Source organism: Okeania sp. SIO2C2 (assembly GCF_010692625.1).
GTDB lineage: Bacteria > Cyanobacteriota > Cyanobacteriia > Cyanobacteriales > Microcoleaceae > Okeania > Okeania hirsuta.
This window is the reverse complement of sequence record NZ_JAAHGM010000027.1, coordinates 16379-58680: the sequence shown is the minus strand read 5'-3', so window position 1 is coordinate 58680 and position 42302 is coordinate 16379. Positions and strand designations below refer to the sequence as shown.

Annotated in this window: 30 protein-coding genes, 1 tRNA gene and 1 pseudogene; 13 read left to right on the top strand and 19 right to left on the bottom strand. The window is 37.5% G+C overall.

Annotated elements, in window-relative coordinates; all coding sequences use genetic code 11:
- The 4 genes and pseudogenes from F6K18_RS20830 to F6K18_RS20815 all read right to left on the bottom strand — a co-directional run.
- Nucleotides 1-2446, bottom strand: a 2446-nt coding sequence (locus F6K18_RS20830; RefSeq protein WP_287523588.1) for a DUF4347 domain-containing protein, incomplete at its 3' end; no start/stop codon positions are given.
- Nucleotides 2447-3314: 868 nt separating this feature from the next.
- A pseudogene (locus F6K18_RS20825) lies at nucleotides 3315-3503 on the bottom strand (helix-turn-helix domain-containing protein); the annotation flags it as partial.
- Between the two features lie 1379 nt (nucleotides 3504-4882).
- Complete coding sequence (locus F6K18_RS20820; protein ID WP_287523585.1) at nucleotides 4883-5806, bottom strand: isoaspartyl peptidase/L-asparaginase; 924 nt, start codon at nucleotides 5804-5806, stop codon at nucleotides 4883-4885.
- A gap of 232 nt (nucleotides 5807-6038) precedes the next feature.
- On the bottom strand, nucleotides 6039-6206 hold the full coding sequence (locus F6K18_RS20815; RefSeq protein ID WP_287276769.1) for a DUF2256 domain-containing protein: 168 nt from the start codon (nucleotides 6204-6206) through the stop codon (nucleotides 6039-6041).
- Nucleotides 6207-6479: 273 nt separating this feature from the next.
- Between F6K18_RS20815 and F6K18_RS20810 the strand changes: the two genes are divergently transcribed.
- A complete protein-coding gene (locus F6K18_RS20810; RefSeq protein WP_287523582.1) occupies nucleotides 6480-8003 on the top strand; it encodes a glycosyltransferase family 39 protein in 1524 nt (507 codons plus the stop codon).
- A gap of 616 nt (nucleotides 8004-8619) precedes the next feature.
- Here F6K18_RS20810 and F6K18_RS20805 read toward each other — a convergent pair.
- Together F6K18_RS20805 and F6K18_RS20800 are read right to left on the bottom strand one after the other, a co-directional pair.
- On the bottom strand, nucleotides 8620-8778 hold the full coding sequence (locus F6K18_RS20805; protein WP_287523579.1) for a hypothetical protein: 159 nt from the start codon (nucleotides 8776-8778) through the stop codon (nucleotides 8620-8622).
- Nucleotides 8779-8783: 5 nt separating this feature from the next.
- The gene (locus F6K18_RS20800; RefSeq protein ID WP_287523576.1) at nucleotides 8784-9068 is read right to left on the bottom strand and encodes a hypothetical protein; all 285 of its coding nucleotides are present in this window, start codon (nucleotides 9066-9068) and stop codon (nucleotides 8784-8786) included.
- 110 nt (nucleotides 9069-9178) lie between these two features.
- Between F6K18_RS20800 and F6K18_RS20795 the strand changes: the two genes are divergently transcribed.
- A complete protein-coding gene (locus F6K18_RS20795) occupies nucleotides 9179-9982 on the top strand; it encodes an EamA family transporter (protein WP_287523573.1) in 804 nt (267 codons plus the stop codon).
- 529 nt (nucleotides 9983-10511) lie between these two features.
- Complete coding sequence (locus tag F6K18_RS20790) at nucleotides 10512-11195, top strand: Crp/Fnr family transcriptional regulator (protein ID WP_287523572.1); 684 nt, start codon at nucleotides 10512-10514, stop codon at nucleotides 11193-11195.
- A gap of 94 nt (nucleotides 11196-11289) precedes the next feature.
- On the opposite strand, the gene F6K18_RS20785 is transcribed toward F6K18_RS20790, so the two are convergent.
- On the bottom strand, nucleotides 11290-11412 hold the full coding sequence (locus F6K18_RS20785) for a hypothetical protein (protein ID WP_282433647.1): 123 nt from the start codon (nucleotides 11410-11412) through the stop codon (nucleotides 11290-11292).
- Between the two features lie 68 nt (nucleotides 11413-11480).
- Entirely contained in the window at nucleotides 11481-11696 is a 216-nt protein-coding gene (locus F6K18_RS20780; RefSeq protein ID WP_287523570.1) for a hypothetical protein, read from the bottom strand.
- Between the two features lie 69 nt (nucleotides 11697-11765).
- Here F6K18_RS20780 and petC point away from each other — a divergent pair, with 69 nt between their 5' ends.
- A complete protein-coding gene (petC, locus tag F6K18_RS20775) occupies nucleotides 11766-12299 on the top strand; it encodes a cytochrome b6-f complex iron-sulfur subunit (RefSeq protein ID WP_287523568.1) in 534 nt (177 codons plus the stop codon).
- 475 nt (nucleotides 12300-12774) lie between these two features.
- Here the strand turns inward: petC and F6K18_RS20770 are convergent, their stop codons facing one another.
- Nucleotides 12775-12957: a hypothetical protein gene (locus F6K18_RS20770; protein WP_161565020.1), complete on the bottom strand. Its 183-nt coding sequence runs from the start codon at nucleotides 12955-12957 to the stop codon at nucleotides 12775-12777.
- 35 nt (nucleotides 12958-12992) lie between these two features.
- On the bottom strand, nucleotides 12993-14153 hold the full coding sequence (locus tag F6K18_RS20765; protein ID WP_287523565.1) for a radical SAM protein: 1161 nt from the start codon (nucleotides 14151-14153) through the stop codon (nucleotides 12993-12995).
- Nucleotides 14154-14232: 79 nt separating this feature from the next.
- Here F6K18_RS20765 and F6K18_RS20760 point away from each other — a divergent pair, with 79 nt between their 5' ends.
- Nucleotides 14233-14523, top strand: a complete 291-nt coding sequence (locus F6K18_RS20760; RefSeq protein ID WP_287523562.1) for a hypothetical protein — start codon at nucleotides 14233-14235, stop codon at nucleotides 14521-14523.
- Nucleotides 14524-14648: 125 nt separating this feature from the next.
- Here the strand turns inward: F6K18_RS20760 and F6K18_RS20755 are convergent.
- Together F6K18_RS20755 and F6K18_RS20750 are read right to left on the bottom strand one after the other, a co-directional pair.
- Nucleotides 14649-14733 (bottom strand) — tRNA-Ser (locus F6K18_RS20755).
- A gap of 210 nt (nucleotides 14734-14943) precedes the next feature.
- On the bottom strand, nucleotides 14944-15876 hold the full coding sequence (locus F6K18_RS20750) for a TIGR04168 family protein (RefSeq protein ID WP_287523560.1): 933 nt from the start codon (nucleotides 15874-15876) through the stop codon (nucleotides 14944-14946).
- Nucleotides 15877-16581: 705 nt separating this feature from the next.
- Between F6K18_RS20750 and F6K18_RS20745 the strand changes: the two genes are divergently transcribed.
- The 3 genes from F6K18_RS20745 to F6K18_RS20735 all read left to right on the top strand — a co-directional run bounded on the left by F6K18_RS20745 (nucleotide 16582) and on the right by F6K18_RS20735 (nucleotide 18403).
- The gene (locus tag F6K18_RS20745; RefSeq protein ID WP_287523558.1) at nucleotides 16582-17211 is read left to right on the top strand and encodes a TIGR04282 family arsenosugar biosynthesis glycosyltransferase; all 630 of its coding nucleotides are present in this window, start codon (nucleotides 16582-16584) and stop codon (nucleotides 17209-17211) included.
- Nucleotides 17212-17396: 185 nt separating this feature from the next.
- Nucleotides 17397-17528: a hypothetical protein gene (locus tag F6K18_RS20740; RefSeq protein ID WP_287523556.1), complete on the top strand. Its 132-nt coding sequence runs from the start codon at nucleotides 17397-17399 to the stop codon at nucleotides 17526-17528.
- Nucleotides 17529-17713: 185 nt separating this feature from the next.
- On the top strand, nucleotides 17714-18403 hold the full coding sequence (locus tag F6K18_RS20735) for a TIGR04283 family arsenosugar biosynthesis glycosyltransferase (protein ID WP_287523553.1): 690 nt from the start codon (nucleotides 17714-17716) through the stop codon (nucleotides 18401-18403).
- Nucleotides 18404-18794: 391 nt separating this feature from the next.
- Here F6K18_RS20735 and F6K18_RS20730 read toward each other — a convergent pair whose 3' ends face one another.
- Entirely contained in the window at nucleotides 18795-22577 is a 3783-nt protein-coding gene (locus F6K18_RS20730; protein WP_287523550.1) for a TcdA/TcdB pore-forming domain-containing protein, read from the bottom strand.
- 450 nt (nucleotides 22578-23027) lie between these two features.
- Here F6K18_RS20730 and F6K18_RS20725 point away from each other — a divergent pair, with 450 nt between their 5' ends.
- The 3 genes from F6K18_RS20725 (at nucleotide 23028) to F6K18_RS20715 (ending at nucleotide 24751) form a co-directional block, all read left to right on the top strand.
- Nucleotides 23028-23510, top strand: coding sequence for a photosystem I reaction center protein subunit XI (locus F6K18_RS20725; protein ID WP_287523547.1), 483 nt, complete (start codon nucleotides 23028-23030; stop codon nucleotides 23508-23510).
- Nucleotides 23511-23674: 164 nt separating this feature from the next.
- Nucleotides 23675-23791, top strand: a complete 117-nt coding sequence (locus F6K18_RS20720; RefSeq protein ID WP_202224502.1) for a photosystem I reaction center subunit VIII — start codon at nucleotides 23675-23677, stop codon at nucleotides 23789-23791.
- 222 nt (nucleotides 23792-24013) lie between these two features.
- Nucleotides 24014-24751, top strand: a complete 738-nt coding sequence (locus F6K18_RS20715) for a 2-phosphosulfolactate phosphatase family protein (protein ID WP_287523540.1) — start codon at nucleotides 24014-24016, stop codon at nucleotides 24749-24751.
- A gap of 676 nt (nucleotides 24752-25427) precedes the next feature.
- Here F6K18_RS20715 and F6K18_RS20710 read toward each other — a convergent pair.
- From F6K18_RS20710 to F6K18_RS20685, 6 genes are all read right to left on the bottom strand, one after another.
- Nucleotides 25428-26603, bottom strand: coding sequence for a U32 family peptidase (locus tag F6K18_RS20710; RefSeq protein ID WP_287523537.1), 1176 nt, complete (start codon nucleotides 26601-26603; stop codon nucleotides 25428-25430).
- Nucleotides 26604-26692: 89 nt separating this feature from the next.
- The gene (locus F6K18_RS20705) at nucleotides 26693-27691 is read right to left on the bottom strand and encodes a hypothetical protein (RefSeq protein ID WP_287523534.1); all 999 of its coding nucleotides are present in this window, start codon (nucleotides 27689-27691) and stop codon (nucleotides 26693-26695) included.
- A 550-nt stretch (nucleotides 27692-28241) separates the two neighbouring features.
- A complete protein-coding gene (locus tag F6K18_RS20700; protein WP_287523532.1) occupies nucleotides 28242-31406 on the bottom strand; it encodes a tetratricopeptide repeat protein in 3165 nt (1054 codons plus the stop codon).
- Between the two features lie 584 nt (nucleotides 31407-31990).
- Nucleotides 31991-32524: a cytochrome b N-terminal domain-containing protein gene (locus tag F6K18_RS20695; RefSeq protein ID WP_287523529.1), complete on the bottom strand. Its 534-nt coding sequence runs from the start codon at nucleotides 32522-32524 to the stop codon at nucleotides 31991-31993.
- Nucleotides 32521-32682, bottom strand: coding sequence for a hypothetical protein (locus F6K18_RS20690; protein WP_287523527.1), 162 nt, complete (start codon nucleotides 32680-32682; stop codon nucleotides 32521-32523). The genes F6K18_RS20695 and F6K18_RS20690 overlap by 4 nt, the downstream gene beginning before the upstream one ends.
- Before the next feature lie 574 nt (nucleotides 32683-33256).
- Nucleotides 33257-34213 (bottom strand): bestrophin family protein, encoded by a 957-nt coding sequence (locus F6K18_RS20685; RefSeq protein WP_287523525.1) that lies wholly within the window; start codon nucleotides 34211-34213, stop codon nucleotides 33257-33259.
- A gap of 959 nt (nucleotides 34214-35172) precedes the next feature.
- On the opposite strand from F6K18_RS20685, the gene F6K18_RS20680 reads away from it, so the two are divergent.
- Together F6K18_RS20680 and F6K18_RS20675 are read left to right on the top strand one after the other, a co-directional pair.
- Nucleotides 35173-39672 (top strand): AAA family ATPase, encoded by a 4500-nt coding sequence (locus F6K18_RS20680; RefSeq protein ID WP_287523522.1) that lies wholly within the window; start codon nucleotides 35173-35175, stop codon nucleotides 39670-39672.
- A 528-nt stretch (nucleotides 39673-40200) separates the two neighbouring features.
- Nucleotides 40201-42302 (top strand): DUF5801 repeats-in-toxin domain-containing protein (locus F6K18_RS20675; RefSeq protein ID WP_287523519.1); only part of this gene is annotated, 2102 nt, incomplete at its 3' end.

The following is a 42302-nucleotide window of genomic DNA, read 5'->3' as shown; positions in this document are numbered from 1 at the left end:
CTGCTAGGGTGACTGTGCCTAGTGTGGGTAGTCCTGTGACTGTGATGGTGAGGGGGTCTCCGTCTAGGTCTGTGGGGGCTGCTAGACCTAACCCTGTGTCTGTGCTGCCTTCGTCTACTGTGATGGCACTGTTGTTGGCGACTGGGGGGTTGTTATCACTAATATTAACAATGATCGTACCCATATCCATTAGCGGACCGCCACTACCTTGATCTGGATCATCCGTAGCTGGATCACTATCTTCTGTGTTACCATCATCAATAGTGTATTTAATAGTTACTGAATCTGGTTCATCTCTCAAAGCAGCGGCTTTACTATAGGCAATATTTTGCAATGCCAGGTCAACTAAATCGCCAGTAGCATTATCATTGAATGTTAGTAGCAATGTGCCATTACCATTAGTAACTGTACCAATAGTAATACCGTTAACTATGAGAGGTGTCAGAGGGTCATTCTCTGTTAATTCTCCTAATACTCCAGTATTACCACTACTAAATTTATCGTCATTATCTGCCTCTCCATCTCTTGACAAGGTAAGGGTAGCACCACCGTAGTTGTTTCTTTCATCTAGTTCTATATCTGTAATTGTGGCATCACTGTCTAGAATAACTGGAACGCCATCTGGGGTGACAGTGATAGTATTATCCAGATTTTGAAAAGAAGGAGGATCGTTAACTGGAATAACATTAATCGTAGTGATCGCAGTATTACCCAGATTCCCTTCTGTATCAGTTAACTGAATATTTACTTCCCTTGGAGTTCTGTCAGGAGTATCACTGGGATTCCTAAATTGAATTGCTCTTAGAGCTGCTTCAAAATCTTCTGGGGTGGCTCCATTTATATTATCTACTGCTGTCAAGGTAATAAGATTACCACTGACGTCAGGAGTTATGCTAACAGGTAAAGCTGAAGCCAAGAATAACTCATCATCGGTTTGAGGATTAGTCAGCGTAATAGTTGCGCTACGAATATTTCCACCATCCACTGGCGTGGATTCTTCAGGTGTCCCTATTACTATTCTCCCATCAAAATCTTGAATTTCTACAGTCTCATCAACTATATTAACACCAGTATCATTCTCAGTAAAGGTTTCTTCATAAGTGAAAGCGGGAGTATTAGGATCATCATCAGGATCAATAAACGGAACATCAAACGGCGATGGTTGCCTTGGGTCGGACATTCCATCGTTACTATTTGTAGGTGCAGCATTAGCAACGAAAGTCGCTGTGGGAGAACCCGTCAGATAATTATCAATACGATAAAATTCTCCTACATTGTTACGACTAACATATAAATTCTCTTCACGATCTATCCATGCAGCACCAAACTCCTGTTCATCAGGTAAACCAGGTACTATTATTGTAGTAATACTATTATCTTGTAAATTGATTGTATATAGCTGACCATTACGACCTGCTCCGTAGAAGAATTCGTTGCCAGTATCATCATCTCTTCTGTATACTAGATCTACAACTCTCTCTAAGCTATCATCTCCAGTAAGATTAATCTGTTCTTGAACGCCAGTAGTCAGATTAATTTTTGTAAGTTGTGTATCACCTGTCCGTACCCACAGATTACCTTGATCGTCTACATCCCCTGAATTTAATTTTCGAGTTCCAGTTACAGTAAAACCTAAATCTTCAATTGTGCCATCAGAATTAATCCTAATAACATTTCCTGCTGTCTCCCCGTCATCGTCCTCATTATCTGTAATTTGAATTCCATAAAGAAAGTTATCTTGTATATTATACCCAGTGGCATTATATACAGGATCTACAGCGACTCCTCGCTGTTCATAGTCACCTGTGAGAGGATTATATATTCTTAGCTCACCAGCAATAACCTGATAAAAATAAGGCTGTTCCTCAAAAGGCTCTAGAATATGCTCCCACTGATGTTCAACCCGATCGCTGAATGCTAGGCCAACCTCAATCTCACCTTTAGTAACCTCTAACTCCCAGTCACCACCCAAAGCAGCACTACCTGTTGGTCTAGCAGAAGCAGCAATATTTGCCCCTGTTAACTGATGTAGCTTTTCCAAAAATTCTGTACCTGCATTTCCGGAAGCTATATTACAACCATAGAGCAATATATTAGTAACCGACCAAGTTTCTAATTCTTCAGCATAATCATTGTTGATATTATTAATATTTAATTGGCTATTACCCAAAGATAAACATCCCGGTACACCGTGAGATACTATATGTATGGATGATATGTGAGGATATTTTTTGATAATTTTGGTAATTTGCTGAATACCATCGTCATTTGGATGAAGAATAACTACTTTTGTCCCTGACAAAACTTCTGTAGCTAAACTCTGATAATCCTCCACATGAGAGTCTATAAAGACTATTTGTTGTTGTGTTTTTGCTTCTGTCGAAAAATCAAATAATTCGATAGACTTTTTGGTAGATAAGGATTGGTAGATGTTGATTGTAGACATTAGAATTTTTTCCCTTAAAAATTGATGGTAGATAGAGTTTATTTGTTAACCTTATATATTATATAGACGATTTTATTAACTTGGTGTTTCTCTAAATTAGATACTAAGCAAAATATAAGAGTACTAGCCTCTTGTTAATTATCTATATCTATAGTTTTAATTTTAAGACAGACAGCAACTCAAACGCTTCCTACAAGTGGGTGATGATGATATTCACACCATTTGATTATTTACAGATATTAAAAGTTTATTGTGTTCCTATATAGAAATTCATAATATACACCATAAATTTTTCTCCAGCAAAAATAGAATGGAGAATTTATACTTTACTTCTTCTTAAAGAGAAACAAACAAAGCTGATAACTAAATACTCATTTATATCAAGTTACTCAATAATTTTAAACAAGGCAAATATACTTATTTGTTTTGTTATATCAAGTTTGGCTAACCGTCATATCATGTCTGGTTAAATACTGAATCAATAATTGCTTCAGAGTCAGACTAGGGAACATTAGCTTAGGCAACCAAAGGAGTTATGAATTTAGATTATATTTGATTGAATAGTTATTGACATCCTCCCAACGCTGCTCTCACGAGACAGTATGGGATTCCCTAGTATCAATACTAGGGGCCTTCTGTTGCCTCTTGACAGAAGAGCTGTGCTAACAATTCAGCTGTCCTCTGGGATTTACTCCTTTCAGGTCTAAAGGCGCGCTCCACAGTACGTCGCCAATCCGACGGCTCCCCTAGACACTGCGAGTCCTGCAGCCAAAATATTTATTGCCACATTAATATCCTTGTCATTGTGAATACCACATTATGGGCAATCCCACTCTCTTACACTACTCAGAAAATCTAAATCTTATTATTTTTTCCAAGATGTAAGCATAGCTGAAGTTTCTTTGTAGCCTACTCGTTGCTTGTGTTCATACCAGGCTTTAGTTCTAGCTGCTAAAGCTTTGTTGTAGATCAAGCGTACACAACCCAACGTCCTTAGTAGGAAATTTTCCTGCGACTGAGTAAGGTAAAACCTGAATTTGTACACTTTTTCAACCATCTACTGTTTAGTTATTGAACAAATAAATTTTAACATCTTATCTGTGAAACCGCAATAATATTAATTGGCATTCATCCCGATCCTCCCGTGACCAGAGAGTCCCGGTCTTCTGCCAACGTTGAGATAAACAATAAAGAACAGGGATAACATTGACAAACAGTTCAACAGAGGGGATACTTGAGCAAATATAGAGAGGAGGAGAGTTTTTATCACTAATTTAAGAGACTTGATCTTCGCCCATCTTACAGCAAAATAACATTACCTTAAGTTTACTTTATATATTATATATAATATATCCTTAAATTTTCTCTATAGCACGTTTGAAACCACAATTTTTGACCGTTGCTAGTGCTAAAGAGACTGCTAATACCTCAATCAATATCTATCTGTTTTTTGAGTGTCTCCAATTTGTCGTGAGTTGAGTCATCTACTATCCTTGTGCAAGTTGAAGAATTCCGCATTATTGATCAAGCGCAACGTCGGGAGGATGTCAAACATAAAAACTAACGGGAAAAAAGTTCCCGGAAGATTTATCCCCTGGTTGAATAACGACACGCGGGTTTTAACCCGGAGAAAAGTATGTTATACTAGAAATAGCAAGTAAAAACAAGGTTTGTCGCCATGACAAGACCGCACTTTGCGGTGAAATTCCGGCGAACAGGAGATGGGGACGATGCTTCCTACGAGGGCTGTTTGCGCAGCATTCCGCAGGAAAAGCAAGCAACGCAGCTAGAGCAGTGATTTATAGCTCCAATATCTTGAGTAAAACCACTCGTGAAAGCTACAAAAAAAAAGGTAAGCTCACAGCTAGATTTCGATCTATGCCGAGGAGTATAGAAGTCTGCCCTTCAGTCTTGAAGCAAATGTGGATTTATATTTGCGGTGGATTTGCCACAGAATCCAGGGTGTTTCAACCCCTGGAGATGTCAATATTATCTCTATCACAAATCTTGAAAGAGGACTCCCATTATAATCGCGAGATTTAACGGTAAGACGGGGCGTATAAACTGCGCGGGAAACCCACCCAGACAGCCTCTCATAAATTTCAACCAGAAAAATAATTGAGCAACAGGCGAAACATTTTTGGTTTTATAATCCTATCAATAGCAGTGGGACACACCGTTAAATAAAAGCGCACCGCCTGTGCTGAGGTTCCCTCAGGGTAAAGACGGAGCCAGAAAGCTTGTGGAGATGGTAATTGCGGAAGTACAACTCAGTTTATTTGATTTGTTGCCTAATCAAGAATCCGTGTTAGCGTAGCGTTGCGCCATCAAAACAAGAATCTCCCGTTATCATCTTTGATTTGACGGTGAGAGTGTTAATTGTAGAGAAATTCCATTCCTGAGCTTACATCGGGGGCCATTAGCCCCTATTGTGAATTATTCAGCAGTAAAAATTAATGTTCCTTTTGCTGCTTCTAAACTATCACTAATTTTTTGCCCATCGTGAAAAGCAGCCAAAATTACATCACAAGTTTTTCCCCAAGCAATTATACCGTTGGCATCAATAGCGATCGCTCCTAAGTCCCTCTGATGTTCATGAGCTTCAGCAAATGAACGTTCAAAAGCTGCTTTGAGTGAAAAACCATCTGTTACCCGAATCACAATTTTGGCGGCCAAACATTCATCAATAATATCTTCTCCAATGCCTGTACAGCTAACTCCAGCACTACCAGTGGCATAATTTCCGGCGGGCATGGCCGAATCACTTACACGACCAATCTTTTCAAAACCTTTTCCACCAGTAGAAGTACCTGCTGCTAATCTCCCTTCTTTATCTAAGACTACAACTCCTATGGTGCCAGTGCCTGGAGATTCTGCCACGACATTTGCCATCTTTCTACTAAAGTCTTGTTTGCGGTCTTCTAGCCATTCGTTTAATCGTTTATCTGTGAGGGGGTTGTAAACGGGCATTTGTAGTTCCCGCACAAATTCAGCAGCTCCATTATCTGATAATACGCGATCGGGTGATGTTTGCAGTGCTTTGGCCAACTCAATGGGGTTTTTAATCTGGGAGACATTGATCGCCCCACTAAACCGATGATTCAAACCATCCATCAAGGAAGCACTCATCCGAATTTGGCCATCAGATTGTAGGACTGAACCGGTCCCAGCATTAAATATGGGGTCATCTTCTAATAGTTGACAACCACGGACAACTACATCAATGGCCTTTGTGTCGCCCAGAAGCAAGTTATGTAATTCATCTACTATTCTATGGAGAGATTTACGAACTGTTTCTAATCCTCCTTTTTCCTCAAGGGAACTACCTGCACCGCCGTGAATAATTAGTTTTGGTTGCATTTTTTGTTGTGATTAACTACAGAATAATTGACATACTTAGGTAAGCTGTTTTGCATTTAAACCATATATCCAATTTTTGTCAAAGGGAATAGGGAATATACAGCATATTTCGGGCAAATGATGTACAGGGTAAATGGTGAAAACATTGTAGTGCGGTCATCTTGCCTGCGATGGGTGTACCTCATAGAGTCGCAAAGTGCTGTAAAATCTAAATTATTCTTAGCTTATGAGGCTATATGTCAGTTTGTTTGTCAATATTTGACTTGCGTCGCCGACATCTTTCAGAACAATATTTGACTTTATCCCAACACTCAGCCCATTTTTTCCGCCAGCTAAAAGGGCGATTACATACAGGGCATATTTTGGTTGGTAAGTCAGATTTAGATTTAGTCTTTCCCATACATGATATGATATTTAGTCTCAGTGTGTGAAAAAAGCATTGTTTATATTACCTTTGCTAGTTTTTTGCTGTTCTGATTTTTGCTGATTTTGCTATACCTATTAATTATTTTACCGAAAAAAGATGATTTTGAGAATTTAAAATTTATCTACTTTTAAAATATCAAATCTAGGCTTCTAACTATAAACAATTTTTCCTTCTACCAAGAGGAATATACAGCCAAAAGTTGGGAATTTTAGATAATTTTTTTCTTCTTGATTAATTTATGCAAAAATGAAGACTTGTAAAAACTTATTGACGAATATTTTTCCTTATGTATTGCTTTTGATGATGACGGCGATCGCTCTTTATTTTACGAGGCCAGTTTCTTTACAAATTCGTTGGAATGATGAAACACTTTACTACACTGTAGCTCAAAATATTGTGCGTCATTTTGACTTTAATAGTAATCATTATTTAGCTAGTAGTATTATTCAAAAGGGTTATCCGACTAAGGATACTCATCTCCCTGGTTATCCTTTGATTTTGGCTGTTGGTTTTTTGATTGGTGGCATTAATGAAAGAACACCGTTTTTTGTTAATTATTTTCTGCTGATTTTGACGATATTTTTAATTTTTACAGTTGGCAGATTCATTGCTAATCAATGGGTTGGTTTTGGGGCTAGTTTGATTTATTTGATTTATCCTTACACTTTAATTTTGACTCATTCAGTAATGACAGAAATATCGGCTGCTGCTGTAATCATGGTGGTTGTTGCTCTTTTGTTTGTACAAAAAGAAAGCTTTTTAAAAGGGATATTTTTAGGTTTAGTAATAGCTTTAGCATATTTAATTAAACCATTCTTATTAACCTTGTTTCCTGCCAGTATAGCTGTTTTGTGGATTGAGAAAAATCAACATTACAAAAAAACTTTATTGAGCTTACTATTTTCTTTTGGATTACTGTTTGTCACTGTTTTAATTCCCCTTTCTCAAAATCAAGAAATTTATCCCTATGCAGCAACAATAATTTTATCCCAATCTAATTTGACTGATATGCTGAGAATGATCTGGGAAAATTTTCTATTTAATTGCACTCTCATAATTAATTTTAAAAAATTTTCAGTCTATGGAACAATTACTATTTCAATGCTAGTTTTATGGAGTATTAATTTAGCTGTACTTGCAACAGCAAGTTATCAAAAAAAGCTACAAGAATGGCAAAAATATACAAATTTATCTATTTTTAGCTTAATTAATTTTCTCTCAGCTTTACTGGCATTTTTATTACTTTATCAATATATTAATGCAACTAGAGGATTAGCAGTTTTTTCTCCATTAATGGCAATCTTATCTGTGACTGGTTTGTGGCTATTAACACCACAATTAAAAATCAAAAAAGTAGTAGCTATTGGATTAAGCATTTGTCTGTATTTAAGTTACTCAAACTTTGTCACTTTTCACCTACTCAGACAAACCCAACAAAGACAGTATCAACGTTTATCTACTAATAGTTCCCGATTAGAAAAAGTCATCTCAAAATTGCCAATTCAACCACAGGTAGTTATGTCTGAAAAAAATCTTTATTTAGCGATCGCTAATTATCCAACTCAAGTAATTTGGCAATTACCCCAAACATTACATGAATTACGAGAAGTAGAAAAAAAAGTGAGAGTAGAATTGATAGAATTAAAAGATTCTGACCCAATTTTTCAAGAAAATTTACAAGTTTATCAGAATTTAAACCTATTAAATAACCGTTACATCTTACAATACCAAGACCAAAATTTTTATTACTATTTAAGATTGGATAAATAATATACATCAGATAAAATAATTTTCTAAATATGGAAGTATATTTTATGAAATATTCGCCGTTTTTTTTAGATAAAAAAAATGCTTATGTATAAAAAGAATCTATCAATTTATCTCTTTTAAATTCTGACTTATAGCATCCTAATATAAACGATACCAGAAGTAATTTAATCTCAAAAAATTCAAACAGGTAAATTTATATTGGTCACTAATATCTTCAACAAAAAACAGATGGAAATTTACAACCATTAAAACCTGGGAAACTAAGGTTTAGTCATTTGACAAATGCGGAACTAGACTTAAGATAACTAGTATCAGACTGTTGCTAATACTAAGTTATACCAGTTTGAAAAAATAATGCTTTGAAGAAGGAGACAGGAGACAGGAGACAGGAGACAGGAGGAAAATTACATGGGGATTCTAACCCCAAGTAATTTTGAACACCGTGTAGACGGTGGGGTATTAAACCCACAAAGAAAATGATAAAAAGTGCATCTTGATCGGATATGCTTAAAAATAGCTTATCCAGTTCATTTTAGATAGTTATATCTATCGTTTTCCCTTTTTTTTCAATATTTATCCTTCTTCCTTCTTGCTTCTTCCTTCCTTCTTACTTCTACTATTTGTAACAAACATTGATCAAATTGGTATTAACAATTGCATGGGGTTCTTCGCTGAATTTATATTTAGCTTCTACCCAATTTTCTCCTTTAGAAGTTTCCAGAAGAGTTGGTTTGACTTTTCCCATAAATCTTCCCTGTAAAAATTGATGATTCATATCAATTAAATTTTCTTTAATAAATGAATAATGAAAATTACCCTACGGGAAAAATACATGGTTTTATATTCATTATTAGACCAATTTTTAATGTCTGGAAAGGGCACGGTTTTAGCTAATTCTGTTTTTATAGAAAAGACAAAAATATGACCATAAGCTTCCTGACAAGGATAACTTTTTACTCCTTTTGGTAAAGGGCAACCTGTTGTTAAATAAGAAACTTTTGTTATTTTTCCTGTGTTATCGTATTGCCATCCATGATAAATGAAGCAAACCAGATTTAATATCAATTTATGGGTAAAGCAGAAACTACTCAATATCTAGATGCAAAAAATTCCTAAATTCACCGATCATTGATATAATTAAGCCCATATAATATTACTATTTTTTTTATTTAATAATGGCAAATTTAATCTTACTATTTCTGTTAAGTATTACTCAGGTTTTAGGAGATATTTGGTTAAGTAAAGCCATGAAACAATTTGGGGCAGTAAATCTAGTTAATTCTGAAAATTGGATACCATTAATATCTTATTTACTGACAAATTTTTGGATTTGGTTAGGAGTAATTTTTCTCATACTTTCTCTGGGGTTATACCTCACTGTTATTTCTAAACTTGACCTGAGTTATGTACTATCAATACACTCTTCAACTTATTTATTAAATGCTTTATTTGCTTGGTTGATTTTAGGCGAAACAATTTCAAATATGCGGTGGATAGGAACTTTAATTATAACTATTGGTGTATTGATTGTGGGTTTAAGTAAAACTCTTTATGAAGACCGACGAAACCATAATTTTTATCTCATCTTAATGGCATTATCTTTTAGTTTTTATCGGTCTAAAACTTGGTTGGCGATCGCGATTATTGCCTTGGCTGATTCAACAGGAGATTTGTATCTTGCCAGAGGAATGAAAGAAATCGAAGAAGTAAATTTACAATCAATGAAAAATCTCATTAAACAAGTAGGTATAATCCTCATAAATCCTTTAATTATTAGTGGAGTTTTTTGTCAAACAATTGCTTTTTTATCATTGATTTCGGTATTAAGTTGGGCAGATGTTAGTTTTGTGCGACCTGCCACAGCTTTGACTTATGTTTGTAGTATTTTAGGAGCGAAAATTTGGTTAAAAGAAAAGGTTTCTCAAGGGAGGTTGATCGGAATTATTTTTATTGTAATTGGTCTGATAGTTAATCGATAAGGAAGGAGGAAGGAGGAAGAAGGAAGAAGGAAGAATAAAGAAATTATATTACCGAATAATTAATAATTAATAATTAAATAATTCTGGTTTAAAGCCGATCCTTTTAAGGGAAAAAACCGTCGTTAGCGGAGCTTCCCGTAGGTTGGGATGGATGGGTTTCCTAACCATATCCAATCGACCAAGAGAAGAAATAATATTTCCTTATATTCAATTCCGTAACGGTTTTAACCAGAGGTAATTATCAATTATCAGTTAATGAAAGTAGATTCCAAGTATATAAAGTACAAATATTAACAATTAAATGAATGCAAGTGCGTGCATCTTGCCCGCTTCGGGGTGTACTTCACCAAGGTAGAATCCGCTGTAAATCCAGCTCACCCTGTGAGCAAACTGAAAGTATAGATAGAGAAAGAGATTTAATGAATTGCCGGAATATTATTCAACTACAAGAAAAAGGTGATTGAGAATGAGGGGATAATTTGGACTATATTTTGGGTTAAATTAAATAAATAACGGAGATTTAATACTGATGAATAAAGCAATAGCTCAAACCATTGGTTCTACATTTCCTTTTTGGGAAAACTTAGATTCTGAAGCCAAAACAAATTTTCTTAACGAATGTCAACACATCAGTTTGTCGCCCAGTCAATTTGTCTGTTTAGAGGGAGATATTTGTCATCATTTGCCACTCATAATTTCTGGAAATGTTCGTGTTTACAAAATAGGAGAAAGTGGTAGAGAAATTACTCTTTATCATTTAGAAAAAGGTGATAGTTGTATTATGACAGCTTCTTGTATCATCAGTCAAAAAGTATTTCCAGCATTTGCCATTGCCGAGACAGAAGTTGAAGCTTTGATTATTCCTGCAAATAGCCTCAAAAAATGGGTAACGCACAACACTATTTGGCAAGAATATATCTTTGGACTACTTTCCCAACGATTAGCTAATGTAATTGAAATAATTGAAGAGGTTGCTTTTCGTCGCATGGATTCTCGAATTGCATCATATCTTTTAAATAATGTCAATAGTCAGATAAAAACTGTAGAAATAACCCATGAAGCGATCGCTCAAGAATTAGGCAGTTCTAGAGAGGTAGTTAGTCGAATTCTCAAAACCTTTGAAAAACAAGAATTATTATCTCTTTCAAGAGGAAAGATTGAAGTATATAACTGGGAAAAACTTGAAAACATTGCCCAGTTAGGAAAATATTAATTAGGGCTTGCTGGTTAAACCTCAAAGCATTGATATATAAAGACTTTAGCCTTTTTTAGGTCAAAAAAGGTGCGCCTGTTTCAGCTCTTCATGCTCAAAAAGGAGCGTATTTTAGGCGCATAGTTGGGCAGAACAATCTTGGGACAATTCTTACTCCTACCTCCTCGCTCATTCCCATTTCTCCTGTCTCCTGTCTCCTGTCTCCTACCCTCACCAATAAGACTTTTTCAGCAAACCCTAATTAGAAAATGTATCTTTTTCCTTATGGGTTTAATACCCCACCGTCTACACGGTGCAAATTTGGTAGGTGAATTGAGAATCCTCATCAACCCAAATCTTCTGACTCCTGATACTAAATCCGGTTATACAGCGATCGCACTTTCTACTTCCATTCAATGCAGACAGAAAATGCCGGAATATCCCCAGATAATTCTCACTCTCATTCTTCCTTTCTCCTGACTCCTGACTCCTGACTCCTTCTTCAATATGTGACTTTATCACAGAACAAATAGAGATAAATTGGCTATTGTTTTTCATAGATGACTAAATTATTAGGAGGTCAAAATTACTATGGAAGAAAGTCTCCCTCTAGAATACCCTTCAATTTCTCGCCGAAAATTACTTAACTTTCTCACTGGTGCAGTTGTCGCAACTACCGCTAGTGCTGCACTCTATCCTGCAGCAAAATTTTTTGTCACCCCAGGAGAAAGTAACGAGGATGGTTCAATTATTGCTAGAGACCGCTTGGGATATCCCATTCCTGCCAGTCAGATTTTAGCACAACCAAAAGGAAGTCGTGCTTTAGTTGCAGGAATAGCTGGAGAACCAACATATCTGGCGATCGCAGAAGATGGTAAGTTAGACACCATGGGAATTGTCGATAATTGTACCCATCTTGGTTGTACTTTTCCCTGGAATCCCAATGACAATCAATTTCAATGTCCCTGTCATGGGTCTCGTTATGCTGCTGATGGTTATGTTGTAAGAGGTCCTGCTCCTCTTCCTCTGAAGCTAGTACAAGTCAAAGTACAAGAAGATGTCATCTGGATTTTTCCTTGGACAAAAAACGATCCCCGAACAGGAGAAAAACCTTGGTGGATTTAAGCATCAATAGACATCTCCAGAAAAGAGGCAGTAGGCAGCTTTGCTGTAGGCAGTAGGGGGAAAGAATTGATAATTTCTGTGTGATAATTGATTTGATTTTTTATTATAGGAGATGTCTAATATCATGTCCGGTTAAACAGTGATAAATAAATAACTAGGGAGGAGTCAGGAGGACCGAGTCAGGAGTCAGGAGGAAAGAGGGAGGGAAGAAAGAAGAATAACTGGAGTTGAAGGAGAAAGTTTTTTTATAACTAATTATCCGGACATGATATAATTTACATTTACAGCGGTTTTCATTTCGGTAGACTACAGGGCGAATGGCCATTTGCTAACTCAAAGCTCCGCTATCGCCTCTACAGGGTTTTGATGTGGTTCATCAATCAGCAAAAGCGCTGTAGTAGATCAAAAACTCTTCTATAAACTTTAAATAGATTAGTTTTTTGTATTTTTTTAGGCTATATTTTGAAGTGTGATATCAAATCCGTTTAATTGGACATAAAAAAATTCTTAAATCGTCATAACTACGCTCATCAAAGTGATTCTCTCTCCTCCTGACTCCTGACTCCTCTTGACTTAACCAATCTATAACTGTTTCACCGGATTTGATATGAAATGTGGGCGATAGACTAACTTTGGTTGAAGGTGCGTTGCAACGCACCCTACAGGTATAATTCCTGGGTAAGTCCTGACTAATTAAAACCGCATAATCCAAGGCAACTCTTCCATCACCGCTCGCAGAGAATCAACATTACCTTTTCTTATTAAAGCTTTTGCCGTATCTAACAACTTACCTTTCTTGATTGACTGATAAGCATCCTGCATCGACACTGCAATATTTTGCATGAGACTCGAATCTCGATAACAATTAATCATACATTTCGTACAACCATCCCTTACCAACTTTGAACTATCAAACTCATAAATAGAACACATCGGTTCATGCCAAAAATGACAACGCCATAAGTTTAAATCCCAGTCCAGAAAAAAGAAACGATAACCCGCCAGACAAGGATAACGCTGTTCCTCATCCTGGACAAACCTCTGCATTTCCTCCAGAGAAAGGGTTGGATTAACTACACGAAACTTCTTTTTCAGTTGCTTCACCTTTTCATAAGCTTGCCAGAGACTTTCATTAGTGTGGGTAACCAGACCAGCATCAGAAAATCCCAGAAAATTAGAATCAAGCTTAGTTAATGGGTAAGAAAAAACCACTGACTCAAACCCAAGGGATGTCAGAAAATCAGGTAGTGCATCATAATCAACTAAATGACTCATGGTCACAGAAGCAGTCGAATACATCCCAATATCTTTCAGCACTTTGTTAGCTTCTTTGATTTTATTGCATACACCAGGCAACCCACGATTTTTCTCGTGAATTTCTTCAGTTGCAGCATCAACCGATATGATTAAACTAGATAAACCTGCATCAGCTAATTCGTGAATTTTACTCGGCGTTAACAACCCACCGTTTGTCACCACCATCGGTTTTATTCCTAATCCTGCTGCATGGTCAACAAATGTGATGAGATTAGGATTAAGAGTAGGCTCCCCACCTGTAAAAACTAGATATCTAATACCTTCTCGAAACAGAATGTTAATTGAGTCTAAACCTTCATCAAGTCCGACAAACTGTGTTTGTTCTTTAGGAAAAGTATCCCGTGCAAAGTTGCAGAAACCACAATTAGCGTTGCAAACATTGTTAATGGCAAATTGACAAAATCCTGGTCCTCCTGCCTGAAAAACTAGCTGTAAGGTATCTAGAATGCTAGTTGTAGTTGACATACCACGATGTTTTTGGTTGGCGGTGAGTTTTGTACTGCTGTTCTCAGGTGTGTTGTGGATGTTTGTTTTCATAGTTATTAATAGTTACTTTACTTTTTAAGGGTAGAATAATGAATAATGAATAATTACCTCTGCTTAAAACCATTCTTGATTGAATAACAGGAGTCATACTAACTTAAACCATGAGCGATCGTTCTGTAAACTAAATCAAAAGGATACTGAAATATTCCAAAAGAATGCTGAAATATCCCAAAAAGATATTCAAATCAAACAGGCGTTATTATTGGCAATTGAAATGGGATTAAAACTCAAGTTTGGTGATGAATATGTGGAGATATTATCTGAGATTTCCAAAATAGACGATCTGAAATTGTTAGAGGCGTTAGCGGAGCTTTGCGTCAGCGATCGCTTCTCAAATTCCTCAGACCTCCTCAACGGATGAATTGCGAAAATTATATATTGAATAGCTCAACAATCAGGTACGAAATACGAACCCGGTAGGAGAGAATAGCCATTTGCCCCTACTGTGGTCTACCCAAATGAAAACTACTCTAAGTTAGAAAAAAACGGAGAGGGTGGGATTCGAACCCACGGAGGTTTGACCCTCACTCGATTTCAAGTCGAGCGCATTCGACCACTCTGCCACCTCTCCTCAATAAGTCAAAAGTCAAAAGTCAAAAGTTAAAAATTAAAAGTTAAAAATTAAAAGTTAAAATTAGTTTTTAAATTTTGGTCAAGAGTAGGGATACTCTATAGCCCTACGCACAAATTAGAAGTCAGAAGTAATCTCTGACTGGGTTTGAGCATTTAGGAATGTCCTAAGCTTTGCTTCGACTGCTATAACTATTTTGACAGTAATTTATTATAGCACTTGTGCCGACTCAACAACAGATTTGGATTGGGAATATAAAATTTCTTCAGAAACTACTTTCAAATCATGGCCAACCCAAACCAAAGCAGCTTGAGATACAATACCTGCCTTCATAGATACAATTGAGAAATTCCGTTTTTTCTGGCCCTCAATTTCTATAATGCGTGGCACACTTGCTGCATTCAAATATAATGTCCCTTCGGTATCTACATCAACACGCTTACGCAACTTTTCCTGAATATGTCTCAATCTATGGTGCATATGACCAAAGGTAACTAAGGGAATTTTCTTGCCCAATTGCCGAGATTTTACAATGGCATCGCCAAAATCAGGGTCACCAAAATCCCCACCCCTGGGTGGCCAGTCACGTCCGACTGGATCTTCGGGAGCATCTCCTAAACCAGTAGGTCCATTATGGCCAAGAAAAATTATATTTTGACATACTGCATTCTCTACTGCCTTAACTATTAAATTAGTAGATTCCTCAAAACTATTGACCCCAAATCTTTGCTGATAAAAATCTTGATATTTCCATTCTGGACCTCCCCAACTAAAAGGACGAGTCCCAATAACTGTCAAGTCTAACTCTGGAAAATCTCGTTTTCCATAACCTACATGAGCTTCTCCAAATAAATCTATTTGTTGCTGCACTCTGTCTTCTAGAGTTTGGTCATAAGGGCATTTTTTTCTGCCCCATTCTGTTGCGGTATACCAAGCATCGTGATTGCCAAAAACTGCTGCTTTAGGAATATTAATAGCAGCGATCTTTTCTACAACTTCTACTGCTTCATTACCAAAATCTCCCACAAATAGTACTAAGTCAACCCCTAGATATTTGAGGGCTTTTTCATCTTCTGTTTCCCATTGATCGTGAACATCTCCAACAATGGCAATTTTACTTAATTTTTCTAGATTATCTGTCATTTTTACTTTTTTTGCTAATAGTATTTTCTCTGAATTACCGAATAATTAATAATTAATAATTAATCATTAATAATTAATCATTAATAATTAAGAGTTGATAGTTAATAATTATTCATTCAACAATTCACGCCTTGAAGCCGACCCTTTTAAGGGGATAAAAACGGTCGTTAGCGCAGCTTCCCTAAGGGTGGGATGGCGTTAGCGGAGCGGCTCTGTCAAGAGCAGGAAACCTGCGCCATATCCAATCGACCAAGAGAATCAAAAAAAAATCCTTTTCGTCAATCCTATCCGTTTTAATAAGAGGTAATTATTAATTATTAATTATTAATTGTTAATTGTTAATTGTTAATTGTTAATTGCTGAATAGAAATATTTGAAATACTTTAAAGATTAGCTGCTATTTACTAAATCTCATCTATCCAATCGTTTTTTTTGACCTAAAATTTTTGGTCAATAGCCTCTCCTTTTAAAGGAATAAAAAGCGGTCGGCCATATCCAATCGACTAAGAGAAAAGGGAATATTTATTATGTCAAGCATAAGGCTTTCCTAGGTCATGCTGCGCAAACAGCTAGAGGTACTGATAACTGATAACTGAAATGACATATTGAATAACCATACTGAAGTTTTTTTTACTTATTTGTTGTAGAATTGAAATCAAATTTATTCTCAAAAATAGATTTAAATCTAGGTCATATTGTATCACAATGGAACATAAACAACTAATTATTTTTACTCGCTATCCAGAACCTGGAAAAACTAAAACACGATTAATACCTGCTTTGGGGGCTGAAGGTGCATCAAATTTGCAACGTCAGATGACTGAAACAACTGTAAAAAAAGCTAATAAGTTATTTGATTTTATTTCATTATCTGTTGAAGTTAGATTTGTCGGTGGCGATTTACAATTAATGAAAAATTGGTTAGGTTCAGATTTAAAATATCAAGAACAAGGTATGGGGGATTTAGGGGAACGTATGGCAAGAGGGTTTCAATCTGCTTTTAATCGGGGGATGAAATCTGTGGTAATTATTGGTATAGATTGCCCTAGTTTAACTTCTGAAATTATTTTACAAGCTTTTGCTAAACTGACTGAATCTGATGTGATAATTGGTCCTGCAACAGATGGGGGTTATTATTTAATTGGCCTGAGAAAAATTACTCCAGAATTATTTCAAGGAATTAATTGGGGAACATCTGAAGTATTGTCAAAAACTGTAGCGATCGCTCAAAGTTTGAAGTTAGTTATTGATTATTTACCCAAGCTTTCTGATATTGACCGTCCAGAAGACCTAGAAAAATCACAGTTTAAAATTAAGGGTACATCTCAGTTTTGAAGAAAGCCAAAAATTTATCGCTTTTAGGGAACAGGGAACAGGGAATAGGGAATAGGAGAAAAGTATTTTTGTAAATACTGAGATGAACCCCAAAAATTAGGATGCTCTATAGTCTGAGTTTATATCATGTGCCCCCTCCGGGGGAGCTACGCTAACGGATAATTAGGGCTTGCTGAAAAAGTCTTATGGGCAAGAGTAGGAGACAGCTATACTGGAGACAGGAGACAGGAGAAATGGGAATTATAGAGGAGGTAGAAGGAAGAATAATCAAGGGATTATTCTGCGCAACTATAAGCCTAAAATGCGCTCTTTTTTGAACCATTATGACCATTAAGCTTGGACTTTTTTTAACTAAAAAATGCGCTCAACCTTTATATTTCAGTGCTTTTAGATTTAATCAGCAAACCCTAATTAGTTATAAAAAAAGCTTCTGGCCTTGAACCTTTCTTTCCCTTCTGCCTTCTGCCTTCCTTTAACTGATAACTGATAACTGATAACTGAAATGACCAGTATTTCGATTATTATTCCTGTTTTAAATGAAGTTAGTACGATTATCCAAACAATTTCAACAGCTCAAACGGCAAAAGATAAAGATATAGAAATAATAGTTGTTGATGGTGGTAGTAATGATGGAACAATTGAGCTGATTAAATGTTTAAATGTCCAAATTATTTCTTCTCTTCCTGGTCGTGCTACTCAGATGAATTGTGGAGCAAAAATAGCAACGGGAAAAATTCTTTTATTTCTACATGGAGATACCTTTTTACCTTTAAATTTCGATCAACTATTACAAGATATATTGGTCAAACCGACAATTATTGCAGGTGCTTTTGAATTAAGTATTAGAGGAACAAAAAAAAGTTTACGAATAGTTGAAAGAATGGTAAATTGGCGGTCGCATTATTTGCAAATGCCCTATGGAGACCAAGGAATTTTTCTCCCAGCTAAAGTTTTTCAAGAAATTGGTGGTTTCCCAGAAATACCAATTATGGAAGATTTTGAATTGATACGACGGTTAAAAAAAAGAGGACAAGTAGCAACTGTACCAACTTCAGTATCTACTTCTGGCCGTCGGTGGCAAAAATTAGGAATACTCAAAACTACTTTAATTAATCAAATAGTTATCATTGCTTATCTATTTGGGATATCTCCACAAAGACTAGCGCGATGGTATCGTAGCCATAATAACTAAGTATTAAATAGCTTATTCATCGCTTGAGTTTCTTTTCTATAATTTTCTATAATAGGGTAATAAGGTAGGTTTAACAATTAATTATTGCCTCTCCTTGAAAAGAAGAGGATTGACTAATAATGAAAATTTTTTCTTCTCTTACTCGATTGTCAGCCAGCGAGGAGACCTCGCCATCCCTCGACGGCTTGTTTCTCCTTTAAAGGAGAGGCTTTAAACCTTAATTATTCCGTAACTTATTAGGATTAAGCCTCATAAATTTTCCTACTAATTCCCACAGAAATTCATCTGATAGGGGGAAATTAAAAAATTTCCCCCTTTTACCTCTGTTGTTGGCATCTGATGGCATCTTTAGATAACCTTTATGCCTTGCACAGTCAGGGATCTACCTTTTTTAGGGATTCAGGATTGATGTTGATACTCTGCGAATGGCCTCCCATTCAACCCTGTTATCTCTGCCAGGATTAGTTGACTCAAATCGATTTAGCAATTTTGTGAAGAGCAGTTGCTTTTGCGTTGTTGCCCAATCTCTCAGAATCTCCGAGCATGTGGTTCGTATAGCAGCCCATTCCGCTCTATTATCAACGCCTGGATTGATGTTATTTAAAGTTTCAACAAAATGTTGGAATTGTACTACATCTGATTCTGCACTATAGTGATTGATATTGTCCCGGATTGAATTCCATTCCAATACATTACTTGACCCGGGATGAGTATTCTTAAACTGGTCAAGTATCCTGTCTAGTCCAGGTATTCTCGACGTATCCAGTTCTAAGGACGCAGTTATACCACTCTTGTTATTTTGACCAAGTTCCGCAAGTTTTTGCGCGTTTAAGCTGAGACTGTTCCCTGGGCTGCCATAAGGGAACTTTACTTCCAGTGAATTCAGAGAACTGTAGATATTGTAGAAGTTGCTGTAAACGATAGAATCGATCTTATCCTTTTGCGACACAACTAAATCATTCCCTTGCTTGTCAAAGATCACATCCTCCAAATTTATGAAAATATTGATAACGTTAGGATTTCCAAGGGATAAACGATTAGGGACTTCGGTAACTGAGAAGGTAGCATCATCAAACTGCAACTGAAGATGTTGATAAAGATTTGCCGCTGTATTGCTGCTGGATGCTCCGACTATATTAATCCAGTGTTCTGTTTGTTTATGGGTGAGAACAATATCTTCACCCTGTTGGATATAGCTGAAGTCAGTGGTTCGGAGTCCTGTGAGCCTTAAGGTATCTTGATTCGTATCCTTTGCATAATTCAATATAAAGATTGCTTCATAATGCAATATTGCTTGGTCTACATGGTATGTATCAATACCTTTTTCCCCGAACAAAATTGCTCGTTTTAGGCTAGGGTAATTGCTAAAAGTCCTAAGTGTAATCGCATTATTTTCTTTAGTTCCAGTTAATTTTAAGGTGTATCCTGACAAAATCTGATACTCAATTCCTCCCTCTTTCCAAGAGAGAGACGGTTTTATGTGAGCATCTTGCTTGTGTACTGTGATTCGGTAAGGTATATTATGACTGTTTTTCCCAACAATCGTATAAGCATCCTTGCCATAAATATAGTCCCTACGGTTAACGATAGGGCGCTGTTCCATTTGGTGAATTAACCCCGCAGCGTCTAACAGGCGATCTACTTTTGATGTATTTAGCTCGGAAAGCGGTACTGCTAATATCTGATCCATCAGCGATGCATTGGCATTAATAGCATCTATGTAAGTGTATCCCTCGCCCCTGTACTTACAGTATTGAATGATAGTACCTGCTCCTGAACCCGTGGGAATTTTTTGGGTAAAGAATATCTCGTTATTGGCAGTCCATACATTCTCAAAAGATCCACTAAAAGATTCAGTAGAAGGAACATCATTCTCATCCATGGTAGCAAGATCGTTATACCTGTCCACTTTTAGGCTTGTGTATGTTTGAGGTGGATTACCCCTAGTAGTCTGAGTTGTGTAATAAGTAACTAGGGCAAAGTTATCCTTATCCCAAGTCCCCATATAAAATTGGCTCGCATCTCGATCTTCAAAGATGATCCCAATGTTGTTAGCATTTATTAAGGGCACGGATTTTAAAATCCCCGTTTCCACATCATTGTCAGGACTCCAATTAGCTGCTCTCGTCAGATATTGGTAACTAACGTGGGCACGATACAATAGGCTCCGCGAAGTCATCTTCATACTACCGACGAGGTTGGGGTCGGTTTCGTCTGTCTGAGTAATGTTGAGTATCAAGGACATATTGCCATGTTCGAGATTGACAACAAAAATATGACCAAGATTGTCTTTCAGAACAACATTCTTAGGCATTGTGCCTCGAAATCTCACTCGCTGTGCTTCCGAGGCACGAATAAGTAATGATTCGTCTTTGTCTCTGTGTTGGCCAATAGTAAAACCGTCATCATGAAAGACAACAGTCCAAGAGTCTGGGTAACGAAGCCAAGTGGAATGATCCCGACGCCCAATCGAATCAATATTAAAAATCCAGCGTTCATCTGGATCATTCGAGGCTTGAATCTGAATGTTAATATCCTGCTCACTCAAGACTACTATATAAGTACCACCGTGACCTTGCAACAAATAAGTTAAATGGTCTCTTTCAATGTCGGCAACCTGAGGAATAACGACACTTCGCCGTGCCTTGTCTAAATTCACCGTAACTGTTGTGTTTCTGTAGTCAGGGTAAAATTGACTGATGGCAAAGTCTGACCCTGCATAGTAGTCATACCAAAATTTCCCACCACTATGAGATTCAATCTGGCGCAAGGCATTTATCCCAGGGCTGCTTACCCTTTCTTGCCAGAATGCTGTTACCATGCTGTGCTCATAGTCAAAGATAATCTCTATATCTCTTGGTAAGATAATTACGTCAATATCCCTATTCTGTAAAGACATAGAAGAGGGGCAACCCAGTCCATTCCGGGTACTGACAGGACGTAAAGCTTTGGCTCTTTGGCTGGCCCGGCCTACGTCTGGGCCAGCCACAAAAGTATCGCGGTTACTACCTGGGAGTCTACTGTGCCCAGAACCTGGGTGATCTGGATTAACTTGGTATAGATATTGGCTACCAAATGTCAGGGTATTGTTAACAAGGTCAATCCCAGTAATAACTGCCCCTCCCTTAGGTTTTAAAACTGAAGGCGTTCCCGTATATTGATTGGCAGGGGTGTAAGTCACACCCCTTGTTCCATCATCATTAGCAGCATAGCCTTCGCCTATAATTCCAAAAGGTTCTGCAGCCTTCTTAGCATTTTCGGCTCTTTGTTTATATAATTCCACTAGAGTTGGGATTCCTGCTGCCAAACCAGCAACGGGAACAGCGATCGCCCCGATGATTGAGGCTGCTGTCGAAGCTCCAGCAATCCCTAACCCGAGAGCAAGCAGAGAAGAGGCAGTTCCTATGGCATCAAATACTAAAGTTGTGGTAACTGAAGCACGTTCTACACTGGATGATGTATTGGCAAGTACAATACCATCTAACACAACATTAGCAATGTTTAAGACTGCACCCAAGCCTTCTGTAGCAGCAGTTCTAACTACAGTAGAGACTAAGCTTTCAGAAACTTCCCTGGCAACTGTGCCTCCATTCTTAAGCGCAGGACGAATGGTACGGATTACTTCGGTCACTTCTGTTGCAACACCATGCCCGTATTGCACCAAGTTCAAATAGCTTTGAGCTCCCACTGCAGTGTCTAAGTCAGGGTTACCAGATTTTTCATATAACTCTCCTTCAGAAACCCATCCAATAATAGCCTTGACTAAATCTCCTTTATTGGCACCAATCCCAACCCCAGCAGATACTTGAGCAGCAGTACTTGTTCTTGCGCTAACTGCGCCCGTTACAGAATCAACCTGAAAAAATGCTCCTAGACCCTGAGCTTGAGTGTTGAAATAAGCTTTGAAATCCTCAAAAGTTCGATCGGTGGTGTCAATCCATTGCTCGTGGCTTGGATTTTGTTTATCAATAAACTGTACCTGGTATTGTCCTCCACCAATAGACCTCACATTTTGAATGATAGGTATCCAGTTGAAGTTGAGATGGGCTTGCTGATTGAGGTTTTTAACTGCTTGTCTCCAGCGCTCTGTCTGTTCAACAGCTAAATAGATGTCCAAGATGGATTGAACCAAAGAACCGTGTCCAAACCCTGATAGATTTCTGTTCTGTGTCATTGACGTAATTTTTTGTATCTAAGATTATCCATACCCCATAGAGTGATTTTTAGATATACCACTTGTCAATACCTAAATTCATATTTTTTATGGCACATTTTGACCCTTAAATCACATACAAATGAAGCTCCAGTTTATCACTAGCAATAGGTCAGGGTCATTCTCTAATACTAAGCACTGATACCATTTCTCTTTGAACTCTGTAACAATGCACTTAATAATTCTTAACATTCTGACCCAGGCGTGAACTTTACTGATAGTTGTTATCTTTGTATTAAGCGCAACTTCATAGAGAATGAATTTGGTATGAGAATAAAGAGGAACCCAGATAAGATTAACTTTTCTAAAGTTGAAGACCAATTTTGAGATTAAAATGCAGCTACCTCGTAAAATATGAGCTTAATATCTTCTAAAGATTTTTGAAGTCCTACTCAAAGGAAAGAATTAAGTATGCCAGAAGCTACAGATACAGGATTTGTTCAACCCTATAATGGAGACCCTTTCGTTGGTCATTTATCTACTCCAATCAGTGATTCTGACTTTACCAGAGCATTTATCGGTAATCTACCTATTTACCGCAAAGGTCTATCTCCAATTTTACGAGGTCTAGAAGTAGGTATGGCCCATGGTTATTTTATCTTTGGTCCTTGGGCAAAGCTTGGTCCATTACGAGATTCTGCAGTTGCTAACTTAGGTGGACTAATTTCTACGATCGCCCTCATTCTAATTGCCACTATCTGCCTATCCGCTTATGGCATAGTTTCCTTCCAAGGAGAGAGCGCTGAAGGTGCAGACCCACTAAAAACTTCTGAAGGTTGGAGTCAGTTTACTGGTGGTTTCTTCATTGGTGGTATGGGTGGTGCCGTTGTGGCTTTCTTCCTAATAGAAAACTTTGAAATTGTAGACTCTATTTTCCGAGGTGTATTTAATTAAATACCTCTTAATAATTAGGATGTAAATTGAATTTTTACACTTACATCCTGTTCCAAATGCTGGAATAATTGCAATGAAAATTTGCACAAAAAACAAGTCAAATTTTTTTTGTTAAATTAGATAACCACCTACTTTGAAATTGTGTAATTGAAGGAGAATTTGAAATGACTGGTTCTTATGCAGCATCTTACTTACCTTGGATTTTAATTCCTGTAGTTACCTGGTTAATGCCCATTGTAGTTATGGGTTTATTGTTCATTTACATTGAGAGCGAAGCCTAGTTTTTTATCTTTCTAGGTCAATAAGTTAATTGAATAAAGTGGCGTATGAATATCTATCTGATAATACAGGAGGTAAAAACGCCACTTTTTTGATGTTATCAGGAAAGGCAGAGGGCAGGAGGCAGAAGGCAGAAGGAAATTAATTGTTCCTCTTGCCCTATCTTGTTCCCTATTCCCTAGTAGCGCTATAAATATTATTGTTAATATTCGAGGAATTTAATCGTGAAAATATTCATCTACCACACTCCCGAAGAAACTCCCACCGAAAATATGCCAGACTGCGCGATCGCGGTTGATGTCCTCAGAGCTACAACAACAATGGCCACAGCATTAAATGCAGGTGCAGAAGCAGTACAAGTATTTAGCGACGTTCAAGAATTAATGGCAGTTAGTGAAAAATGGCCTGCTGACAAACGCATTCGTGTAGGGGAAAGAGGAGGCAAAAAAGTAGAAGGCTGTGATGAAGGCAACTCACCCCTCAACTTTACTTCAGAAGTTGTCAAAGATAAACGTTTATTTATGACTACTACTAATGGCACCCGTTGTCTTCAGCGCATTCAAAATGCCAAAGTTGTCCTCGCAGCAGCACTTGTCAACCGTCGCTCCGTAGTTGAATATCTCAAAACCAACAAACCAGAAACTATTTGGATCTTGGGGTCTGGGTGGGAAGGTAGTTATTCATTGGAAGATACAGTCTGTGCAGGAGCGATCGCTCACACCCTAATTACAGAAACTAATTCTCTCCCAGATGAAACTGTAGGAAATGATGAAGTATTTGGCGCAGTATCCCTCTATCTTCAGTGGGAGCAAAAATTATATGAACTATTAAATTATGCCAGTCACGGCAAACGTCTCCAACGCTTAGAATGTTATGAAGACCTCAAATATTGCTCTCAAACTGACACTTTAGATATTTTGCCTATACAGAAAGAACCAGGAGTTTTAATTAGGGGTTGCTGATTAAATATCCAAGCATTGACTGATATGGGTTTGAGCAGTTTTAGACCTGGAAAAAGTGCGAGGTTTTAGGTGGTAATGGTTCAAAAATTCAGGATTTTTCTCAAGAGTTGGACAGAACAATCTTGGGAAAAAACTTAGCTCCTACCTCCTCGCTCATTCCCATTTCTCCTGTCTCCTGTCTCCTGTCTCCTGTCTCCTACCTTCATCCATAAGACTTTTTCAGCAAACCCTAATTAGAGCGTAATATCATGTCCGGTTGAATACTTATTATTTAAGATAGTAGGGAAGCGGGGGAGTAGGGGACCCACCCCTAACCCCTCCCAGGAGCAGGGCTGTTTCATTCTCGATAGACACGGGGACACGGAGACACGGAGACACGGGGATGGAGGCTTTTAATTTATGATATTAAGTTGACTTTTCACCATTTTAGTCAGAGCAAAAGGGATGCTTATTAGCTGAAAAATCGGCAAATTTTGGTAAATTTCACTGTTCTTTGTGTCCCATATTTATAGAACCCATTTATAGCAACTGCCAGGTTGGTGTTTGACAATTAGTGCGAGCATCTTGCTCGCGTCATAAATCATCATAATTACTCTCCTCTTTTCATCAGTCCTCAAGAAATTCAGAAATAGGATAGGGGAAAAAGGTAAAAAATGCTCCCTACTCCCCCACTCCCCTACTCCCCATTTTTTCCCAACAATAATGAACCTGGCATCGCTTTTTTGATCCAGTCTGTAATGAGAATTTGTTCGCGATCGCATGACTCAATTACTTCACCATTTAAGTTACGAAATACTATGTCCTCTGGAATATCTATTTCTTCCCCAGTAGGTACTATTATTTTCTCCACTTGAGAAACTGCAAAAGAACGCAAGGACTGAAACACAACATAATTCCCACTCTCTCCTGCTAAAACCTCCGCTAAACCAACTTCTTGTCGATACTGAATTAACTTATGCTTAGACTTCATCCGAGAAAATATAGAAGTAGTGCGGTTAGCATTAAAAAAAGGCGATCGCGTTGGTCTTGGCCAATTTTTGCGCAAAGAAATGGGGTCAGTTAAAATCTGACTACAAATTTGCTCAACATCTACTGCCACATCAGCATCTTTCCCCAAATGTCGCAAGTCCAAACATACAGTATGTAAACCAGCTTCCTGTAAGCGATCGAGTTTATCCAGAATAAACTGGTCTTTATCCAAAAACATAAACGTACCATGTACCGTTTCCAAAGTAGGGAAAGATCGGTTATTGCTATCTTCCGATGACACTGTAGTTTGCAAACGTACTTTTTCCTTAGACTCAGAGTCTAATAAATGTGGAGATAGTAGGGAACGTGGCGAATAAAACAACAAAATTTGCCCCACTCCCAAAACTTCGCAACCGATAGGAAGAGTTTGGCAATATTCAATTAGTTTTTGTTCTGGCAGTTCAATGGATAGTATTAAACGTTCCAAGGAGTCAGAAAAAATCTCGCACCAACCCCTTAATGCTTCCAAGTTGTGATTACCTGTTTCCACAACAAATTGTAGCGCTATAGTTGGATAATGAGTTTTCAACCACCAGGCAGCACCTGGATCGCAAACCCGAACTGCCTCAAAATTGCTCATATCCCACTGAGTCAGTTGTTCGCAAATTCTATTCATCACCTTTTCTGGCATCAGAATATCCCACACCAAAATCGGGCGCAAACCAAATTCTACTGCTGTTGACGCTAACAACAGTAATTCTTCTTGTGAGAGTTTCCCTTGTCTAGCAAGTAAGGTAGGTTCTAATAAAACCTCTTGTAACTTAGGGGAGTTGGCACACCGTTTTAAATCATTGAGAGATGAGACAAAAGTGTTAAATTGCATTTTTTTTTAGGAGATAGAAATGATTAGTTGTTGTTTTCTATATCCTAATTTAATTTGATGAGAAACAGGATATTTTTTGACATCTTAATTTATTTGTCAATTAATCCTTTTATTTCCAGATAATCAATAATTAAATAAGTTGTTGTTTTGTCTGGAACGTAAAGTTCATCGTATGGTTCTTTAACACCTTTTTGACTTTGATATTGTGCTAATTGTCTTGCAGTTTCTCTACAGTTATTATTAGGATATCTGTTTCTTTCTAGTTGACCAATAACTTTTAAAAGCTCTTGAATAATTTGACAGTATTCTTTTCTGGTCTCTATTTCCTTTGTTTGATTGCTAAGAATTGGGTTGTATGTATACATTGGCTCAAATGTTCTATCCGGAGGAAGGCTTCTAGCATAATCATCTATTTTAGCTATTTTACCAAAAAAGCTTTTATCTATTTTTACACAACCTGCAAGTTGAGCTTTCAAAGTAATAATTTCTTTGTCTTGGCTACCAATTTTGTTGTTTAGTTGTTGAATCTCTCCATCTTTTGTCTCCAGCTCAGATTTTTGGTCTTGACATTTCTTAATTTCAGCCAAATCATTGTTTTTCTCTGTTAAATTCTTTATTTGATTCTTTAAGTCCTGAATTATATGATCGGGAAAAATAATTTCCGGCCTCCCAAATGCTAATACTGCCGGACATAATCCTTCTATTAAAACTGCAATAAATAAAGGACCGAGAAATTTATCCTTGATTTTAATTTTTTCTGTAATTCCTCCCAAAGCAATTAAACCAGAAATCACAAACAAAAATAGAAATGAGGCAAACAGAGCGATGACCATCACTTTTTGATATTCTGGTTGTTCTTTCTGTTTTCGATCTTCTGGTGGATTATTTTCTTGTGTTTGGGCTATCAAGTAAGTTTTCTTTTGTCCGGAAAATGAAATAGGTAAAGTTGATTGTTGATTTTGATAATTGATGATTTCAACTTGATTATAGTGGTGTTTGTTTCTGAGGTTGTCTTTCTCAATAATTATGGGAGGGCAATCAGAAGCGACCATCAAAAAAGTTGAAATTAATAAATAAATTGATTTCATTTTATTGACGGGAAATTGCTAACTTTTACTTCCATGGTAATTTGTATAACATCTTGATGAGAAGTAGTAAGTAATAATTATTCATAATTACCCAGAAAAAAATTTTATATGGCCACTAATATAAAATAGTCAATCTATGAGGTTAGTTAGTCAGTTCTATCCATAGATTTAACCTCTGTGCATTTATACCTTTTTGTCTTTTGAAACGATGAAAATATCGACATTAGTTATTTGGAAAAATTTACCTTTTTATAAGTGAATTTTGTCTTCAATGATTGAATTTTAACTGAAAGATTTAAGTCAGAGCGCTCCTTTTCCACAGGCACTTTACTAACGCTCCGACTGGCGATCGCTCAATGGAAAGTCAATGGAGGTACTCCAACACCCAGAAAGCTTACCAACTTTGAAAAACTTCTCGTTGCCAAAGGTACTCCGTCATTGATTTATTTGAGCTATCCATAATAACGATCGCCTGTAATTGTGACTTATTATTTCCTTCTTTTATGCCCAAATTCCATACCTGAATCTTGACGTTTTCAAAAAAAAATCATTACTTATTTAGCTTTCTAATCATTTTCATCACTTCCTGATAATCCTCATTTTTTCCTTGTTGTTGATAAAGAACGGCCGCTTTTTCAAAGTCATCTATTGCCTCTTGATATTTTTTGGTAAAGTAACGAAGTATACCACGATTATAATAAGTTTTAGCATCTTTTGGTTCCAGCTTAATTGCTTCTGTATAATCATCTATTGCCTGCTGATAATCCGCTATTTCATAATTAGAAATGCCTCGATTATTATAAGCATCTGCATAATCCGGATTAATCTTAATTGCCTCAGTAAAATCAGCGATCGCCCCATAAAAATCCTTCATTTCATAAAGACAAATACCTCGATTATTATAGGCATCAGCATCTTTGGGATGAGATTTGATCACTGTAGTAAAATCAGCGATCGCCTCCTGATAATTTCCCATAACAGAGTGAAGACTTCCTCGGTTGTGACAAGCGTTAGGATCGGTAGGATCGATTTGAATTGCAGTAGTAAAATCAGCAAGTGCCTTCTGATAATCATCTAAATGTGAATAAGCAACACCTCTCTCATTATAACAAGTATAAGTTTGATAGGGGTCGAGATTCAATGTGAGTGCTTCAGTAAAATCGGCGATCGCCTCCTGATAATTTCCTATTTGAGAGTGTGTTTTACCTCTCTGGTAGTAAATATCGGCTGGATTAAGTCGAAGTGCTTCAGTTAAATTAGCGATGGTTTCTTGAGGATCTTTTTCTTGAGGCAGAATTTGTTTTTGCTTGTAGCGAGCATCACTGTTTGGTGTAAGGGGCAAAACATCCTTCAAAACTGCTTCTGGAGATGCTTCCATCTCATTATCTGATGTCTGTGATAAAGTCTCCTCTACTGATACACCTCTTTGTAAATAACCATTTAACTTTTGCTCAAGGGAATTATAAGTTTCAGCATATTTTGGTTCCAGTTTAATTGCTTCTGTATAATCATCTATTGCCTGCTGATAAACCCCTATTTGATAATTAGAAATGCCTCGATTAATATAAGCATCTGCATAATTCTGATTAATCTTAATTGCCTCAGTAAAATCAGATATCGCCCCATTAAAATCCTTCATTTCATAAAGACAAATACCTCGATTATTATAGGTATCAGCATCTTGGGGATGAGATTTGATGACTGTAGTAAAATCAGCGATCGCCTCCTGATAATTTCCCATGACATAGTGAAGATTTCCTCGGTTGTGAAAAGCGTTAGGAGCGCTAGGATCGATTTTAATCGCAACAGTAAAATCAGCAAGTGCCTTCTGATAATCTTTTAAATGTGAATAGGCAACACCTCTTTCATTATAACAGGTATAAGTTTGATCTGGATCGAGATTCAATGTGAGTGCTTCAGTCAGATCGGCGATCGCCTCCTGATAATTTCCTATTTGAGAATGTGTTTTACCTCGCTGGCAGTAAATATCGGCTTCATTTTGCTTAAGTTGAAGTGCTTCAGTTAAATTAGCGATGGTTTCTTGAGGATCTTTTTCTTGAGATAGAATTTGTTTTTGCTTGTAGCGAGCATCACTATCTTTAAAATTAGAAACATCATTTTTTGATGTCAAGGGCAAAACATCCTTCAAAATTGCTTCTTGAGATTTCTCCTTTTCCACATCAGTCTGTGGTGTTGGCACCGTTGTTTCCTCCACAGATGCTTCCGGAGCTAACTCAGTCTGTGGTGTTGGCACCGTTGTTTCCTCCACAGATGCTTCTGGAGTTAACTCAGTCTGTGGTGTTGGCACTGTTGTTTCATCCACAGATGCTTCTGGAACTTTGTTCATCTCCGCATCATTTTTTTGTCTCTGTTGTAAAGCATTATCTACTGATGTATCTCTCCGTAAATAACGATTTAACAAACTTTTCACAACGGAGTTTGAATTATCGGAGATGTCTGATGTTTCTGGAGATTTCTTCATCTCTGTCTGTGATATTTTTGCAGTACTCTCCTCCACAGACACATCTGGAGATTTCTTCATCTCTGTCTGTGATATTTTTGCAGTACTCTCCTCCACAGATACATCTGGAGATTTCTTCATCTCTGTCTGTGATATTTTTGCAGTACTCTCCTCCACAGATACATCTGGAGATTTCTTCATCTCTGTCTGTGATATTTTTGCAGTACTCTCCTCCACAGATACATCTGGAGATTTCTTCATCTCTGTCTGTGATATTTTTGCAGTACTCTCCTCCACAGACACATCTGGAGATTTCTTCATCTCTGTCTGTGATATTTTTGCAGTACTCTCCTCCACAGACACATCTGGAGATTTCTCCATCTCCACATCATTTTTTTGTTTCTGTGGTGAAGTCTTCTTTACTGAACGACCTCTCTGTAAATACTGATGTAACACACTTTTCATAGGTGAGTTAGCTGAACTAGGAGATTTTTTCATCTCCACATCATTTTTTGATTTCTGTGGTAAAGTCTCCTCAGCAGATACATCTGGAGATTTCTCTGTCTCAATCTCAATCTCAGTCTGTGGTGCTTCTGTTGTTGTTTCTTCTGTTGTTGTTTCTTCTGTTGTTGTTTCTTCTGTTGTTGTTTCTTCTGTTGTTGTTTCTTCTGTTGTTGTTTCTTCTGTTGTTGTTTCTTCTGTTGTTGTTTCTTCTGTTGTTGTTTCTTCTATTGTTGTTTCTTCTGTTGTTGTTTCTTCTGCTACTGCTGCGCTCTGACTCTCTATCAGAGAAAGCAGATACTCTCGTTTTTGATTAGCTTCATCATAATCAGGATTTATTGTTAGTGCTTCTGTGTATGAGGCAATAGCTTTTTCACAATCTGCCATTGCCTCATATACAAAACCTCTATTGTAATAACTATCAGCATCATTAGGATTAAGTCGGAGTGCTTCATCTAAGTCAGCGATCGCTTCGGTATAATACCCCATTTGAGAAAGAGCTAAACCACGATTATTATAAAAATCGCTATTACTAGGATTAATTTTAATCGCTTCGGTATAATCAAAAATTGCACCTTGATAATCTTCTATTTGATGCTTGGCAATACCTCGACTATAGTAAATATCTGCATTACTTGATTCAATCTCTATCACCGTCGTGTAATCAGCGATCGCCCCATAATAATCTCCCCATTGGTAACGAGCTAGTGCCTGCTCATAAATAACTGCAATATCAATTTGATTATTTTCCATCTTGTTTACTAATTTTCTTCAATTAATTTTTTATCCTTTACCATATAGTAAATCATCTATGTTAAATATTTTTTATCAATGTCAAAAAAATTCATATATTGGCCAAAATTTTCCCATTTTTTATAATACTTATACTATGATTAATAGTATAATAATATTTTACTTTGAACAAATAAAAAGATAGTAATATCATGTCCGGTTGAATATTTATAAATAAGTTATTAGGGAGGGGGGAGCTAGGAGAGGCGATAATAGAGAGATTTGCCCTGTGTAACGAGGATAGGTTTTTTCATCACTAATTATCCGGACTTGATATAAATCATTCAAAATCAACAGAAGGAAAACAATTATATTAAACCCTCTTTTCTCTCAAAGGTGTTCATCTACAAGTTCTCAAAGTAGGACTAATTTTATAGCAAAGAATGGGTTGTTTAGGACAGAGATTGATGATGAATCTTAAATGAAGAAAGGTTTTTCCCACTATTGCTTGTTGCCTGCTTTGAAATAGCAATCAGCAATTTCTATTCCAAAAGAAAAATATCTCCAGAAGTCAATCTGAAGAGATGAAATAAATGATTGAATTACTATTTTTTCAGGGAACAGTTTTGTGCTGATTTTATCGATGATGCTGAAGCATTGAAACCTTGTCCTGCTTCCTGCTGTTCATTATTATCTGATTGATTTTTTTGATCCTGAACTGACTGCCAAATCAATCCACCTAAATGAGTAAATGCTAAAGCGATCGCTGGCACGGACAAAAGATAACTATGTAAAGTGTACTGATGCAATACAGTCATTGTACTAATACCATTACCACCTGTTAAAATATATAGTAGTAAAGAACCAATAAAAGGAATAGTTTCTACAGTAGATAATTCTATAGAAAATCTCCAAAAACCTTCTTGAGACCAGTCAAGAATCATTGCTGTCCAACCCAAACCAATTGCGACTAAAACAAGGAAAATTACACTAATCCAAGCAATCAACCAACTAGAGCGAAACTGCCGACTTAAAAACATAATTACTATTTGAATTAAGCCGAGAATAATGATACTGTTACCAGCATAATTGTGTACATCTCGAATTATCCATCCGAAAGGAATTTGACTGGTAATCACATTTCTAGAGATTTGTAAGTACCACCAGTGGTGGGTTGATAATTAAACGCTAACAATGTTCCAGACAAGGCAGAGATTAGAGTTAATGTCAAAATTGAGACAGCTACAATGGTAGCTAATCTCCGTAAACTCAAGGTCGAATTAATATTGTTAATCATTATGATGAGTGAAAGTCGATAAATTATTGCGGATATTAAAATTAGGATTTACCTACCTGCAACATATTTTCGCCATTGTTACCGATAGGGTTTGCGCAGCAGTCCGGAACGGAAAGCAATCTCAAATCCTAGTTTTTTGTACCTGATGCGTAAGTCCTGAAAATTAAGCAGATACAGCATTAAAGCCATGTGTGTAAAGTCTGCAAAATTAAAGATAGATAAAATCGCCACTCTGGATTTAGAGCGCTATTAACTTTATTTGTGACCGTATTATGTAAATCTTAACATAACTTTTTTTTGTTGCAATTTAGGCAAAATTATCAAACATAATTAATAGCGATCGCTCATACCACAAAACGCAAATTAATTATGTATAAAATTATACTTTTATTAAGATAGATAAAAAAAAAGCGTTTCGGTCCGGAATGCTCCGCAAATAGCAATTGCTGCAATCAGAATTTTCTAAAGTCATGCTCTGCAAACAGCTTAGATTTATACTGAGACCGAGAGAAATGCAATTTCAAAGAGGATTTCAACCCAAGCTGATAGCTGAAAACTTTTAGTCCAGAACTAGTTAAAAATTATGGGTTTCTAAATTAACTGATATACGTTTCCAATGTCTAACACTAGGAGCTAAAGTAATTAAATCTTCAATATTGCGGTGCATTGCAATACAAATAGCATCTAAAGGTAAATCATTAGGGTCGTAACCGAAAGGATTTTCTATTTCTAGAGCAATTTCTTCAATTCCAAATACTGTAAAACTGATTAAGGCAACTACTATACCAGTCCAAAAATGAAACTCATTAACTATTTGAAATGGTAATGATAAACAATAAATTAACAATAATTGCCTTAGATGAATTGAATATGCTAAAGGAATTGGTGTATTTAAAATTCCCTCACAACAAGTTAATGCTTCAACCATTCTATCCAACAACTTAAACATCGCAGTAAGTTGATAAGGATTAATACAACCACGTTCATATTGATGCTGGAGATAATCACTAATCCAAAAAGCAATATGAATAGGAGGATGATTCATTTTTTTGAGCTTTTCATACCACTGTTTAGGCATATATCCCTCTAATTCTCTATTTACACTCTGACGGCGCAAATATAATTTACTAGCGATAGCAAAGGCTACTAATAACCTGATTATTTCCTCTTTTACTTTTCTATCTGCTGGTTCATTTTCTTCAACAGAAACCCAAATTTGTCGGGCAAAATTACGAACTGTATTAACAATTTGCCCCCACAGTTGCCGACCTTGCCAGAATCTTTCATAAGCAGTATTTGTTCTAAAAACTAATAGTAAACCCAAAACTAAACTAGGAACAATACTACTTTTCACCGGCAAAGTCACAGGAAAATTAAAATAGTTAAGTAAAGAAATCAAGCAACCAAAAAATCCGCAGAATGTCACCCGAAAAATAATAGCTGGAATGACCGAATATCGCATTTGCAGAATAACCGTCAACCATTCTCGCTTTTCCCTATAGCGACCATCTATCACGCTGTTTGTAAACATATTAATTTAGCAAAATTTAGACAGATCGAAATAATCTGTGCATTCATACACACCCAAATTAATCTTACTCTCCTTTATCTGATAGAAAAAGGGAGACTTCAAAAATGATAACTCTTGGGTTATATTATGTCCAGTCAATTAGCCTTGAAGGAGTAGTCATATCATGTCCGTTTAATTAGTTATAATAAAGTTCTTAGGTCGTAGGTTTCATTAATTGATAATGGATAATGGATAATTACCTCTGGTTAAAACCGTCCTTGATTGAATATCAGGAAATATCCTAGCACTTTTTTTCCCCTTGAAAGGGGAGGCTTTTAACCAGAATAATTAATAATTAATAATTATTAATTATTAATTATTAGGTAAATTCAATAGGACTTACGCATTACAAGGTATTTTCGTCATTGCGACCGACAGGAAAGCAATCTCAAGCCCTAGTTTTTCGTACCTCATGTGTAAATCCTGTTCAAGTGAGAATACTGGAAAGGGAGCACAAATTTGGGATATTCCTTCAACATCGCTTCAATAGAACATTTTTATTATACTTAATTATCCGGACATGGTATCAGTAGGACTGAGAATGGGGTCGATGGGAATTTAAGCAATCGCATTAAACCTACAACTTTCTTCAATCTGTTTGTATGTCCAACCGTATATATGTTTTTTTTCAAAGTATTAATATTTAATATACAACCATATAATTACTGATAACTAAAATAGTGTTTGGTGTTTATAGTGTACTAGAGCCAAAATTTTACGCATATTTCATTATTGACTCTTTCCCAATTTTCTTCACCAGAGTTTTTTTTTGACAATTGTTGATATTATAGAAGAACAAAAGTTAAGCTATATATCCTATTTATTTATTAGCTGTAAGACTATTCGGTCTGAGTCACTTTTTTCTTTTCCAAGCTACTTTGAAATACTGCTGCTGGACAATTCTGAAGAAAATAAAAATTATGCTATATATCCCTGGCTATTCAAATTTACAAACCTTATACCGAGGCAATAACAGCATAATATATAGGGCATTACAGCAGTCCAATCGCACCCTAGTTCTCCTCAAAACACAAATTTCTGAATACCCAGCTCCAGAAGAAATTGCGCGCATCAGACATGAATACAACATCCTCAAAAACCTCAACTTTGAAGGAATTGTCAAATCTATAGACCTGATCCACCAGGAATATCGCCTCATCCTCATCCTCGAATACTTCAATTCCCTATCTCTCAAACAACATATAACAGACTCATTGATCGCAATTCCTCAATTTATCAACATAGCCATCCAACTTAGTGACACCCTAGATAAAATACACCAACAACAAATAATCCACAAAGATATTAAACCCCACAACATCCTGATCGATCCCACCACACAAAAAATAAAAATCATCGACTTCAGCATCGCCACCCGTCTAAAAACAGAAACTCAGGCCATCATCAACCCAAGTTATATAGAAGGCACTCTAGCCTATATATCTCCAGAACAAACTGGACGCATGAACCGCTGCATAGACTATCGCAGTGACTTCTACTCCTTAGGTGTCACCTTCTACCAAATGCTGACTAAACAGCTTCCCTTCTATAGCAATGACCCAATGGAAGTCATCCACTCACACATAGCTAAAACCCCTATCTCCCCACACCAAATTAACCCAGAAATTCCCATTGCTATATCCTTAATAGTGATAAAACTGCTATCAAAAAATGCTGAAGACCGCTATCAAAGTGCCCTCGGATTCAAAGCAGACCTTGAATATTGCTTGAGTAAACTACAAAGCATCAAAAGACTTCAATCCTTTACTCCAGGGAAAAAGGATAAAAAAGGTGAATTTAGTATACCCCAAAAGCTCTATGGTAGGAAAAAAGAGATCGAAATTCTTTTAGAAGCTTTTGGTCGTGTAAGCAATACCGATGACGAGAGCATTAGTCAATGCAATAAAGAAATCATTCTAGTTACAGGTTACTCCGGGATCGGTAAAACCAAAGTAGTTAACGAAGTACATAAACCCATAGTTAAAGCCAGAGGCTATTTCATTGGTGGCAAATTCGATCAATTCAAACGGGACATTCCTTATGCTGCTATCAGCCAAGCTTTTCAACAGTTAATCAGTCAGTTACTTACAGAAACTACACTAAAAGTTGCCGAATGGAAGCAGAAACTATTAACCGCATTAGGAGAAAATAGTCAAATCATCATTGATGTCATCCCAGAATTAGAATTAATCATCGGTAAACAAGAAAAAGTAGGCCAGTTAGGGACAACTGAATCACAAAACAGTTTCAATCAACTATTTGGAAAATTTGTCCGTGTCTTTGCTCAACCAGAACATCCATTAGTTTTATTTCTTGATGACTTACAGTGGGCAGATCTAGCATCATTAAACCTGATCGAACAATTAATGACGGACAGCGAAACCAAACACTTATTATTGATCGGAGCTTATCGAGATAACAAAGTTAACCCAGTACATCCGACCATCCAAACCATAGAAAAAATCCAAAAAACCAGCACAACAGTTAATAAAATTATATTAGAACCCCTAAAAATCAATTACATCAGACAATTAGTAGCAGAAACATTATCAGAAGAAGCTACTACAACTAATGAGCGACTCACTCAATTATCAGAGTTACTATACAGTAAAACCCAAGGTAATCCGTTTTTCTTAACTCAACTACTCAAAACATTATATACAGACAAATTGTTAATATTTGATTTTACAGTTGGATGTTGGATGTGGGATATTGAACAGATTCAAAGTGTGGGAATAGCAGATTTAGGAGTAGTAGAATTAGTTGCTAGGAATATTGAAAAACTATCAACAACTACCCAAAAAGTTTTAAAACTAGCAGCTTGTATTGGCAATAAATTTAGTTTAGATGTATTGGCAGTTGTTAACGAAAAATCTGTAAATCAGACAGTAAAAGATTTATGGAGTGCTTTACAAATAGGTTTAATATTACCACTCACTCAGGATTATAAAATTCCCTTATTATTTTATGAAAATGACAATTCCCGAGAATTATTATTTGATGAATCTAGAGTAAGTTATCGTTTTTTGCATGACAGAGTTCAGCAAGCAGCATATTCACTTATTCCCGAAGAAAATAGAAAAAAAATCCATCTAAAAATTGGTAAGTTGTTGTGGAAAAGTCTGCCCTCTGAGCAAATAGAAGAGAACATATTTGATCTTGTAAATCAGTTGAATATAGGGCGAGATTTCATCACAGAAACAGAGTTACAAGAAGGGTTGCTAAAATTAAATTTATGGGCAGGGAAAAAAGCCAAAGGAGCTACAGCTTATGAGGCTGCGGGTAGATATTTGAATGTGGGGTTAGAGTTGTTACCCACAAATAGTTGGGAGAGTAATTATGAATTGACGCAGGATGTTTATTTTGAGATACTAGAAGTTGAATATTTGAATGTGAACTTTGAGTCGGCGCAACAATTGTCGGAACTACTTTTGTCTAAGATTCAAAGCAATCTGGAACGAGTGAAAGTTTATGAGTTACAAATTCCATATTATTATTCTCAGAATCAACCCCAGCCAGCTATAGATACTGCCTTGTTAGCGTTAAAGTATCTAGGAGTGGGCTTACCGGCAAAACCAAATAAACGCGATGTTTTAGTGGAATTAGCTAAAACTAAATTAGCTCTAAGTAGTATAGAAATCAAGGATTTAGCAAATACTGCTATCATGAATGACTCTGAACAGATAGCAACTATGCGACTGTTAATGGCAATGATTCCGGCTGCTTTTAATGCTAATCCAGCTTTGTTTCCTTTAGCTGTATTTAAAATGATCAGAATCTCTTTGAAATATGGTAAATCTCATCTGTCTGCTTTTGGATATGTCAGCTATGGCTTAATTTTGTGTGGTGTCTTGGGAGACTTTAATTCAGGCTATCAATTTGGTCAATTAGCTCTAGATTTATTAGATCAACTTAATGCTAGAGAAATTAAAGCGAAAGTCTATTTTACTTTTAATAATTTTATTCGACACTGGAAAGAACATCTTCAGGAAACGATCAACTCATTACTTGAGGGATTTCAAAGTGGTCTATCAGTGGGAGATTTAGAGTTTGCTTCTTATTGTCTTTGTTCTTATACGAATAATAAATTTTGGGTGGGTGAACATCTAGATACTGTCGCTCAAACCCAAAAACAATCTATTGATGTGATGTTGAAATATAAACAAAAACTTGTTGGCGATCATCTGACAACTTGGAGCCAACTTGTGTCAATGTTGAAAGCTGAAGTGCAGCCAACAGATGATTTATTGAAGCTAGGAGAAAAATTATCTGTTTTAAAACAGGCAAATGATAGTAGAGGGATAACTAATATTTACCTATCCCAACTAATTTACTTTTATTTGTGGAAAAATTATGTGGCAGCTCTAGAAAACGTGGGAGCAATGGCAGAATATCTAGAAGGAATGAATGGGTCAATTGAAATCGTGCAATACAACTTCTACTACTCTCTTTCCCTGCTAGCTAACTACCTCACTGTCTCTCCAAAAGAACAAAAACAATACCTAAAGCAAGTCAAATCCAACCAAAAACAAATGAAAGCTTGGGCAGAGCACGGCCCCATGAACTTCCAACACAAATACGACCTGGTGGAAGCAGAAATAGCTAGAGTTTTAGGTGAAAATGAAACAGCAGCAACCTACTACGAAAAAGCAATTTCTGGAGCCTCAGAAAACGACTACATCCATGAAGAAGCGATCGCCAACGAACGAGCAGCAGAATTTTATCTGTCTCTTGGCAGAGAAAAAGTAGCCAAAACCTACATGACGGAAGCCTATTACTGCTATATTAGTTGGGGTGCTACTGCCAAAATCAAAGACTTAGAAGAACACCACTCCAACCTAATTATTCGCACCCAAACACCAGAAATAACAAAACTTGACATCACAAAAACTATATCTTCAATCACCAGCAAAACTAGCAAAAACCTCGACTTTTATACTATTATTAAAGCTTCCCAAACTATCTCAGAGGAAATCGAACTAAATAGCTTGCTTGATAAAATGATGCACATCCTCATGGAAAACGCTGGAGCAAACAAAGGAACTTTAGTTTTGAACAGCTCTGGTACTTGGGAAATTCCTATTCAATGCCTGAGCGACGACTCTGACTCATCCATCACACATCTCGATCCAACTAAAAGTTTACCCCATACTGTTATCAACACCGTCAAACAGACTCAACAAACTGTACTCATCAATCAGCTTGAAACAGAAACTACCTTCGCTGGAGATCCATACCTGATCGAACACCAGCCAAAAAGCCTCTTGTGTACTCCGATCGTCAAGCAAGGAAAATTTATTGCTCTCCTTCTCCTAGAAAACAGCCTCGCGACAGGAGCATTTACTCCAGACCGCATAAAAGTCCTCCATCTACTTATGAACCAAGCGAGTTTGTTGCAATTTAAGCAGAGTTTGCTGTAAGTCTTATAAGGCTGACCGCAATAAGGACAGAAGCGAAATTTAACTTCCCTGGCGGGAAGTCCCGCGCTCTCCCAGGAGGGGAACTCAGGAGTCAGGAGGAGAAAGAATTACAAAGATGAGGGTAGTTATGACGATTGAAGATTTTTTTGATGTCCAATTAAACGGATTTGATATAAGACCAGAAGGGAGTAAATCCTGGAAGGTGGGTGCTATGAACAAATTCTACTTCCTCTGCTCAAAAAATATGGTCACTGGCCCATAGAATTATTAGATAATCAATAGATGAACTATTAGTAATGGACTTAGAGCAAATAGACCAAAAAAACTACAAATTTCAAGTCATAGGAAAAAGTAACTTGATTCTATGGTACTATTAAAATTATGCGGATAAAACCCGCGGGATGGGCAAGACCCAAGGGAATGCCCACCAAGAAGGCTGCGGGACTCGCAGTTTCAGTTTAGAATCCAGGGTGTTTTAACCTCTGGAGACATCAAAATAGGTAGTCCTGTATATGTAGTGATCAAATTATGGCTGACTTAATATTTACATTAAACAACGATGTGACGACAATCCATGACGAAACCACTGGATTGCAAAATACGCCGCCCACCCTTGATACGACAACAGACGACAACGGCAATGATATTGCTGTGGGGGCGTTGCTTGTGGAGTTCTCTACCCGGTTGAACGATCTGGAAGCAGATCCCTCAGGGGCGATAGGGGCGGCGTTGAGTGGCTACGACGGTTCCAACACCGGCAGCGACGTATTCACCATTGATCCAGGGGGCTTCGCTATCGATAATCTGGCCTTAACCGACACCAATGGCGATCCACTCAATGGGTTGGACAGTGGTCTCACCACCGTTGACGGCGACAACAGGATTTTCCTGTACACAGACCCCACTAACGATAATATCGTCCTGGGTCGTGAGGGTTCAGACCCCAATGACAATATCGTGTTAGCCATTTATTTAGATGAGAGTCCCGATTTAACCGCTGGCAAAATCTGGACCGTCCAGTACGAGGCAATTTTCCATGACAAACCGGGAGACGGGACTGGTGGCTCCTACAATGAACCCCTTGACCTGACAGACAAGCTCTTTGTCACCGCCAGTCAGGATCTTGAATTCAATCTTGCCAATGCGCCTTCTGGACAAAATCTTTTCATTATGTTCGGTGATGGCAACATTACAGACGGCAACGATGAAGTGGGGATTGTAGCCACGGGCAAATTTCCTGCAAACGAGTCCGAGCCAGATCAGGACATCAACGATGGTGACACGGTTAACACCAGCCAGGCTGGGGGACCAACCACCTTTGGTGTCAATAATCAGCAAATTAATGAGGGAGAGGGGATTTATTTTACCTTTGTCACGGGGCCAAACTCAGACTTCACTGTCCCTAACCTGACCCAGACTGAGGCTGATGTTGAAGCTAATATTCAATTTAACGATTTCCTAGATGCGGAAGCCGCTGAGTTTGAAGTGACACAGTTACAAAGTGGTAAAACGGCGGTCGTTAAAGTTGCTGCATATAACGAAACGCAAGCAGTTGCCGATGCATCGGCTGAAAACTTCGTTGACGGGCTAAATAACGATGATTTAGTTCCGATCACCAGCGTTGAAGTGGTTGACTTTGATGGTGGCGGTGAAATCAACATTATTAACAATGGCAACGGCACGTTTAACATTGAGGGGGTAGAAGCTGATGATATCATCCGATACTTCACAGAAAGCGATCACAACCGTGTCCTGATCGAGAACGATGGCGATGGTAAAGGTCAAGATAGCGCTGACTTTGATATCGGTGGCTTCCAACTGATTCAAGCGAACACTGCCACCCAGGAAGTGGGATCTACTGTGTACTGGGAGGATGATGGTCCTGGTATCACAGTGGAGGCAATTGCAGACGCTGACCCGCTGATGGTGGATGAAACCGACCTAACCACGGATGCTAGTGCTAACTTCGCCGATCACTTTAGCAATACCCCTGAGTTCGGGGCTGATGGAGAAGGGAGTGTCAGCAGCAGCTACAGTCTAGGTGGCTTCACTGATGGCACCGACTCTGGGCTAGATGATAGCGCTACCGGTGGAGATGTCCTGCTCTATTTAAATGGTGGAGTGGTAGAAGGGCGTTTAGCAGATGACACCATTGTTTTCACTGTCAGTGTCGATGGCAGCGGCACAGTGACCCTAGACCAGCAACGAGCAGTTGTTCATCCTGATGAAACGAACCCGGATGATGCGGTGAGTTTGGCGGCCGATCTGATTAGCCTGACCCGCACTGATACCATCACCGATGGGGATGGGGACACCGCAACTGATGATGCCAGCATTGACCTTGGTCCTGCTATCACCTTCAAGGATGATGGTCCTGGTATCACAGTGGAGGCAATTGCAGACGCTGACCCGCTGATGGTGGATGAAACCGACCTAACCACGGATGCTAGTGCTAACTTCGCCGATCACTTTAGCAATACCCCTGAGTTCGGGGCTGATGGAGAAGGGAGTGTCAGCAGCAGCTACAGTCTAGGTGGCTTCACTGATGGCACCGACTCTGGGCTAGATGATAGCGCTACCGGTGGAGATGTCCTGCTCTATTTAAATGGTGGAGTGGTAGAAGGGCGTTT

Excerpts from the sequence above, each read along its gene's own strand:
- F6K18_RS20820 (WP_287523585.1), bottom strand. The coding sequence starts at position 5,806 with ATGCAACCAAAACTAATTATTCACGGCGGTGCAGGTAGTTCCCTTGAG.
- F6K18_RS20815 (WP_287276769.1), bottom strand. The coding sequence starts at position 6,206 with ATGGGAAAGACTAAATCTAAATCTGACTTACCAACCAAAATATGCCCT.
- F6K18_RS20810 (WP_287523582.1), top strand. The coding sequence starts at position 6,480 with ATGAAGACTTGTAAAAACTTATTGACGAATATTTTTCCTTATGTATTG.
- F6K18_RS20805 (WP_287523579.1), bottom strand. The coding sequence starts at position 8,778 with ATGAATCATCAATTTTTACAGGGAAGATTTATGGGAAAAGTCAAACCA.
- F6K18_RS20795 (WP_287523573.1), top strand. The coding sequence starts at position 9,179 with ATGGCAAATTTAATCTTACTATTTCTGTTAAGTATTACTCAGGTTTTA.
- F6K18_RS20790 (WP_287523572.1), top strand. The coding sequence starts at position 10,512 with ATGAATAAAGCAATAGCTCAAACCATTGGTTCTACATTTCCTTTTTGG.
- petC (WP_287523568.1), top strand. The coding sequence starts at position 11,766 with ATGGAAGAAAGTCTCCCTCTAGAATACCCTTCAATTTCTCGCCGAAAA.
- F6K18_RS20765 (WP_287523565.1), bottom strand. The coding sequence starts at position 14,153 with ATGAAAACAAACATCCACAACACACCTGAGAACAGCAGTACAAAACTC.
- F6K18_RS20750 (WP_287523560.1), bottom strand. The coding sequence starts at position 15,876 with ATGACAGATAATCTAGAAAAATTAAGTAAAATTGCCATTGTTGGAGAT.
- F6K18_RS20745 (WP_287523558.1), top strand. The coding sequence starts at position 16,582 with ATGGAACATAAACAACTAATTATTTTTACTCGCTATCCAGAACCTGGA.
- F6K18_RS20740 (WP_287523556.1), top strand. The coding sequence starts at position 17,397 with ATGGGCAAGAGTAGGAGACAGCTATACTGGAGACAGGAGACAGGAGAA.
- F6K18_RS20735 (WP_287523553.1), top strand. The coding sequence starts at position 17,714 with ATGACCAGTATTTCGATTATTATTCCTGTTTTAAATGAAGTTAGTACG.
- F6K18_RS20730 (WP_287523550.1), bottom strand. The coding sequence starts at position 22,577 with ATGACACAGAACAGAAATCTATCAGGGTTTGGACACGGTTCTTTGGTT.
- F6K18_RS20725 (WP_287523547.1), top strand. The coding sequence starts at position 23,028 with ATGCCAGAAGCTACAGATACAGGATTTGTTCAACCCTATAATGGAGAC.
- F6K18_RS20720 (WP_202224502.1), top strand. The coding sequence starts at position 23,675 with ATGACTGGTTCTTATGCAGCATCTTACTTACCTTGGATTTTAATTCCT.
- F6K18_RS20710 (WP_287523537.1), bottom strand. The coding sequence starts at position 26,603 with ATGCAATTTAACACTTTTGTCTCATCTCTCAATGATTTAAAACGGTGT.
- F6K18_RS20705 (WP_287523534.1), bottom strand. The coding sequence starts at position 27,691 with ATGAAATCAATTTATTTATTAATTTCAACTTTTTTGATGGTCGCTTCT.
- F6K18_RS20700 (WP_287523532.1), bottom strand. The coding sequence starts at position 31,406 with ATGGAAAATAATCAAATTGATATTGCAGTTATTTATGAGCAGGCACTA.
- F6K18_RS20690 (WP_287523527.1), bottom strand. The coding sequence starts at position 32,682 with ATGATTAACAATATTAATTCGACCTTGAGTTTACGGAGATTAGCTACC.
- F6K18_RS20685 (WP_287523525.1), bottom strand. The coding sequence starts at position 34,213 with ATGTTTACAAACAGCGTGATAGATGGTCGCTATAGGGAAAAGCGAGAA.
- F6K18_RS20680 (WP_287523522.1), top strand. The coding sequence starts at position 35,173 with ATGCTATATATCCCTGGCTATTCAAATTTACAAACCTTATACCGAGGC.